Source organism: Amycolatopsis sp. DSM 110486 (genome assembly GCF_019468465.1).
GTDB lineage: Bacteria > Actinomycetota > Actinomycetes > Mycobacteriales > Pseudonocardiaceae > Amycolatopsis.
Map to the genome: position 1 here is coordinate 8201371 of NZ_CP080519.1, position 55132 is coordinate 8256502.

A 55132-nucleotide genomic window follows, 5' to 3' on the forward strand; every position below is an offset into this window, starting at 1 on the left:
CGCCGGGTTCGGTGTGGACCTCGACCTCGACGAGCGCGACCACACCGACGGGAACGTCCTCGGGCAGCCGCTGCTGCTGCTCTGGGGCGGCGACGGAGGACTGCGGGACAAGGACGTGCTCGGCGTCTGGCGGCAGTACGCCACGGACGTGCGCGGCACCGCGGTGGCCGAGTGCGGCCACTACGTGCCCGAGGAGCAGCCGGCGGTGGTGGCCGCTGAACTGCTGGCCTTCTTCGGCGAACGGGACTAGGGCGTGCCTGATAACGCGTTTGGCCAGGTGATCACAGCATGGAGGTCTGCCGCGGTGCGGTAGACGACGGCCATCTTGTCGTAGCGGGCGGCCAGGCCGCGGCACTGCTTGACCAGCTTGAAGCGGCGGCCCACGACGTTGCGGCATCGGCAGTCAACCGGGCCGATCCCGGTGGGCGACTGCCGCGCGAACCCCGGCGTGTGCCTCATCCGACAACAACTGAAACCGCGACACATCAGCATCCCAGCGACAATCCGCAGCCTTTGTCAGACGCGCCTCAGGCGGCGCGGTCCGCGACCACGGCCATCGCGTCGAGGCACTCCCGCACACCCGGCCGGTCGAGGTCGACCCAGACGGCCCACGTGCGGACGAGGGCGTTGACCTCGTCGGCGGGATCGAGCGGGATCCAGCGCCAGCCGGGGAAATGACGGCGCGCCGAGGTTTCGCCGACAAGTACGGCATCAGCGCCGGCCGTCTCCGCGATCAGGGAGCTGTGCTCCGAGAACCGGCGGAACAGCCAGGTGATCTTCACGTCCTCGGCCTCCACCGACGCACGCAGGCGCACCTCTTCACCGGGATTGTCCTGAGCGGAGTGGGCGAGCACCCGCATGCCTTCGAGATCGCGCAACGTCATCGTCCGCCTGCCCTCGAACCGCGAGCTGTCGCGGACTGCGCACCCGAACCGTTGGAGCACGACCAGGGACGAGTGCAGCTCCGGTGGGTCCACGTGCAAGAGCCCGATGTCGACGAGGCCGCCGAGCACGAGCTGGCGCTGCTCGTCGGTGGTCGCCTCGTGCAGTGACAGCTTGACCGACGGCGCCGCCTCGGCGAGCGCGCCGCGGAACATCTCGAACCAGCGGTGGGGGAGACCGGGCGGGATGCCGAGCCGGACCAGGCGCTCGGCCCGCTCGGCGGCTTCCAGGACTTCGGGGATCCGGTCCACCTGCACGAAGATCGCGCCGACGTGGGCGCGCAATCCCTCGCCGGCCGGGGTGAGCGCGGCGCCGCGCGCGCTGCGCTGGAACAGCCGGTACCCGAGGTTCCGTTCGAGCTGCGCGATCTGCCGGCTCAGCGTCGGCTGGGTCATGTGCAGGGCCGTGGCGGCCTTCGCGATGGACCCGAGCTCGGCGACCGTGCGGAAGTACTCGAGGTGCCTCAGTTCGACCATACGGGCAATTGTATGCCCCTGGGGCATATCTAAGCTGCTCAGTAAGCACTTTTTGGATGACCGCTGATCGGGACACGATGGACTCGTGAGCAGCAGCGAATCCCGGGTGGCCGGGGAGAAGTTCGACGTCGTGGTAGTGGGCGGAGGCGCGGCCGGAGTGGCCGCGGCGGTCAGTGCCGCGCAGACGGGTGCCCGCGTGTGCCTCGTCGAGCGCCACGGGTACCTCGGTGGCGCAGCGGTGGCGAGTTCCGTTCTGACCTACTGCGGCTTCTTCGACCGCTCGCACGGGCAAGTCGTCGCCGGCGTGGGCCAGCGGTTCCTGGACCGGCTCGACGAGCTGGACCTCTACCTCACGCACACCTCCGCCGAATCGGGCAACAAGGTCGTGCTCCTCGACCTCGAAACAACCAAGCGGGTCTTCGACTCCCTGGTCGTCGAGGCCGGGGTGACCGTGTTCCTGCACGCCACCGTCTTCTCCGCGAGCACGGTCGGCGACCGCGTCACGACGATCGCCGTCGCGCACCCCGGCGGGCGACTGCGCATCGAAGGTGACGCGTTCGTCGACTGCAGTGGCGACGGGGTGCTGCTGGAAGCAGCCGGTGCGGACGCCACGGTGCTGCCCGCCGAGGAGCGCCAGGCCAGCACCCTGGTGATGCGGGTCGGCGGAGTCCGCGAGGACGGCGATCTCACCCACGCCGGCATGAGCTCGGCGGTGTCGGCCTACCGGCGCGCGACCGGCGTCACGCTGCCGCGCGACCACGGCGTGACGGTGCGGCTGCCGGTCTCCCGGGAGATCATGGTGCTGGTCGCCGACCAGCACCGCGACGTGCTCGACGTGGCCGAAACGACGTCAGCCGAGATCGAGGGCCGGCAGCTGGCGATGCACTACTTCCGTGCGCTGCGTACCGGCATGCGCGGTTGGGAGTCCAGCTTCCTCGCGGCCACCGGGCCGGAGCTGGGGATCCGTGAGACCCGCCGCCTGGCCGGGCTCACCGCGATCACCGCGGACGACGTGACGACCGGGCGGAAGCGCCCGCACGAGGTCGTCGCCCGGGGCGGCTGGCCGATGGAGGACCATGCCGTGCCCGGTGTCGTTTCGCACCACGGGATCAAGGACGACGGCTGGTACGACATTCCCTACGGCAGCATCACTTCGGCTTCTCTGCGCAACCTCTGGGCCGGTGGCCGGCTCGTCAGTTCCGACGGCCGCGCCTACGGCTCGGTGCGAGTGATGGGCACCGCGTTCGCCACCGGGCACGCGGGTGGTGTCGCCGCCGCGTTGTTCGCGCGTTCGGGAGTGGTGCACCGCGCCGAGGTGCAGGAGGTCCTCCGGCAGCAGGGAGCGTTGCTGTGAGCGGGAACGCGCGCGATCCGGGCCGCTCCACCATCGACCGGCTCTTCACCTTGCTCGGGGTGCTCGGCGACGGCGAACTCACCCTCGCCGAGATCGCCCAGCGCTCTGGCCTGCCCCTCACCACGGCTCACCGGATCCTCGCCGCCGCCGAGGCCTGGGGCGGGGTCGAGCGCGATCCGTCGGGCACCTACCGGATCGGCCTGCGCCTGTGGGAGCTGAGCAACCGCTCCGCGGCGCCGGCTCCACTGCGCGAAATAGCGCTCCCGGTCTTGCAGGACCTGTACGAGGCCACCCGCGCGAGCGTCCACCTCGTGGTCCTCGATCGCGACAGCGCCCTCGTCGTCGAGCGCGTGGCCGGGCTCCGCTCGGTGGCTACGCGCGCCGAAGTCGGCGAACGCCTGCCGCTGCACGCCACCGCGGTCGGCAAGGTGCTGCTCGCGCACAGCTCACCCGCGTTGCTCGCCGAGCTCGGCAGCCGCGGCCTCCGGCGCCACACCCCGCATACGGTGGTCATGCCTGGCCGGCTCGCCGCTTCAGTGCGAGCCGCCCGCGACGTGGGGGTTGCGACTGCTCACGAGGAGTTCGCTCTCGGCGCGGCGTCGATCGCCGCCGCGGTGACGGGCTGCGACGGTTCCCTGCGAGCCGCGGTCGGTGTCGTGACGTACTCACACGTGACGCTCACCCGCTACGAGGCCGCGCTGCGGTCGGCCACGGACCGGATCTCCCGGCGGCTCGCCGCGCGCGAGGACCTCCCGGTCCTGCTGCGCCAGCCGGGCTGACGGCTCACGCCTGAGAAACCCGAAGAAGAGGAGAACCCCTGTGTCGTCAGGAAAGGACGGTGCGCGATGAGCCCCGAACGGGTCGCCGTGGTCACCGGTGGAGCCGGTGCGCTCGGCAGCACCATCGCCCGGTACCTGGCCCGCGACGGCGCGACCGTCGTGCTCGCGGACCGCGACGGTGACCACGCCGCCGCAGTCGCCCGCGAGATCGCCGAGGAGACCGGCTCAGCCGCGGTCGGCTGGGCTTCCGACGTTTCCTCAGACGAAGGCAACCACGCACTCGTCGACCGGGTGCGCGACACCTACGGCCGGCTCGATCAGCTCGTGAACAACGCCGCTTTGAACCAGAAGAGCAGCTTCGGTGAACTCGGCGAGCATGAGTGGCAGAGCGTGCTGTCGGTGAACCTCTGGGGTCCCGCGTCGCTGTGTCAGGCCGCGGCGCCGCTGTGGCGCGCGAGCGGCGGCGGCCAGGTCGTGAACATCGCGTCGCGAACGTGGCTCAGCGGTGGCCCGCTCGCGTACGTGTCGTCCAAGGCCGGCCTGGTCGGGCTCACCCGCGCGCTGGCCGTCGAGCTGGGACCGCTGGGCGTGACGGTCAACGCGGTCGCGCCGAGCACCGTGGCCACGTCGTTCGTCACCGATGGGCGCACGGGCGACGAGCTCGCCCGGCATCTGGAGCGGCACCGGCGGATGACCCTGCTGTCCCGGATGGCCACGCCCGCCGACGTCGCCGAAGCTGTCGCGTTCCTGGCTTCGCCCCGCGCCGCGTTCATCACCGGCGAAGTGCTGCACGTCGCCGGTGGTGCTCAGCTGGCGCCCGCCCCCTAGGGAGACCGATGACCTACCTCGAAACACCCGAAGTGGTGCTGTACTTCGAAGATCACCTCGCGAAGGGCGAGGCACCCGGCGACCCGCTCGTGCTGCTGCACGGCTGGGCGTGCGACTCGTCGGACTGGGCCGCGCTCATCGGGCGCTTCACCCCGCGGCACCGGGTCGTGACGGTCGATCTGCGTGGTTACGGCCGATCGAGCACCGGTGTGGACGGCTATTCGCCGGCGGTGCTGGCCCGAGACGTCGTCCGGGTGCTCGACGCGCTCGCGCTCGGACCGGCGGTCGTCGCGGGTCATTCGGCCGGTGCCGAGGTCGCCGCGACGATCGCGGTGACTTACCCGGAGCACGTGCGGGCGCTGGTGACCGTCGACCCGGCCTACGGTTTCGGGGCGGAGGCCGAGGACCGGCTCCGCGACGTCTCCCGCAGCCTGAGTGGTGCCGATCCCGTCCAGGTGGCCGTGGATTACTTCAAGGCGTTCGACGACAACCCGTCGACGCCCCGTGAGCTTGCCCGGCTGCACCGCGCGTCCGCGCAAAGGGCGCGTCCGGACGTGCTCCGGGAAATGTTCGACGAGTTCGCCTTCGGCGCGGACTCGTTCCACTTCCTCCCCGGCACCGGCGAGTTCCTGCGCCGGCGCCAGGCGCCGTTGCTCGCCATCTACCGCAACGAAACCCGTGGCGTGGTGGGGGAACAGTTCGCCGAGCGGGCCGATGACCAGGTCCTCACTTACTCGGGCGCCGGGCACTGGCTGCACCAGGAACAACCGGAGCGGTTCACCGCGGACGTCGAGCGATGGCTCGACGGCCTGGACCCCGACCACACCCCGACCACTGGAGCGCAGTCATGACGACGTCACCGCAGACTCTCGGCCTGTCCGCCGACGAGGTCCTCACCACCACCCGTTCGGTGCGTAAGCGCCTCGACCTCGATCGGCCGGTGCCGCGGGAGGTGATCGAGGAATGCGTGCGCGTGGCCGCGCAGGCACCGTCCGGGCGCAACCGGCAGCAGTGGGACTTCGTGTTCGTCGAGGAGCCGGACCGCAAACGGGCCGTCGCCGAGATATGGCTGCGCGGGCTGATGGCCGGGGACGGCTCCGGTTCGGCAGGCCCGCTGCCCACCCGGATGAGCTTCGCCTCGGCCGAGTGGCGGCGGATCGCCGAAAGCCTCGGGCACCTCGCCGAGCACCTGCACGAGGTGCCGGTGCTGCTGATCCCGTGCCTGCGAGTGGACGACCGGTCCTCGCTGGACACGATCCGCGGCCAGGCCGGCAATTGGGGCTCGGTGCTCCCGGCGTTTTGGAGCTTCATGCTCGCGGCCCGGGAACGCGGCCTCGGCACTGCGTGGACTACGGCGCACCTGACGTACGAGCGGGAGATGGCCGAACTGCTCGGCATTCCGTACGACACCGTCGTGCAGGCCGCGCTCACGCCGGTCGCCTACACGATCGGCACGAGCTTCAAACCGGGCTCCCGTGCCGACAGCGGCGACTTCCTGCACTGGGACCAGTGGTGAGCCTGCTCAGTCCGGCAACTTCGCGATCCAGTCCAGCACCAGCGTGGTGAACTCGTCGGCGCGTTCCTGGTGCAGCCAGTGCCCGGCACCCGGCCAGGCCACCGCTTGGCTGGCCGGGTGCGCGCACAGCGAGCGTTCCCAGTCGGCCAGTTCCGCGGAGCCGTGCACGGCCAGCACCGGGCAGCTGCGGGCGGCCAGGAACTCATCCGAGGCGGGTCGCACGCCGAACTGGCCGTCGCCGAAGTAGATGCGATGGAAAGCTTCCGCCAGGACCCGGGGCTCCATGCCCGTGATCCGCCGGCCGTGCCAGGACCGCAGCCACGGCTGGGCGGACGGCTCCAGCGCGGCGAACGCGGTCGCGGCGATCTCGTTGCCCTCGTAGGTGCCCAGTTGTTCCGACAGGTTCGCGAGCGCCGCGGCCGTCGCTTGGCTGGTCCCATACGCGGGATCGACCGCGACGACCGCGCGGACCAGATCGGGGCGGGCGACGGCCAGCGCGGAGACCACATTGCCGCCGAGCGAGTGTCCCACGGCGACAACCGGTCCTGTGCCGAGCTGGTCGAGCAGGCCGGCAAGGTCCGCGGCGAACTCCTGCGGGGTGTAGCCCCACGCGGGCGCCGACGAGCGACCGTGCCCGCGCAGGTCCGGTGCGAGCACGCGGTGGCCGGCCGTGAACGCGTCGAACTGGAACAGCCAGTCGTGCGAATCGCAGGCCAGGCCGTGGACCAGCAGCACCGGATCGCCGGTGCCCTGATCGGTGTAGAACAGCTCGGCCGGGCCGGTTTTCGTAGAGGGCATGGGAACTCCAACCACCTTCGCACGGAAATCGCGGACGCCGCACCGCCCGCCGCCCAACAGCATTGCTCCCGCACCGCGGGATCGGCAGCCGCACGTTCCACCGGGCGGAAGCCGCCCGGCGACCAATCGCCCTCAGCCGACGGTATACGGGCGTCGCCGCGACACAGGAAGAGGACCACGTGACGAAGCCCGACGACAACCGCCTGCTGATCCGCGAACTCGTGGAGAACTGGGCGCTCTGGCGCGACGCGGGCGACAGAGAACGCTTCGCGACCGTGTGGCACCCGGGGTGGGGGTGGATGAGCGCGACCTGGTTCAAGGGTCCGCCGTGAGTTCATCGAGGCCAGCCGCACGGGCTTCGAAAACGGCGTGAGCATCCTGATCTTCCTCGGCGGGCACACCAGCGACGGCGTGGGCAGCCGTGCGATCGCCCAGACGAAGATGACCATCTCCCAGCGCGCCGCCGTCGACGGTGTGCTCGTTGACGGCGTGTGCACCGGGCGCTTCTTACGACTCCTCGCAGTGCACCGGCAGCTGGGAAATCGTGCGCCGCCAGCCTCGTCGGCGAGGGAGGGGGAGGCCGATGGACCGGATTCGCGCGCCGTTTGTCGATGTAGTCGGGCCAGCGCAGCAGCCGCGGGGAGACCCACTCCGGCGAACCCCGGGTTGTCTCCGCGGTGCGACGCGTCCGCATCACAGGAGTCCGAAGTGGACGCTGCGATGTAAACCGGGCATTTCCTACGTCAGCTGGATGTACCTGCTCGAGCCGCTACTGTCGACGCTGCCCGGCGTTACGACCCGCGAGCTCCAGGCGCGATCACTGCCGGGTTCCGGGCTGCCCGAGGCTGGTGGTCCATGGCGCGGTGGCGAGCTGCCCGTAGGTGGCCAGGGTCTTTTCGGCTGCGGCGAAGGCCGCCTTCGCCGCAGCTGCGGGCGGCAGGGCGTCGAGGTCGTCCGAGAACACTTCGACTGAAAGGGGTGCGGTGACCCCGTGCCGGCGCAAGGCGTCGAGCAGCTCGGCGGTGCTTCCGGCGCCGTGGCCGGGGAGGAGCCGATGGTGCCGCGCTTCGGTGGTCAGGTCGGGGAGCGGCTCGGGCAGGACGTCGCAGAGCTGGATCGACGTGATCCGGTCGGCTGGGACCGCGGCCAGATCGGCCGCTTGGGCGTCGGAGCGGAACCAGTGCCAGAAGTCGATGACGACGCCGCCACCGGACCGGTCGGCGGCGGCCACGACGTCCCAGACTTGCGCGAGCGTGCGGGCACTGCTGTAGGGGAGGAACTCGAACCCCACGAGCACACCGTGATCCGCGGCGCGATCGCACAGCCGGCCGAAGGACTCGACGAGCTCGGTCCGGGTGTGCTCGGTGAACATCGGGACGTTGAGCTGGCGGAAGCCGAGGGTGTCGGCCAGGTGGAACATCGCCGCTTCCTCGGGCGCCGGCTCGCCGGCCGCCCAGTCCCAGGTGTGCTCCAGCTCGAGGATGCGCAGGCTGTGCTCGTCGAGCAGGTCGCGCACAGCTTCGTCGGCCAGCCCGCAGCTGCGGTAGTCGTCGAGCCGCAGGCCGATCGCGGTGAAGCCGGCCCCGGCCGCGGCGCGGATGCGGGTGGCGAGATCGGCGTGGCGGAGGGTGTTCGCGCTGCAGGCCAAGTCTGGCACGGGCTCTCCCAGATTGATGTCCATCGTGGACGGTGCGTCAGTAGGTGGCGCGGCCGCCGGAGAGGTCGAACGTGAATCCGTTGGTAAAGGTGCAGTCCGGGCCCACGACGAAGGCGACCATGGCCGCGATCTCGGCCACCGTGAGGAATCGGCCGAGAGGGATCTTCGCCTTGCTGGCCGCGATGTGCTCGGGGGTGAGCTGGCGGAAGAACTCCGTCTCGGTGATCGCCGGGGCGATGCAGTTCACGAGTACCCCGTTGTCGCCCAGCTCCCGGGCGAGGGACTTGGTGAACCCGATGACGCCCGCTTTGGCCGCGGCGTAGGCGCTGATGCCCGGGTTGCCTTCCTTGCCGACGATCGACGACACGGTGAGGATCCGGCCGCGGCGACGCGCCTTCATCCCGGGCAGCACTGCCCGGGTGCAGAGGAACACCCCGGTGAGGTCGACTTCCAGCACCTGTCGCCAGGCCTCTGGCGGGTAGTCCTCCACGGGGGTGACAGGTCCGTTGATGCCGGCGTTGTTGACGAGGATGTCCACCTCGCCCACGGCTGCCACGGTGGCGGCGTGCGCCCGGGCCACCGAGTCCGCGTCGGTCACATCGACCTGGAACGCCGTGCCCGCCTCGGAAACAACGAGTCCGCTGAGGTCACGGTCCCAGATCGCCACCGTGGCTCCCTCGGCGGCCAGCCGTTGCACGATACCCGCCCCGATTCCGCGGGCGCCCCCGGTCACCACGGCGGTGCGACCGGCCAAGGTTCGATCCATGACTGTGCTCTCCTGTCCTCGCCGAGACGGTTTCCGGCCATCGTCGGCGTGTGGCGGGCGGTGGCGGAAGGAGTGCCTTCCGCTGGGTGGTGTCTCCGGTGCGGCCGACGGCGGCCGCACCGGAGCCGGGTCTACGCAGCGGTTTCCAGCCCGGTGATGAGCGCGATGAGCCGCTCCGTCGAGGCCTCACTCCGGTCGAGCACGCCGGCCAGCCGCCCGCGCCGGAGCACCGCGATGCGGTCGGCGATCTCGAGCACGTGGGGCAGCTGGTGGCTGACCAGGATCGTCGCGATCCCCTTGGCCCGGACCTTGTCGATCAGCGCGAGCACCTCCCGCTGCTGCTCCACACCCAGCGCGGCGGTCGGCTCGTCGAGCAGCAGGGCCCGCTTGCACCAGGTGACCGCGCGGGCGATCGCGATCGCCTGGCGCTGCCCGCCCGACAGCTTCCGGCATTCGCTGCGCAGGTCCGGGATCCGGATGTGGATGTCGTCGAGGGCCGCTCTCGCCTCGCTCATCATCCGGCGCCGGTCCAGCCACCGGACCCACCGTCCGGGACCCTGCCGGGGGCTCAGTTCGCGTCCGAGGAACAGGTTGTCGGCCACGTCGAGGTCCAGGGCCAGCGCGAGGTCCTGGTACACGGTCGCGATCCCCGCCGCCGTCGCGTCGGCAGGTCGCCTCAGGTGCCGGACCTCCCCGTCGATCATGAGGTGGCCGGAGGTCGGGGTGATGTTGCCGGAGAGGATGCCGAGCAGGGTGCTCTTGCCCGCACCGTTGTCTCCGACGAGGGCGAGCACTTCGCCCGGGTAGAGCTCCAGACTGATTCCGGCCAGGGCCGTCAGGCCGCCGTAGATCTTGGTGAGGTTCTGCGCGACGAGGATCGGTTCGTGCGTTCCGGTCATGTCGATGCTCCCGCGGGGGTCAGTTGATCGCCGGTCCATAAAGGAGCTCCTTGACGTCGGGGTGGTCGATGGTCTCGAGATCGGCTCCGACCGCGTCGAGTGTCACCTCGGGTTTGACCGCGGCCTTGTCGCCCCGCAGGTACGCCGAGGCGAACCGGATGGCGGTTTCCCCGGTGGCCTTGGCGTTCTGGACCACGAGGTACTGCAGTGACTTGTCGCGCAGGTACTTCACTTCGGTGGGGGTTCCGTCGTACGCGACGATGGGGACCGATCCGGTTCGGCCGGCGGCGGTGAGCGCGGCTGCGGCGCCTTCCGCGTTGACCTCGGTGACCCCGTAGATCCCCTTCAAGTCCGGGTAGGCGACGAGCAGGGAACGGGCGGCGGCCTGGGAACCGGAGGGGTTCCCGCCGGCGTTGTTCACGGGGGCGATCCGAACGTTGGGCGCGGCTTCGCGCAGGCCCGCCTCGAAGCCCTCGACGCGCTGGTCGAGGCTCGTGTTGCCGGCCATGATGTTGATGATCGCGACGGTGCCGGTTCCGCCGGTGTACTGGGCCATCTGCCGGCCCGCGAGCCGACCGCCCTGCAATCCGTTGCCGTGGATCCGGCTGACCAGGCCGCTGGGGTCGGCGAGCGTGCCGTCGACCGTGATGACCGGGATCCCCGCGGAGAGGAATCGCTGGATCGGCGGGCGCATCGCGACCGGGTCCACCGGTGCGACGACCAGGAGGTCGGGTCGCTGGGTGAGGACCGCGTTGAGCACTCTCGTCTGATCTGTGGCAGAGAAGTTGGGAGATCCCTGGTGGACCAGGGTGATGCCGTCGCGGGCCGCGCCCGGCTCCATCGAGCGCTTGATGGTGTCGAAGTAGGGGTTCTGAGTGACGCCGGGGACGTAGACGACGGTGAACTTTTTCGTCGCCGAGTCACTGGTCGAAGTGCCGCCGCTGCACGCGGCGAGCGCGGCGGCGGTGACGGCGGAGAGAGTGAGCGCGAACGTTCTGCGCCAACGGGGCATGGGGGTCTCCTTGGTCCGGAAGGGGTGGGGTCACGCGGAGCGGGCGGCGCGGACCCGCTGCTGGTCGGCGAGCACGGCGCCGACGAGGATGGCGCCGACCACGATGAGCTGCCACGCGGAGTTCGCCTTGGCGATCACGAGCCCGGTCTCCAGCACGGCGATGATGGCGGCGCCGATCGCGGTGCCGGCGATGGAACCGCGTCCACCGGACAGGCTCGCCCCGCCGATCACGACGGCGGCGATCGCGGACAGTTCGTCGCTCTGCCCCGCGGTGATGGTCGCCACCCCGAGCTGTGCCATCGCGAGGTAGCCGGCCAGGCCCGCGACGAGTCCCGACAGCACGTAGGTGCGCACGAGCTGGGCCCGTACGTCGATGCCCGTCCGGACGGCTGCCTGGGCGTTGCTCCCGATGGCGTGTGCCCGGCGTCCGTACCGGGTCTTCGCCAGGAACACCCAGGCGACGACGGTCACGGCCACCGCTACCGCCACCGGGACGGCGAGCCACCCGTCGGCCAGGAGCAGGTTGCCGATCTCCGAGAGCCGAGGAGGGAGGTCGGAGATGTCCTGACCCCCGTTGAGCAGCAGGGTCGCGCCCTCGGCCACACCCAGCGCCCCGAGCGTCACGATGAACGGGGTGACTTTGAAGCGGGTGATCACCAGTCCGTTGACCAGCCCGAAGACAGCTCCGACGGTCAGGGAAACCACGAGCCCGGTGACCATGACCAGCCCGGCTCCGGAGCCGGTGCCGAGCAGGCTGCGCATCACGACGGCGGAGACCATGCCGGAGAACCCGAGCACGGCGCCGATCGAGAGGTCGATTCCGCCGGAGACGATCACGAACGTCTCCCCGACGGCGAGGAGGAGGATTTCGGTGCCGCTGACGGAGATCGCCTGCCAGCCCTGCTTGGTCAGGAAGTTGTCGGTCGTGGCGGCGAAGCCGACGATGATGAGCACGAGCACGCCGAGCGTCCACAGGCTGGCGTTGCGTTCGAGGAAGTCCGGCAGGGGCCGGGGTCTCCGAGAGGTGAGCTCCGGGATCGCGGTTGCCGGTTGCAGAGGATCGCGGTGGACCGGTGCCGCTGTCCGCTTCGGGGACGGGACGTTCATGCAAGCTCCTTGTCGGCGTTGACTCCAGGGGCGGTGTGGTGAGGGTCGCCCGTGGGTCAGGCAGGGCCGAGCGGGCGCTTCCACCCGGTGGAATTCGCGCGACGGCGGGAAAGTGACGCCGCCGGTACGGTCCGGCGACCAGTCGTTCTCGAAAGGAACACCCGGTGTCCGGTTCGGACTCACAGCGGAAGTCGTTGCCCACCATCGTCCTCGTGCCTGGGATGTGGCACGCCGCTTCGGCCTGGGACGCCGTGGTGAAGCTCTTGGAGGCCGACGGATTTCCGTGCGTGCCGGTGACGCTGCCCGGGCCAGGGCGGGCCGGGGGAGACGCCACCTTCCACGGGCACCGTGACCACCTCGAGCGGGTGCTCACCGGAGTGGCGGGTGACGTGGTTCTCGTCGGGCATTCCTACGGCGGTGCCGTGATCGGCGAGATCCGAGCGGTACCCGCGGTGCGCTCGATGATCTTCGTGGCGGCGTTCTGCCTTGAAGTGGGGGAATCGGTCGCCGCCGTGAACGACGCACAACCGGGTTCCGACGCGGGTGCCTCGGCCATCGTCCGGTCGGGGGACTATCTGTCCATGGCGCCCGAAACCGCGAAAGAGGCGTTCTACCACGACTGCCCGCCCGCCGTGGCGGAGCAGGCGGTCGCGAGCCTGACGCCGGAGTTCCACGACACTCGCACCACCCGGGCGACCCGAGCCGCTTGGCGGGAAGTGCCGTCGCACTACGTGGTGTGCACTCAGGATCGCGCGATCGTGCCGGACGTGCAGCGCACCTTGGCAGCACGGCTCGACTCGGTCCGGGAGATCGATTCCGGCCACTGCCCGATGCTGTCGCAACCGGGCCGGCTCGCCAGGATCATCGCGGATGTGGCGGTGCGGACGACCCGCCAGTGAAGCCAGGACTGGAGAAGTATCCGTCACCAAGCCGGTTTCCCGGCACGGAGGAGATCTGATGACGCGATTGCACGTCGAGGAGTACGGCGACGGTGAGCGCACGGCTGTGCTGATCCACGGCCTCTCGTCGAGCTCGGCCACCTGGCAGCGGCTCGTTCCCGAGCTGACCCGCGCGGGCTATCGGGTCCTCGCGCCGGATCTCGCGGGCCACGGGCGTAGCGCTCGCACCCGCTACAGCCGGGAGCGGTGGGCCGAAGACCTGCTCGAAACCTTGCCGGCCGAGCCCGAACTGGCGATCGGGCATTCACTGGGCGGTGTGCTGCTCGCCATGATCGCCGAGCGGCTCCGACCTGCCCGCGCGATCTACGCCGATCCGGCCTGGTACCCGTGGCAGGGCGTCGGCTACGGCGAGGCGCAGCCCGCGATCCGAACCGCCAAGGGGTGGTCGCACGCCGACGCGCGAGCCGCACATCCACAGTGGAGTGACGAGCTGGTGGCGGCCAGGGTGGCGGAACTCGGCACCTGGGACCCGGAGACGACTCACATGGACTACCTCGAGACCGCCTACGTCCCGGTGTTCCCGGTCGTGCCGTCGCTGATCGTGCGGGCCGGCACGAGCGACCTGATCGCTCCGGCTCTCGCCGACCACTTCCAAGACGTCGGGTTCACCGTCCGGACGGTGCCGAGCACCGGTCACTTCCTTCACCTGGACGACCACAAGGGATTCGTCGCGGCGCTCGACGGCTGGGTGTGACCCGTTCGACCATGCCCGCCGGGCATAGTCGCGGTGCTTCAGAGGCATTTTCGCGGCGCCCGCGGCGGGGGCAAGATCGAGGGCGTGGCTCCGTCGGTGCTCGGCTCCGGGGTCACGTCCCTTTGCGACAGTCAGGACGAAGATGGAATTGCACGTTCGCCGCTGGACGGGAGGTGCCAGGACCGCACTGCTCGTCCACGGGCTCTTCAGCGACAGTGCTTCGTGGCACCGGCTGGGCCCCAGTCTGGCCGAGCGCGGGTACACGGTGCTGGCGCCGGACCTGCGTGGTCACGGCCGGAGTCCGCGCGGCCGGTACTCGCCGACCGACTGGGCGCTCGACCTGATCGACACGGTCGGCCACACCCGGATCGATCTCGCAGTCGGGCACTCGCTGGGCGGTCTCGCGCTCGCGGTGGCGGCGCACGCCATCCGGCCGGGCAGTGCGGTGTACCTCGATCCGGCGTGGCGGATGTCGGCCGAGCAGGACAAACGGTCCCGGGTCGAGTGGAGTTCCTGGCTGGAGTGGACCGAACCGGCTCAGCTCCGCGCGCGCCTGGGTGAAAGCTGGCCCAGGGACGACCTGGCCCTGCGCTGGGACTCTATGTGGCGGACCGACCCCGCGGCCATCCCCGGGCTCGCCGCCGGTGCCGGCTACGACCACTCCCCGGAACCGGCGCCGTGGCCGGCGCTTGTCCTGGGTGCCGACGGCAGTGAGTACATCACCGAAGCGCATGCGCAGGAACTGCGGGCTCGCGGCGTGACGGTCGAGACGGTCGCCGGTTCGGGGCATTCCTGGTTCCGTGAGAACTTCGCGGGGTTTCTCCGTCGCCTGGATCGCTGGTTCGCACCAGCGGGCGCTCGCCGGCAGCGAGAAGGAGATTCTTGAAGCCGTGACGTGATCACGGTGCGGCTTTGTTCCCACCCCATAAGATGACCGGTCATATACCCCTTTCGGGTCACCCGCTCAGCGACGACGACACCCTCGTTCAGAAGATCCGCCTGATCATCGAGGTCCGGTCGTGGGCCGAGGCGCTGGGGGAGTACCACCACATCAGGCCGGGCCAGGTTCCATGGCCCACCAGCAAAACAAGGAGAAATTCATGACGAACCGTCCCTTCCGCTTCGGCGTCAGCCTCCTGGCCACCGGCTCACGCTCGACGTGGCAGGCCAGGGCCCGGCAGGCCGAAGATCTCGGCTACGACACCTTGCAGGTCCCCGACCACCTCGGTATGCCGGCGCCGTTCCCCGCGCTGGTTTCCGTGGCCGAGGCGACCTCACTGACCGTGGGCACGTACGTGCTGAATGCCGGATTTTATCGTCCGGCTCTGCTCGCCCGTGACGTCGCCGACACGGCTCTCCTCACGGACGGCCGGCTGGAGGTGGGCCTCGGTACCGGCGCTATCGCGGCGGAGTTCGAGGCCGCCGGGGTGCCGTTCCCCAGCGGGGGAGCGCGGGTCGAGGGCCTGGCCCGCACTGTCGCCGAAATGAAGCAGGCCCTCGCGGCCGTCGGTGTCCCGGTCCCGCCCTTGCTGCTGGCCGGCGACGGCGACCGCATGCTGCGGCTCGCGGCGCGGGAAGCCGACATCGTGGGGCTGTCGCTCCTGTCCGCGACCCGGCCCGGTGCGGACCCGGCGAAGGTGCTGGACGACCGCGTCTCGTTCGTCCGGATGGCAGCGGGTGGTCGACTCTCCGCCTTGCAGCTCAATCTTTTCGTCTCAACCGTGTCGGTTTCCGGGGAGGTCGACCTGTCCTTCGCCCGCGCGGCGGCCCCCGACCTTCCTGAGGAACACCTGCTGTCCCTGCCGGGCGTGCTGGTCGGCTCCGCCCGCACGATCGCAGACCGGCTGCTGGACTACCGCGAGACCCATGGCATCACCTACCTCAGCGTGCTCGAGCCGGCCATGCAGGAGTTCGGAAAGGTCATCGAACTCCTCCGCTGAGGCCGGCTGTCCACAGTGGCCGGAAAGATCGCCGAAGGGAGCCATCCTCGGTGACCTGGTCCCCGGTCGAACTGCGCTGCGAGCCCGGAAAGGTCGAAGCCGCCGCGCGGCCCGCGCATCGTCCAGGGCGTCTGAGCCGATGAACATCCGGAAAGGACGATCGTGAAGGCGTTCGTGTTCGAGGGCATCGGGGAACGGGCCGAAATGCTCCGGGGACCTTCCGGATCCACGGCCGTGGCGCGGTGAGGTGATCATGTGGATCCTCGCCGCTCCGGTGCACACCTCGGACCTGCATCTCGTGCGCGGCCGGTACGGGCGCCGCCCCGCGTTGCCTGCATCGACGACGACACCGCGGCCCAGGCGATCGTCAACCTGGTGGCGGCTGGGATGCTGACCATGTCTGAACACCGTCCGCGCTCTGGCGACGTCCTGACCCAGACCGCGGCCGGTTCAGCCGTGGGCGGGCTCGTGCTGCAGCTCACCGTGCCGAGGGATTCCGCACGGTGAACCTGGTTCGCCGCCGCGACCAGATCGCTGAGCTGTGGCGCTGGGTGCTGACGTCGTCTTGTCCACTTCGGACGACTATCGGGTCGCTCGGCTCGTGCAGGCGACCGAGGGGGGACCGCGTAAGGCAATCGACAGCGTTGCCGCGCACGTGGGAGCGACCCTGGTGCGGGCACTCGCACCACGGGGGCCGGCTCGTCGTCTTCGGAGCCCTGTCCTCGCACCGCCAGTCAGCCCCGGCCGTCTACGAGCTTCCGGTCGTCAGCCCAGACCTTGATCTCGCTGAGGTGCTGCGGGCTGCCGATGGCGTTACCCGCCATAGAAAGCCCTTGCTCGACCTCAGCGTGAAATTGATCGCTCTACCGCCGAATCCAACCGGACAGGAGAACTCATGAATACCGACGCCCGCGCTGTAGCGACGCAAATCTACCGGATCTTCGACATCGGCGACGTCGCCGCTCTCGACGACGTCCTGGCACCCGAGCTGGTGGACCACAATCCGATTCCCGGCACCTCCTCGGGGGTCGAAGGTATGCGGCTGCTCGTCGCCGCCGTCCGCGATGCTTTCACCGCCACTCGACACGAGGTGCTGCACCTCACCGAGGCCGGCGAAGGCTGGATCGTCGGACACTGGCGCATGACCGGCATCCACACCGGCCAGTGGCTCGGCACGCCCGCCACCGGCCGCCCGGTGAGTTTCACCGGGACCGACCTGATGCGGGTCGTCGACGGCAAGGTCGTCGAGCTGCGACACGTCGAGGAGCTCTTCCAGCTCCACCAGCAGATCACCGCATGACAACCTCACCGAGACTTTCCCCTTTTCGCGCAGCAGGATCGTGCTTTGCTGGGAATCCAGGTCGCGGGGCCGGAGGGCCAAGGCGCCGCCTCGCCGGCAGGCGCCTTCCTCGCGCAGGCGACAGATCAGAGCGTCGAGCTCGGGGTCGTCGCCGGTGCTGGCTACGACCTCGTTGAGCTCGGCAAGCTAGCTGTTGGTGAGGGCGCGGCGCGTGGAGGCGTTGTGGCGCGGTTTGGTGACGCGTCGGGCGGGGTTGTGGTGTTGCTCGAGGCGGCCGTCGTTTTCGAGGTGCTGGTAGAGGCAGCGCACGGCGGCGACGATGTTCTCGGCGGCGTTGCGTCCACCGCGGGGGTTGCGGCGGACCAGGGCGGTGCGGCGGACGGTCTCGGAGATGGCTTTGATCTCGGTCGCGGTGATGGTGTCCATCCGGCGATCGCCCCACTGCGCTTCGGCTTTGTTCCAGTAGGAGCCGTAGGAGGCTGCCGTGCTGGGGGAGACGAGCGAGGCCACGACGGGGATCCATTCGCTGATCGTGGGGATCGGTCGCTGGTTCTCCTTTGTGTCGGGCGCGGGCTCGGTGGTGATCAGGTCAGTGGGGTCGACGCCGAGACGGGCCAGAAGCAGCCGTGCTGCTTCGAGTTCTTGGGGCGCGGGCGCGTTCATGCGGGCTCCTCGGTGACGGCGAGGGAGGTGTGGGAGGTGCGCAGCATTGCCTGCACGACCGGCTCGGGGTGGACGATGAGCGCGTCGTGGCTGGGGTCGGCGACCAGAAGCAGCCGACTGCCGGCGCGGGCGCCGCAGCGTCTGCGGACGGGCCTGGGCAGGACGACGTAGGGCTTGCGGGGCATCACGAACACCCGGTCCGCTCGGCGGTGGATCACGACCGAGGTCTGGACGAGGGTGATCAGCAGCCTGTCGCCGGGCGCCAGCCGAGGGCCTCGACGGCGCCGCGATCCTGCAGCCGCCCTCCGGTGTCCATGACGGCCATCGACACGCGCGGGCCGCCGCTCGAGTCGCGAGACGTCAGCAGGGCTAGCCCGAGCGGGACGGGCATCGAAGGGGAGGTGCGGCCGCTGCGGGAACGGGGGACCGGGCGGGCAGGGACAACTAGCTGAGCGGCCCGGTCATGCGCCACCTCCCCTCGGGGAAGGCGCGTCCATGATCAGCGTAGCTGAGCTGCGGTGATCGTCGACGTGAGAAAGACCCGCCGTAGCGGGTCCCTTACTCTGTGGTGTGGGAGATCTCCCATGAATCTGTGTCCGAGGACGATCTTGCTCACTATCTACACGCTTGCAACTACCCGGTTGACCTGCAGGTTCTCAGTAGTTGGACCCGAAGCCACCCGCGCCCCATGGGGCAATTGAGTGTCCGAAACACTTCACCAGCAACACCGACCGAGCCGCTGCTCTTGCCCCTGGCTCGAGTACTACAACACTCAACGCCGCCACAGCGCACTCGACGGCCACCCACCCACCAGCCGACTGCCACCAACCTGATGGCCAAATACACCTAGGACGTGTCCTGTAAGTGGTGACCTCGGTGTCTGGTAACTATGCGCGGTGGTTGGTCGCGGTGAGTTGACGGACAAGGCGTGGTCGGTGATCGAGCCACTGCTGCCTCCGCGGCAAAAGCGGTGGCCGGCGGTGGCGTGATCACCGCCAAGTCATCAACGCGATCCTGTGGAAACTGCGCACCGGCACCCCGTGGTGTGACCTGCCCGAACGGTATGGACCGTGGAAGACCGCGCATGAACGGCTGCGGCTGTGGACCAAGGACGGCACCTGGGACAAGATCCTCGACCGGGTGATCGTCAAAGACGACGCCGTCGGCGACCTCGAGTGGATCATCTCGGTTGACTCGAGCGTGGTCCGGGCGCAGCAGCATGCTGCGGGCGCCCGGAAAAAAGGGGATGCAGCGACGACACCGAAACCCCCGCCCTCGACGGAGAAGGACTTGGCCGGTCCCGAGGCGGACTGAGCACCAAGATTCACCTCGCCGTCGACGGGCGCGGTCTGCCGATCCGGTTCCTGCTCACCCCAGGCCAAGCTGGAGGCAACACGCAGCTGCTGCCGCTGCTGGACGGCATCAGCGTCGCCCGCCCCGGACCAGGCCGGCCCCGCTGCCGGCCGGAGACGGTGATCGCGGACAAGGCGTATTCGCATCCCTCGACCCGGCAGGCGATGCGAGACCGGCAGATCGCCTTCGTCAGCCCGCAGCGCGATGACCAGATCGCCCGCCGTGTCGCCAAAGACTCCCGCGGCGAGCGACCACCGACCTTCGACGCCGAGGTCTACAAGCAGCGCAACGTGGTCGAACGCTGCTTCAACCGACGCACACAATTCCGCGACCTGGCCACCCGCTACGCCAAACGCGCCGCCTACCACCACGCCGAACTCAATATCGCCGCCATCGTGCTCTGGCTCCGATAACTTACAGCACACCGCCTAGGTACCTGGGCCAGAAGTCCGAACCTGGAGAGGGTGGCGTGATTCTCCAGATGAAGGGATTCGTCCTGTACAACTCACTTAGTCGGTCGTCGCGCCAGCTCTCGTAGGCGAAGTCCTCGTCAACCGGGAAGCGATCCTCGGGGGTGTCGAGGTCGAGGTAGTGCTCCCTCCCAACGTCGACGAGATCAAGCTCGTCACCTTCGAGCTCCAGGCTGCGGACGGAGCAGCTGAACGAGTCCGCGTAGGACATGGGAACCCGTTTCCCGGTCGCGGCGTCGGTAGCGACACCCCAGTCGCTCTCGGTCGCCCCGTGTAACCCTCCACTGCCCTCGCAGGCGCGGCAGCCGACGGCCATGTCGTCGTCGGAGTAGATAAGTGTAGTCGCGCCAAACGCGGCGACCATGCCGCCCCGTTCCGACGACGGCAGTTGACCGATGACATCTCAATCCTCTTTGGTCATGACCTCGTCCTTACTTCCACCCGAATTCCATAGTTCTCGAACAGCTCAGACGCGAGCTCGGGACCACAGTACTTCGGAAAATGATTCCAGTACCACGCCGTGCCATCGTCAATACTACTTCTGTCAATACGGGGATTTTGGTCAAAATCCAGGCATTGCGCGAATAGTGCATCGATTCGAGCAACGTCGCCGGCGATATCGATCACTTCCCGAAACGCGATCATTTGTCGATGTTTGAGCAATCCAGACAGAACACTTCGAACCCCGAGTCGCCCATAGTACTCGTCCAGCGATCCACCAAATGAGGCCTCGCATTCGCTGGCAAATCCATCCCACTTATCCACCAGGGTTCGAGGCGTGTCTCTCACCTTCGATGCCGGCGAAAGTCCGAATTCTTGTAGACGAAGCGTGAAACTCTCATCGAAATCCATTTTGCTCTCACTTTCAATCCGCGACATCACTCGAGATCACCCGGCATCCCGTCGAAAGATCGAATTCCACCATCCAGATGATAGTAATTTAGAATCCCCGCGTTACGCCTAGGGCATGTCTGACAAAGCCTTGGTCCAGGTGATCACGGCATGGAGGACTACTGCGGAGCGGTAGACGATGGCCAACTTGTCGAAGCGGGTGGCCAGGCCGCGCCATTGTTTGAGCAGGTTGAAGCCGCGTTCGACGACGTTGCGGCCTTGGTAGTCGACCGGGTCGAACGCTGGTGGGCGGCCGCCTCGTGAACCCCGCCGTGCGCGGTGCCCGACCTGATCGGCAGGTTCGGGGATCACGGCGGTGATGCCGCGGGTGCGCAAGTGCCCGCGGATCGCTCGCGAGGAGTAGGCCTTGTCGCCCCGGACCCGGTCGGGACGGGTGCGCGCCCGGCCACGCCCCATTCGAGCGACGCGCAGATGTCGCATCAGGTGCGGAAACATCGGCGCGTCCCCGGCTTGGCCGGGCCCGACCAGAGCTACCAGCGGCCGCCCGTTGCCGTCGACGAGGTGGTGAACTTTGGTGCTCCAGCCTCCGCGGGAGCGGCCGATCGCGTGATCAGGCGGCTCGGCGAGCAGATCCGTGTAATTCGACCCAGCCCCCCGTGACACGCCTGACGTTGGTGGCGTGCTGATGCGCCCGCGCGATCGTGGAATCCACCGACACCGCCCAGTCGATCTGCCCGGCCGCGTCCGCGGCGGTGAGCAGCCGCTGCAGCACCATGTCCCACGTGCCGTCCCCCGCCATCCGGCGATGCCAGGTCCAGATCGTCTGCCACGAACCAAACACCTCGGGCACGTCCCGCCACGCGATCCCACACCGATATCGGTAGACGATCCCCTCCACCATCGCCCGCGCATCCGAAAACGGACGACCCCGCTTACCGGTCCGCGCCGGCAACAAGTCTTTGATCAACGCCCACTGCTCGTCTGACAGCAACTGAAACCGCGACACGACCGACAGCATCCCAGCTGCCACAGACGATGTTTGTCAGACACGCCCTAGTCGTGGGGTCAGTATACGTGATGGCGAATTCACCACTCTCGGGGTCATAGTAATACGTCTTTCCAGTGGTGGAATTTACCCTGCGGAGCACATCTCTGCGGCCTCCGTCACATTGACACGTTAGATCGATTGCACCGTCTTCGTACTCACGTATTGATTCACTGCCAAATTCTTTGCCATGGGCCGCATACTTTTGCGCAAGCCTGCCCGGGCTACTCCACGGCTCGCAGTTATGAACGAGTACTGGCATACTGCCCGCGAGTACGTAGTAGGTGTGGGTCGTGTCGATGGTGAGGTTGTACGTGCGGAAGCTGCTGGTGTAGCGGTACAGAGTTTGGATGGCGGCGTGGCCGTCGGCCTGTTCGTCTGCGGAAATGACCGCGCGCCTTCTGCGACCCGCACGCACTCGGGCAGCGCGGCAGCAAAGAGAACACCAGATGGTGCAACAAGCGGAACGCCAACTCATGGCCAAGATCATTCGCAACGATCGGTAGAAGCCGCCCCGGGTCCAGCGGCCGCTTCTGCCACTCGACTATGCTCTCGACCACCTCGTCGGTGATGGCGGAGATAGTCTGGCGCGAGACTTCGGCGCCATTGACCTCGGCCAGGTGCGCGCAGATCTCGCCGGTCGTGAGGCCCTTCGCGGCCAGGGAGATCACCGCGCCGCCCACACGTTTCTGCCGCTTGGCCGCGAATCTCGGGCTCGAAGCTGGCATCCCGGCCGCGCGACACACCGGTCTGCACCCGAGACGACGTCGGTGGGCACCGGTCTTGGATCGGTGTCGTTGGGGCGAGTTACTGGTCCCGCGGCCGGTGGGGTCGTGCTTGTCATTGCCGACATGGGCGGTGATCTCGCCGTCCAACACGGACTCCAGCTGCCGTTCGGTCAGCTGCTGCAGCACGCCGCCCTCACCGGTCAGCGTCAGCCAGCCGGCTTTCGCGCGGCTCATCAGCTGTTACACCGGACGTTTTACAGTCTCCTACCTGGGCGGCAGGCTGCGCTCGGGCTGGTCCGGCCCGAGAGTCGCCGTCGCTTCGAGGCTCTCTTGAATGAGAAGCACGCGAAGCGAGCCCTTGTTGAGTTGCCGCCATCGGTGTTTGACGTGGCCGCCGTAGAAGAGGCTCTCGCCGGCACCCAGCTTGAAGGTGCCGTGGCCCTCGACCTCCATCTCGCACCGCCCCGAGGCGACGTAGATCATCTCGCGGGCGGCGTGTGTGTAGTACTCCTCGAACTCACTGGGCCCTGAGCGGTACTCGACCGGCAGGAAGGGCCAGGCTCCGCGGACGAGGAAGCGAGCCATGCCGGTGCTGTGCTCGACCTCCAGGGCTGAGCGTCGTTGGACTCCGCCGAAGTCTTCCGCGCTGCCCAACGCGACCAGCGCGTGTGCCGTAGTGCCGAGCACGTCCGCGATCAGCGTCAGCGTGCGCATGCTCGGGCGCGACAGGCCCCGCTCGATCTTGCTCAGAAACGGATGCGAGAGCCCGGTGGCTCCCTCGACATCCTTCAGGGTCAGCCCGAGCGACTGCCGACGCTCCCGGATCCCGGCGCCCAGGGCGCCGAGCATCCGGTCACTGCGTCCCTGATCCATCTGCTCCTGCTCTCCTCCATGCGAACCCGTCGTCCTGATCATATCGGCGGACGCTCACCGGCTCGCCGTCGCCCATGCAACCAATGTTCCCCACGGGAACAGTTCACCAACGCGAAACACGAGCATACGAAGCCGGTAATAACTGCTGGCCACTGTTCCTCGCAGGAACATTCCGCCCCCGGGCCAGGATCCCCGCGACAGCGTGCGCTGCGCGCAACTCCGCCGGCCCCCTAGCTCAACCGGACAGGAGCTTCCAGACATGAGGCTGCTTGACGTTCCCGTCATCGACATGCACCCGTTCCTCACCGGCGATGCCGAGGCGCGCGCAAAGGTCGCGAGGGAGGTCGACCGCGCGTGCCGTGACATCGGCTTCCTCGTGATCAACGGACACGGCGTCGACCCTGCGCTCATCGAGCGCACCAGGGAGATCTCACGCCAGTTCTTCGACCTCCGCGCGGAGCGGAAGCTGAGCGTGGCCAAGCCGCAGCCCGGCGTCCTGCGCGGCTACCTGGGCGTGGCGGGTGAGTCCATCGGCCGCTCTCGTGACCTCAACGCCAAAGCCGGCGATTTGAACGAAAGCATGCAGATCGGGCCGATCGACGTCCCGCCAGACGACTACGCGTTCGCGCCGGCGGCGGGCCAGCACTTCGCCCGCAACCTCTGGCCTGACGAGCCGGTGGAGTTCCAGAAGATCTGGACCGAGTACTACGAGGCGATGTCGGAGCTGGCGGATGAGCTGATGCGGGCCTTCGCGCTGGCCCTGGGCGAGGAAGAGTCGTACTTCGAGGACAAGCTCGACCGCCACATCAGCAGGCTCCGCGTCCGCAACTACCCCGCGACCGACAACCCGGCAGAGCCCGGCCAGATCCGGGCCGGCGCCCACACCGACTGGGGCAGCCTGACGATCCTGGCCACCGAGGACGCCCCCGGCGGACTCCAGGTCCGCAACGCCGAAGGGGAGTGGCGCGATGTCCCCATTCTCCCGGGCTGCTTCATCGTCAACATCGGCGACCTCATGGCCCGTTGGACCAACGACGAGTGGGTGTCCACCCTCCACCGCGTCGTCAACCCCCCGGCTGAGCAGGCGTCGACGAGCCGGCGGCAGTCGCTGATCTTCTTCCACAACCCCAACTACGACGCAGTGATCGAGTGCATCCCCAGCTGCCTGCCCGAGGGCGCGACGCCCAAGTACCCGACCACCACGTCCGGCGAGCACCTCTTGGAGATGTTCGTTCGCTCCCAGAACGACTACTGAGCACCAGACATCCGAGCCACGTATCCGGCCAGCCAGCCAGAAAGTGAGTGAGCACGATGACGCTTCTTGACGTTCCCCTGATCGATCTCAGCGGATTCCGCGATGGAGACGAGGCCACCCGCCGGCGCATCGCCGACGAGGTCGGGCGGGCCTGCCGGGACATCGGTTTCCTGGTCATCAAGGGGCACGGCGTGGCCCCGGAGAAGATCAAGACCGCCTACGAGACGAGCCTGGAGTTCTTCGCACAGGACGTGTCCGCCAAGGCCGCGGCCGGCCGGCCCGACCCCTCGCACATCCGCGGCTACATCGGGCTCGGTGTGGAGTCGCTGGCGCAGCTCGACAACATGGCCGCTCCGCCGGACATCAAGGAGCTCTTCGACGTCGGGCCGTCCGATGTGCCTGCCGACGCTTACCACGAGGCCGGTGGTGCGGCGTTCGCTCCGAACGTGTGGCCGGAGACGCCGAGCGCGATGAAGCCGGTCCTGACCGACATGTTCGACACCATGACGGGTACCGCTCAGCTGCTCAGCCAGGTCTTTGCGATGGCGCTAGACCTCGAGCCCGACTACTTCCTCCCGAAGATCGACAAGCACACCAGCATCATGCGCGTGAACTACTACCCCTCTCAGGAGGAGCAGCCACTGCCGGGACAGATGCGGGTGGGCCAGCACACCGACTACACCGCGTTCACGGTCCTGTGGCAGGAAGCGGTCGACTCCGGAGGCCTGCAGGTGCTCAACAAGGCCGGTGAGTGGGTCGATGTTCCGGTCATCCCGGACTCCTTGGTGGTCAACATCGGCGACTCCCTCGCGCGGTGGACCAACGACACCTGGGTCTCCACCATGCACCGCGTCGTCAACCCCGAGCGCACCGTCGTTCCCACCAACAGGCGCATCTCGATCGTCATGTTCTTCCAGCCCAACTACGACGCGGTCATCGAGTGCATCCCCACCTGCCAGGGCCCGGACCGGCCGGCGAAGTACGCCCCGATCAAGAACGGCGAGTACCTCGCTGCCAAGTTCGCTCAGCAGCAGATCGACGAGGAGGAGATCGCGTGACCACCACCACGAGCGCCGGCGTCCTGAACTGGGTCAACGTCTTCGCCAAGAATCTTGAGGACCTGCCCAGGTTCTACGCCGAGCTGTTCGGCCTGAGTGAGGTCGAGCAGATGCGCAACAACGTCTTCCGCGGCTTCTCCACCGGCGCGAGCGGCCTGGGGTTCCTCTCCCCGGAGGTTTACGACCTGCTTCACCTGGAACCCCTGCGCGAGACCCAAGGCGCCGGCTTCCTGCTCAACTTCGAGACCGGCTCTCACGACGAGGTCCACCTGCTGATCGACTCCGCCGTCGCCGCGGGCGCCACCCTGGTCAAGGAGCCCTACGAGACCTCCTACGGCTGGTACCAGGCCGTGCTGACCGATCCGGAGGGCAACGTGTTCCGGATCAACCACATCTTCGGGAGCGTGACGTGACCGGTCGCATGACCGGTGCGGTCGCCATCGTCACCGGGACCGCACACCCCAACGGTATCGGCGCGGCCACGGCCCGCCGGCTCGCCGAGGAGGGTGCCAAGGTGCTGATGACCGACCTGCTCGGTGAGGTCGGGAAGCAGACCGCGGCCGAACTCACCGGCCGCGGCCTCGAAGTCAGCTTCGTGATCCACGACGTCACCTCCGAGGCCGCGTGGCAGGAGACTCTGCAGACATGCCGGTCGACTTACGGCGAGCCGACCGTGCTCTTCAACAACGCGGGCGTCTTCAACGGCACGCCGATCACGGAGGAGGACATGCCGGGCTGGAGCCGCACCATCGCCGCGAACCTGACCAGTGTGTTCCTCGGAATGCGCACCGTCATCCCGGCGATGATCGCCAACGGCGGTGGCTCGATCGTCAACACCTCCTCGATCTGGGGGCTCGTCGGCGCCGAAGGTGGCGCGGCCTACCACGCCAGCAAGGGCGGCGTCACGGTACTGACCAAGCATGCCGCGATGGCACACGTCCGCGACGACATCCGCGTGAACTCGGTCCACCCCGGAGGAATCGACACCGTAATCATGGAGCAGTCCGGAAAGGACAACGCCGACCAGGTGGCCGCCCGTACGCCGATGGGTCGACTGGGCAAGCCCGAAGAGATCGCGGAGGCGGTCCTCTTCCTGTCCTCCCCGGGAGCTTCCTACGTCACGGGCACCGCGTTCGCCGTCGATGGCGGATACACCGCCCTGTGAACCACCGATAGCGCTCGCGCCGGCCGCCGCCCTTGGCACCGATGAGCGGCGCGAGCCCCGCACACAAAGCCTCGGCCCGACGAGGGCCGGCGCGCACCTCTGAGCGCCATCACACCGTCGAGACGCGACTCCTCAGCGAGCGAAAGGTCCATCAGCCATGCCCATAATCACTGGATCGAAAAGCCGGCCGACGACTCGACCTCGTTGCCGCCCGATCGCTGCGGCGATCATCGGATCGCTCTCCGCCTTCAGCCTCGTGGCCTGCGGGGCGTCGAGCTCCGCAGGGTCTTCGGACTCCGGTGCGAACGGTGGCTCCTCGAGTGGTGCGGTGGCCTTCTTCACCGATGGCCTCGGCAACTCCTACCTCCAGTCGGCGACGAACGCCGCCAAGGCGCTGGCCGCGAAGGACGGCGTCAAGATGGACGTCTTCAGCGCCGACTTCGACTCCGGCAAGCAACTGACTCAGATCCAGGACGCCGTCTCCAGCGGCAAGTACAAGGCCTTGGTTGTCGAGGCCATCGACGGGCAGTCGGTGTGCAGAGCGCTGACCGACGCCGCCCAGCACCTGATCGTCTCCATCTACAACACACCGATCTGCGGCCACGTGCAGGATCTGTACTCGCCCGGCACCATCGGATTCTTCGGACGCCTGGAATCCGAGACAGGTCGGCTCTTCGCCGGTTATCTGCACAAGGCGCTCCCCAACGGCGGCAAGGTCGCCTATCTTCCGGGGCCGGCCAGCAGCTCGATCGTCCAGCTGACCACCCAGAGCTTCCTCGACGAGCTCAAGAAGTATCCGAACCTCGACCTGGTCGCCACCGTCCCAGGCAACTGGGACGGAGCCACCGGCCTCGCGGCCACCCAGGACATCATGCAGGCCCACCCCGACATCAACGGGATCGTCTTCGGCGACGACAACACCGCCACACCCTCGATGAAGTGGCTCATCGACACCGGAAAGCTGGGCGACATCAAGGTCGTCTCGCTCGCCGGAGCCGCCAACGTGGTCGACATGGTCAAGGCCGGGCAGGTCTACGCCGACATCGCCGGCCTACCCGTGGAAGAAGCCACCCGCGCACTCCAAGCCGCCATCCAGACCATGCGAGGTCAGAAGATCGACGTTCCCGGCTTCGATCTCACGACGAAGGTCTACAACGTCCTCAAGGACCCGATGTTCCACGGTGGAGACCCGGTCATCACCAAGGCCAACGCCGCCGGCTTCAAGTCGACCTGGAGCGTGGGATGAGCATCGCCCGTCCCGATCTGGGCGCCGTCCCGGGCGTGAAGCACGCCCGGGACGGGAGCGAACGCGCGCCGGAGTGCAGGGTGCTCGCTGCGGTGGACCTGCACAAGGCCTACCCGGGCATCAAGGCTGTCGACGGCGTGACGCTCACGCTTCGCGCCGGGACGGTGCACGGTCTCGTCGGGGCCAACGGTGCGGGGAAGTCGACGCTGCTCAAGATGCTCACCGGCGTGGTCAAACCCGATGCCGGCTCGCTCGTCCTCGACGAACACCAGGTGCACCTGCACGGTCCTCACCACGCCAGGAAGCTCGGCATCGCCGCTGTGCACCAAGAGCCCAGCCTCGTCCCCGGTCTGGACCCGGTGGCCAACGTCTTCCTGGGCCGGCAGATGCACGTCCTGGGCATCCGCAGACGGCGCATGATGGTGTCCGCCTTCAATCAGGTGTGCACCGACCTGGGGCTGGACGTGCCCACCACCGGCGCCAGCTTGGGCTTGCCGGTCGCCGTGCAGCAGCAGATCGAGATCATCCGTGCGCTCCAGCAAGAGTCCCGCGTCCTGGTCCTGGATGAGCCCACCGCCGCGCTGGGCGCCGAGGAGCGCCTCAAGCTCCACGCCATCATCAGACTGCTTCGCTCCCGGGGAACCGCGGTCCTGCTCATCAGCCACCACCTCGAGGAGGTGCTCGAGCTCGGCGACGAGATCACCGTCCTGCGGGCCGGCGCAGTCGTGGCCCACGGTAGGGCATCGACCTTCACCACGGACTCCTTGACCACAGCCATGGTGGGCCGCGCCGTCAACGCTGTGACTCGCAACCGCTCACACCCACCGGACAGCACCAAACCCGCTCCGGCATTGGAGGTGCGTGACATCGTGACACCAGGCCGGCTGCGCATCGACCACCTCTGCATCCGCCCCGGCGAGATCGTGGGCCTGGTCGGGCTGGTGGGCTCTGGACGTACTCGTCTGCTGCGAACCATCGCAGGACTGGAGCCTGTCCTCGGCGGGGAGATGCGCGTGGACGGGCGCGCCACGGCCTGGCCCAGCACGCCACGCCAGGCACTCACCCAAGGGATAGCTCTCGCACCCGAAGACCGGCGCACGCAGGGCTTGATCCTGCGTCAACTGTCCTGGACCAACATAACCGTCAGCACCATCACGCGGCCCGCGCGGTGCGGCCTCGTCAGACGTAAGCGCGCCTACGCCGCAGCCGCCGACTGTGGTGCCGCAGTCAGCCTCCCTGCCCACCGTCTCAAAGCGGCGGCCGGCACCCTCTCCGGCGGGAACCAGCAGAAGGTCGTCCTGGCGAAGCTTCTCCACGCCCGCCCGCGCGTCCTCATGGTCGATGAGCCCATGCGCGGCATCGACGTCGGCGCCAAAGACGAGATCTTCCGCGTCGTCGAAGCCGCCGCCGCCGAGGGCACCGCGGTCCTGATCGCCTCGGAGGAGACCGAAGACCTCCTCGGCTTCTGCGACCGCGTCCTGGTCATGCGACACGGCCGGGTCGTCGCGACCTCCTCCGGAGCCGAAGGCCGCGAGCAAGCGTACGCAGCCATGCTGCTCGAACCCACTCCCATCGCCGTAGAGGAGGGAGCCCCATGAACTCCCTGAACACCATCCGCTTCGCCGGCCGCCGCTACGGCATCGTCCTCGCCCTCATCGTGATGGTCGTGATCGCCAGCCGGCAAAGCAGCTTCCTGACCGCCGGCAACCTGGTCAACATCAGCGACCAGTGGACCCCCATCGCCGTCATGGCGCTCGGCATGACCTTCTGCCTCATCAGCGGCGGCTTCGACCTTTCCGTCGGAGCCACCTACGCGCTCGCAGCGACCGTCAGCTCCGCGCTCGCCCTCCACCACCCCCCACTCCTCGCCATCGTCATTACCCTCGCGATCGCCGGGGTCATCGGTCTGGCCAACGGCCTCATGGTCACCAAGCTCGCCATCAACCCCCTGATCGCCACCCTCGGCAGCTCACAGATCGTCGGTGGCGCTGCCCTGCTGTACTCCGGCGGAGCGACCTACTCCGTCCACGACGGCCTCCTCGCCGACCTCGGCTCCGGCCGCATCGGCGGCTCGTTCCCGGTCAGCGCCATCGTCCTGGCCGGTTTCACCCTGGTGGCAACGATCGTTCTCGCCTTCAGCACCTACGGCCAAGACCTCTACGCCACCGGAGGCAACAACACAGCCAGCTACATCTCCGGGATCCGGACCGATCGCACCCGCACGCTGACCTACGTCATCACCGGCTTGACCGCAGGAGTAGCCGGCGTTCTCTACGTCGGCCGGGTCGGCTCGGGACAGGCCAACATCGGCACCGGCATCGAGTTGCAGGTCATCGCCGCCGCGCTCATCGGCGGCGTCTCGCTCATCGGCGGGCAGGGCCGAGTCTGGCAAGCCCTTACCGGCGTGGCGATCCTGGCCGTGCTCCAGAACTTCTTCAACCAGGCAAGCATCAACGCCTACTGGCAATCCATCGTCCAGGGCTGCGTCATCGTCGCTGCGGTCGGCTTCGACGCCTTCAGCCGCGGCGAGTCTCTCACCGGTCTCAGGCACCAGTTCGCCCGAATCCGCTACAACCACCGCGCGGGGTCGCTCCCCGAACCCGCCGAGACACCCTGAGGGCCCGCGGAAACATGAGCTGTCACGACGACCACGACACGATCGACAACACCGTCTATGACCTGGTCATCAAGTCCGCCCGCGTCGTAACCGGCGAGACCCCGATCGACATCGGGATCTCCCGGGGAGTCGTGTGTCGCCTGGCACCCGATCTCGCAGGCCGGGCAGCACTCGACGCCGGCGGCAACTTGGTGACACCCGGATTCGTCGACACCCACCTGCACCTCGACAAGTCCCGGTTGATGCCACGCTACCGCCACTTCGACGGCACGCTCGCCTCTGCCATCACCGAGACCGCGGATCTGAAGAAGGGCTTCACCGAAGACGACGTCTACCAACGAGCAGAGCAGACACTGCGCGACTGCGTCACCCACGGCACCACCCGCATCCGCACCCAGGTCGAGGTCGACGACGTCGTCTCCTTGAAATCCTTCCGCGCCATCAACGCACTCGCCGATGACTGGCGCGACTATGTCGACGTCGAGGTCTGCGTTTTCGCTCAAGAAGGTCTCACCCAGTCCGAGGAGACCAAGGCGCTCCTCGACGCTGCTCTGGCACAAGGTGCTCCAGTCCTCGGCGGTGCGCCGTACGCCGACGTGGACCCGCTCGGCCAGCTCGACTGGATTTTCGAGCGGGCACAGCACTTCGAGGTCCCCATCGACCTCCATCTCGACCTCGCCGAGACCACCGGCGGCATGCTCATCGAGGAGGTCTGCCGGCGCACCATCCAGCACGGGATGCAGGGCAGGGTGACGGTGGGGCACGTCACGCAGCTCAGTTTTGTGACGCCGGAACGCTTCGCCGAACTCACGGCGCTGGCCGTTGACGCCGACCTCGCCTTCACCGTGCTGCCGGCCACCGATCTGTTCCTCATGGGCAGGGCAACCAGCCACTCCAAGCCCCGCGGGGTGCTCGACATGAAATCCCTCATAGGCAACGGCTTGCGGTGTTCCGTGGCAACCAACAACGTCCTGAACGCCTTCACTCCCTATGGGGATGGGTCACTGATCCGGATGGCCAACCTCTACGCCAACATCACCCACCTGTCGGGGGAGGGCCTCGAGCAGGCTTTCTCACTGGTGACCGATGGCGCGGCCCGGGTGGTCGACCCCGGCAGCGCGGCAAGCCTGGTCGAAGGAGCGCCGGCAGATCTGATCTGTCTGCCGACCGACAGCGGGGCCAATGCGGTCGCCACCATCTCCGAGCCCTTGTGGGGCCTCAAGCACGGACGGCTCACCTTCACCCGGCTCCGGCCCGTACTCCAGACCCCACCCAACTTCGACACCGTCAAGCGAGGCACCGTTGATACACAGCACCCCCCGTTCTCCTCAGGACGGTCTGATGCGGGCGTTCTGGAGTTATGAACGTGCGCTCATGGACAACGATCTGGCCGGCTTGGATCGGCTCTTCGCTCCCGGCGACGCAACGCTTCGAGGCGATGCGGCCGGATTGCTGGTCGGTCACCACCAGATCAGCTCGTTCCGAGCCGGACGTGGCGGTGCAGCACGCCGCTACATCGTCGACGTCCACGTACGGCCGATCGACGAAAACCATGCGATGGTCGTGGCCGTCACGGAGTTCAAAGCCGGGGGACAGGGCCAGCAGACTCAGTTGTGGCAACGCATCGACGGGGAGTGGCAGGTGACCGTCGCCCACGTCCATCAACCGGCGCCGGCCGTTGACTCGAGGATCTGGCGCATCGTCGGCGATCCGTTGGTCGTTCGCGCGGACGGAAGCGAGAACGGGCCGCTTGCCGGCGAGTCGGTGGCGATCAAGGACATCTTCGAAGTCCGCGGTTTTCCAGTCGGGGCGGGCAACCCCGCCAGACTCGCGCAGGCCTCGCCGGCGCAGGTGAACGCTCCGGCCGTGCAGCGGCTCCTCGACGCCGGTGCCTCCCTCAAGGGGATCGCCCGGACCGACGAGTTCGCCTACTCCATCGCCGGAGACAACCACCACTACGGCACCCCGCCGAACCCCCGAGCGCCGCATCGACGCTCGGGAGGCTCGACGAGCGGGCCCGCGAGTGCGGTGAGCCTTGGGCAGGCAACCGTGGGTCTCGGGTCGGACACAGCCGGCTCCGTCCGCGTGCCGGCCTCCTACCAAGGCCTTTACGGCCTTCGCACGACGCACGGCGCCGTGTCGGTCGAGGGCATGATGCCGCTGGCTCCCACCTTCGACACCGTCGGGTGGCTGGCTCGCGACGCCGAGACTCTGGCGCGCGTCGGCAGCGTGCTGTTGCCACCACGCCAGATGAGCAGTCAGACGCAGGATCAGGCGAGCGGAGAGACGACCTACGTCGTTGCCGCCGCGCTCCTCGATCAGGCGGAGTCCAACGTTGCTGCTGCGGTCCTCGGCGCCATGCCGAGCCGCACTCGGATCGACGATGAATGGCGGCCACCACTCGATGTCTGGAGCGCTGCTTTCCGCACCCTGCAGGCGTTCCAGGCATGGCAGTCACACGGCGACTGGATCCAAGGGCGAGAAGAGCATCTCGGCGCCGACGTGCGCGACCGATTCGCCTACGCCCGTAATGTCACTTCCGAGGAAGCCTCGCGTGCGGCCGAGGTGGTCTCCTCGGCTCGGACCGAGATCCGAGAGAATCTCGCCGACCGGGTCCTGATCCTGCCGACGACCCCCACCGTGGCCCCGCTCGGGCACGCCGAGATCCAGCCTGTGCGTCAAGCAACGCTCCGGCTCACCTGCCTTGCCTCGATAGCGGGCGCACCCGCGTTGAGCATCCCGCTGAGAACGAGCGAGGGACTGCCGTGCGGCCTTGGTCTGGTCGCTTCTCCCGGCCGCGACCACGATCTCTTGCGCCTCGCACAGTCGGCAGACTTCTCCACCGCCGCCGTCGGTGCGACGAAGGGCCAATCGCCGGCGGGCTCGGCGCGATGACCGGGCAGTTGATGCCGGCGCTGCAGCCCGGCACAGGGCCGATCCGGGCGGCGGCATACCTGCCGAGCACGCTCGACCACGTCCTGTGGGGCCGTCTGCCGTGCGCCACCGACAGCCCTGTGCTCACGGTCGACAGCGGCTCCAGCGTCACCTTCGACACGATCAGCCACGAGGGCATCCTCGAGGACCAGGGGCGTGACCCGAAGGCGTTCTTCGGCGCGTACGACGTCGCCGAGGTGCTCGAAGACGCGATCGCGCTCGCGGCCGGCGGCCCCGCAGGGGAGCCCGACCACACGTTCGGTGTCGACGGGCCGCACGTGGTGTCCCGGCCGGTCGCGGTCAGCGGCGCGCTGCCCGGGGACCTGCTGGCGATCACGGTCGAGGAGACCCTGCCCCGCGTGCCCTACGGCGTGGTCAGCAACCGCCACGCGAAGGGTGCGCTCCCCGACACCTACCCGCTCGACGATCAGCAGGTGCACAGCGTCTTCACCCCCGTCGTCGACGGGAAGGGCGTCATCGGGCCGGCCCGCTTCGACCTCGCCCCGTTCCTCGGGATCATGGGCGTCGCGGTGGCCGGCGACCGACGGCCTCACAGCGTCCCCCCGGGGCCACACGGCGGCAACCTCGACATCCGGCTGCTCACCACCGGCGCCACACTGTACCTGCCGGTGCAGGTCGACGGGGCCCTCGCGTACGTGGGCGACCCCCACTTCGCCCAGGGCGACGGCGAGGTCAGCCTCACCGCACTCGAGGCCAGCCTGCGCGCCACCGTGCGCTTCGACGTGATCCCGCACGAGAGCGCCGTACGGGACTTCGGCGACCTCGTGGCCCCGATCGCGGAGACAGCGGAGTTCCTCATCCCCACCGGCCTCGACGAGGATCTCGACGTCGCGATGCAGAGCGCCGTGCGGGCCGCGATCGCCCTGCTCGGCATTCGCTACAGCATGGACGCACCCACCGCGTACGCCTACCTGTCGGCCGCCACCGACTTCCGCATCTCCCAGGTCGTCGACGTCGTCAAGGGCGTTCACGCCACCATCCGGAAGGCGGACTTCCCCGGCAGGTGAGGGCAATCGCGAGCGGAGACCCCGGACCGGCCATTTTCGCTGGAAACAAACAAGATCGCGTCAACGGTGCGTAGGCAGGAAGCGGTCGCAGGGGGAAGGTCGCTCAGTGCTCTCGACGGTGATACCGGCTTGCGCTGGACCAGGTCGTTCGACGAACTGTGGCTAGCGCGGCCACCAGCGTCGCCGGGTCAGCGCCGCCGCGTGCCGGCTCTTCGGTGCTGCGGTTCCGCGTACCCGTCGGGGGACTGACCCGTCGGCCGCATGTGGGGTCGGATCGCTCAGGTGGTGAGTGCGAGTTGAGGGATGCGAAGGATGCTCTTGTAGTACGGCTGGGCATTCGGTGGGAACGCGTCGATCGAGCGCTGAAGTGCGTCAGCAGTTCGTGTGCGGCCCGGGCCGAGCGAGTCCGGTCCGGTTCGGACAGTGAGCCGGTGGATGCCCTGGTTGCCCAGCCGTAGATGTCGGCATCGATCATCACCGCATCTACTTCCCCATAGGTAACTCCGACCGACTGCCAGTTCTGCGGGGTGCGTCGTCGTGGCGGTCGCACCCCGGCGACCGGGACGTACGGGCGGGAACGTGGTACTGCGGGAGGTTGCCCGTGACCTTCGGCAGGTCACGTCGACCGGCCGCCGAGGTGCTGGTGGAAGTTTCGTGCTGTGGCCAAGCTGCTGAAGATCACGGTGGAGGAGCTCGACGAGCTGTTGCACGACGTCGTCGAGGTAGGCGTCTCGAAATCTGGAAAGTCTGCCTCCGAGCCGAGCGCCGGCGGGTTGGTCCCCGTTATGGTCGAAGGACAGGCGGTGTGGCTGCCGGTCGACCCCGGCGTGTTCGCCGAGTCCAAGGCTGGCGCCTGTTTCGGCGGCGGAGGCGGCGTACGTACGGTCGCGCGGGTGGCAAGCGGTCGAACAGGAGCTCACCAAGCACGATCCTGATCTCATTGGACCCGGGTCGTCCTGAGCTGTTTCTCGCCTGAGTGCTTCAGGATTGGCCGTTGTGACGTGGGCACCGGTCGTGCCGCTCGGCAGTGAACCCCGCTATCGGCCAACGGCATCAAGATCATGCTTCGTCGACGCGGGTGAGCATCGCCTCTTCGTTCGCCGGCTCGCGGACCTCACTTTCGCGGCAGCGCATCGACAACAGGTAACGCGCTACGGTGACCTTCTCCTCACGACGGGGCGGGTTCCTCCCGCATCGACCGCCTCGACCGGACAATCGTTGGCTGACAGTGTCCCGGCTACTTCCCGCAGCGACGCGCGGGACAAGCCCGAATCGGCCCCGCGCCCGCCGGGCACGTGCGCACTGTCTTCGCTACCAAACCTGCACTGGTCAGGCGATCGACGTTGAGGGCGCAGGAGACGTCGCGGCGAAAACCTCCCGCGCGTAGGCATCCAGAGTGCGCGGAGCGTGGCCGGTCAGCCGCCGCACATCGTCGGTGACGCCGTCGAAGACGTCGGCGCGCACGAAGACGAACAGATCCATCATGTGGTCGACCCACGCGTTCGGACGACCCGAGCGGGCGAAATGCGCCCGGTGCGCCTCGAGGTCGGCGTCGACGTGACGGATGGCCCGCCCTGACGCGCTGGACAGCGTGTCGGCCACTTCCGCGAACGTCAGGGACTGAGGGCCGGTGAGGTCGTAGCCGTGGCCGTGATGGCCGTCGGTCGTCAGGACCGCGACGGCCGAGTCGGCGACGTCGCGGGTGTCGACGAAACCCGCGCGATGGCCTCCGCTTCCCGCGTAGAGCTCGGCGTCGTCGCGGATCGCCCTGGCGTACACCGCGTCGTCCTCGTCGAAGTTCTGCATGAGCCAGTTGGGGCGCAGGATCGTCCAGTTCCGGCCCGACTCCCGCACCACGTGCTCGACTCGCGCGCGGGGAGCGGCCTCCGGTGCCTTGTCGACCCCGAAGGCGGACATGAGGACCACGTGATCCGCCTGCGGGGCGGCGGCGATGAGACGCGCGAACAACGAGGCCGCGTTGTCGAGGACGTCGAGACCCTTCAGGAACAGGGCGTCGGCGCCGGCAACGGAATCCGCCCACGTGGACTCGTCGGCCCAGTCGAACAGGACCGGGGTGACACTCGCCGTGGGTGCGCCCGGATGCCGGGACGCCGCCCGCACCGAAACGCCCGATGCAGCGAGCGCAGCCGCAACGCGCTTGCCCGCCTTACCCGTTGCGCCTTCAACCCATACCGTCTTCATCGTCATCTCCAGTTCGCGATCAATGAACACTGACGCCAGATTATGACGATCCCAAGAGACAGAAAATGATTGATGGTCGTGTTTCTTTGTCTCATCGTCTCGCAGTTGTAGACTTCCGGCATGGACGTGCTGGCCGACATCCTGACGGCGATGCGAGCGGGTCGGCCGGTCGCCGCTCTCACCGAGGTCCACGCACCGTGGGGTCTGCGCTTCGATCAGGTCCTGGGTGCCGCGTTCCACGTTGTACTGCAAGGCAGTTGTCAGCTGGCTCCCCTGGACGGGGCCGCGTTTGCGGAGGTTCAGCTGGGGCCTGGGGATGTGGTGCTGCTCGGCCGGGGTACTCCGCACGCGATCGTCTCCGCACCGGGCGCGGACCTCACTCCGTTCGCTCCCGTTCGTGACACGCCGGGCGGATCGTTCGGGCGGTTCGCGCTGCCCGGGCCCGGGGCTCGGTCGACGATCGTGTGCGGCGCGTACAAGCTGGTCCGCCGCCGTCCTCATCCGCTGCTGCGGGATCTGCCGGAGGTTGTCCACCTGCCTGCCGCTCCCGGACGTGATCCGGGTCTGCGGGCAATGGTGGACCTGCTCGGCGCCGAGCTGTACGAGGCGCCGCCCGGGGCGGCCGCCGTGGCACCGTCGCTTGTGGACGCTCTGCTGGTGTATCTGCTCCGCGCGTGGATGGCCGGCTCCGAAAACACTGCAACGAGTTGGTCGGCCGCGTTGACCGACGCCGTGATGTCCCGGGTGCTGGCGGCCATGCACGCCGAGCCCAGCCGAGCGTGGACGGTGGAGCAGCTCGCCGCGGTCGCCGGGCTTTCGCGCGCGGCTTTCGCGCGCAGATTCGCCTCCGTGGTGGGCGAACCGCCGTTGACGTACCTCACGCGCTGGCGGATGACCACCGCGGCTCAGCTGTTGCGCACCACCGACAAGACGCTGGCGCAGGTCGCGTCCGCCATCGGGTACAGCTCTCCGTTCGCCTTCGCCAAAGCGTTCCGGCGAGAGTACGCGACCACCCCCGGCAGTTACCGGGCCGACGCCGCCGGATGACTGCTTTCCCGTACGGCGCAACTGCCATCGTGCGTGAACTGCACCTGGTCAGGGTCGTCGGGAAAGCCCGCCGCGCCGACCAGTTCCGGGTCGAGGAAGGTCGTGATCGACGCCAGGTGCGTGGTGTCCGCGGTCAGCACGGCCAACCCGAAGGGCCGGAAGGGCTCGTCGGTCCGCTCCCGGTAGTAGGCCACGGCGGCCGGCTGGTCGTTCGCGACGGTCGGGTACATCCGGTACAGCCCGGGCGCGGTGAGCACGTGCTCGGCCAGGAACGGAACGCACGAGCGTTTCCCGGACAGGGACAACCCGGACGGAACCACCTCGAGGGTGGCGTCGTCGCGCAGCAGGCGGGTCAGGGCCTCGACGTCGGCGGTTTCGAAGGCGGCGATGTAGGAGTTCAGGACGTCGCGCGCCGCGGGCGAGTCCGGCTCGGCGAAGTTCTCCGGCGTCGGCGTCAGTTCGTCGAGCCGGGCGCGTGCGCGTTGGAGGGCGCTTTTGACTGCGGGCACGCTCGTGTCGAGCACCTGGGCGATCTCGGTGGCCGGCATGGCCAGCACTTCGCGCAGCAGGAACGCCGCGCGTTGCCGCGGCGGCAGGTACTGCGCGCTGGCGACCAGGGCGAGCCGCAGCATCCTGCGTTGTTCGGCCACCTGGGCCGGGTCACCGAGCCACGGCGTGACCCAGAGGACCTCGGCCGTGGCCAACGGGACGTCCGGGTCCTCACCCGGGGCGCCGAGTCCGGCCGGCAGTACTCGGCGGCCCCGCCCTTGCAGCGCCGTCAGGCACACGTTCGTGGCGATCCGGTACAGCCAGGTACGCACCGACGCGCGTTCTTCGAAGGAGGCGCGGCTGCGCCACGCTCGCAGGTAGGTCTCCTGCACCAGGTCCTCGGCCTCGTGCGCCGAACCCGTCATCCGGTAGCACAAGGCGACCAGCTCCGGCCGGTACTCCTGGAGATCGTCCCATGTCTGCGGCATGTCCGTCATCCTCGTCGTGGCCGGTAGTGCAAGGACACCAGTCCCGGATCGGCGCCCGGGCCCGCGCTGAGCATCTCCCAGGCGCTCGGCGCGTCGCCGGGGTCGGAAAAAGAGGCGCCGTCGGGGACGATCACGGGCACGACGGTCACCGCCAGCTCGTCGACCAGCCCGGCCGCGGTGAGCGTCCGCCCGAACCGGCCGTGCCCGTAGACGATCAAGTCCCCGCCCGGTTCGCGCTTCATCGCGGCGACGGTTTCGGTGATCTCGGTGTCGAGCACGGTGGTATTGGTCCAGTGCGGATCTCGCAGGGTCGAGGAGAACACGTACTTCGGCATGGCGTTGAGGTGGGCGGCGTAGTCGCCGGGGGTGTCCGGCCACTGCCGGGAGAAGTCGTCGTAGGTCCGCCGGCCCATCAGCATCGCCGAGCAGCCGCGCAACGCCGCCAGCGACGCCGTCGCGCTGCCCGGGCCGAAGTAGGGCCCGGCCCATGCCATCGGTTTGCTGATCACGCCATTGAGCGAAACCAGAGTGCTGAGCACCAGGCGTCGCGAAGAGAGCGTCGTCATGGGTGGTTGGACCCGGCCGGGTCTGAAAAGGAATCGGTCCGGCCCCGGTTCCTTCGCGGATCGAGTGGGTTACTCGACAAGAACACACGAAGGTCCGATCCCCGACGCTCTGAGGGCGCGTCGCAGGCAGCACGCTCAGCGTGCTCGAGCTCGTCGCCGCGAGGGTCGGTATCGCGCTGGTCCCGGATCGGGTCGACCGGATCGCGGTACCCAGTGTCGGCTACCGCCCACTGTCCGGACTGGGGGCGAAGGCCGAATTCTCCGTCGTCCAACGCGCCGACGAGACGAACCCGGCCGTCGTCGCCTTCCTCGAGAACGCCCGGCGACGGTCCGGCGGCACCCGGCCGCCGGGGAAATCTCGGCGGCGCTCGGCACCGGCCCACCGGAGGGCTCCAGTTGCCGCGCGCGGTCCACTCAGGCCGAGTGCGCCGTCCGCCTGGCCGGCCAGATCGGCAGCAGGCCCCGTCCGCTGACGTCGTTGAGGACGATGGCTGAGCACAGGTAGAACGCGACGAAGGAGTCGAGGAGGCCGACCCAGCCGCCGGCCTTGGTCAGCGCGATCGCGGTGGCTCCCGATCCGATGAGGTTGGCGAGGCCCAGCAGCACGTAGACCACGACCAGCAACACGAACGCGGTGAACGCGGGTGCGTTGACCACCCGTGCCCCCACGGCGAGCATCGCGGTGAACAACGCCCACACGATCAGGTAAGCGCCGAACATGCGGGCGAAGTTCGCTGCTCCCGCCGTGTCGGTGATCATCGGTGCGTAGAACTGCACGATCAGCGCCGTGGTGAACAGGAAGCAGGCATACGCCGAACAGAACGTCGCACCGAACAGGTTGTTGCCGCGGAACTCCCAGATCCCGCCGACGAGCATGGCGAGCGCGCCAGTGCCCATCGCGACGGGAACGAACAGCGTGGCCGTCCGCTGGTCCACGACACCTGTGTTGGCCAACGACAGAATCGTCAATGAGAATCCGAACCCCGCCAGCGCCAGGGGCACCCCGCTGGCTGTGGGGGCGAAGGCGGTCGTGGCGGGCTCACCCGCACGCGGCGGCGGCACTTGCGGGGCGGCTCCCGGAGGAGCGGTTCGTTGTGCGTATTCTGCGCTGCTGGTCATGATGCTCCCTCCAGGCTGCGCAGGAATGCTCCGACACGGACCGGGTGGAACCGCGTCGAGGCCAGGCGGATCAAACTTCCGTGGCGAGCAGTTCCTTGAGGCCGTTGTCGATGAACCGGGTGTCCTCCGGGTTGAGGCCGCCACCGGCGAAATGTCCCCACGCTCCCGGGATGACGCGCAGTTCCGCCCGGTGCATGTGCTTGACTTCCCACTCGTTGTCCTCGGGCGGGAAGTACAGGTCCTGCTGCGCAGGCATCACGATCGCGGGCGCCCGGATCGCGCCGAGCGCGTCCTCGACGCTGCGCATTCCCGGCGTGTTGCCGATGTCGGCGTGCTGCCAGGTCCACAGCATGGTCAGGAGGTTGTTCGCGTCGCGCTTGAGGAACAGGCCCTCCCAGAAGGCCACGAGGAAGTCTTCCAGGGACGCGTAGCCCAGTGGCTCGCGCTCGTAGATCGTCTCCCGGTAGAACTGCTGGCAGAAGCCCCAGCCGGCGTAGACCCGCGCCATGGCGCGGAGCCCGATGTCGGGTTGCTTGTCGTACCGGCCGCCGTTGTAGGCCGCGTCCGCGGTAAGCGCCGCCCTGACCCCTTCCAGGAACACGAAGTTGTGCAGGCTGGTCTTCGCCGATCCGCAGAATGGCAGGATCCGCTTGACCATGTCGGGGAAGCTGACCGCCCACTGGTAGGTCTGCCCGGCGCCCATCGACCAGCCGGTGACCAACTCCAGTGTCCCGATGCCGAAGCGCTCGGTCACCAGCCGGTGCTGGAACTGGACGTTGTCATACATGGTCACCCGGGGAAACGACGCGCGGTCATGCGGCGCGGGCGTGTTGCTCGGCGACGAGGACAACCCGTTGCCCAGCATATTCGGAATGATGATGAAGTATCTCGCCGGATCGAGCGCCATCCCCTCGCCGATCAGCCATTCATTGTCGTAATGCTGCCCGGAGTACCACGTTGGGTAAACGATCGCATTGCTCTTGTCACCGTTGAGCTCGCCGTAAGTCTTGTACGCGAGCTTGGCATCGCTGAGCGTGGCGCCTTCTTGTAACCGGACGGTACCAAGGTCGAACATTTCGTAATCCACGAGAGCCTCCTTGCCGGCTTCTCCGGCTGCGCGCTCCTCGTGGTCCACGATACGCCGCCACCGGGTAGGCGGTGCGGGCCAGCTGAACTGTATCGCGCCAGTTCCCACCCCGGTCGACCAGCGCTGGTACCGGTGGGATTCTCGATGTTCAAGTTGTGCACGTCGAGCAGTTCGCGGTCCGTCCGCGACGGACTTCGACCGTCCCCAGGACCCAGAGCGACGACCTGTCACTCTGGGTCTTGTTCGAGCTCACCAGGTGCCTCCACGCCGGTGCCGCTCAAGCCTTCGGCCCCGTTGAGACGGGCCTCGCTCTTCGCCACGCGTTCGGCCGTTCGAGTGCAGGTCTTGCAGCAGGCGCAGTGGCCCGTGACCTCCCGATCGGGCGTGGGCGGTAGTAAGCAGCCGCCGCCGCGGGGGACCGCACGTGCCTGGATGTAGCCCTCACTAAAGGGGTGGTGTCGGGGGCGATCCGATAGTCGCATATCAGCGCCATGTCCACCTGGCTTCGAAAGCGGGCCACGGACGGCGGCGGTCAAGGGCTTGCTGAGATCCCCACCGGCGCAGAACGCTGTCCCGGTGGCGCGCAGCACCGCCATGCGGATGGCGCGTAGGTCGTCGAGCGATCGCGCGATCGTTGATCTGTTCAGGCGGTGCTCGCTCGTCTGTCGTCATTGGTCAATCTTTGCGCGGTTTCGGTTTCGGACCGGCGGAAGGAGAGGTAGTGGGCGGGTTGACTGGTGCGGGGTTTGCAGGGGCTGTGGCTGCTCGGCGTGGTGTGGCACGTACGTCCGAGCGGGAGCCAGGCGGTGTGCGTTTTGCGTTTTACGGGCGGATGTCGACCAGCGAGTTCCAAGACCCGCGGACGTCTCGTGCGTGGCAGCGCGCGGTGGCGGATGAGTTGGTCGAGGGTGTCGGCGAGGTCGTGGTCGAGTTCTTCGATGAGAGCCGGTCGCGGCGGTGGTCGTGGCCGGACCGTCCGGCTGCGTCTGAGTTGTTGGCGGTTGCGGAGAGCCGGGATCGTGCGTTTGATGCTGTGGTGGTGGGTGAGTACGAGCGGGCTTTCCACGGTGACCAGTTCCGGGAAGTGGTCGCTCGGCTGGATGCGGTGGGTGTGCAGGTGTGGTTGCCTGAGGCTGGCGGCCCGGTGTAGCTGGGCAGTCCTGTTTATCGAGGGTTGATGACGCTGCTGGGCGCTCAGGCGCAGCGTGAGGTCGTGCGGACTCGGTACCGTGTCATGGCAGCGATGCGTGCGCAGACACGGTTGCAGGGGCGTTTTCTTGGCGGTCATCCTCCTTATGGGTATCGGTTGGCTGACGGCGGGCCTCATCCGAACATGATCCACGCGCGATGGGGTCGGCGTTTGCACAGACTTGAGCCGGACCCGGAGACCTCGCAGCGGGTGCGATGGATGTTCGCCGAGCGCGCCTGCGGGCCGGTCGATCGCGTCGTTGGCGCGGGAGTTGAATGAGCGTGGTGTTCCGTGCCCGTCGAGCGCGGATCCGGCGAGGAACTCCCACCGGTCGGGGGCGCGGTGGATTGTTCGCACCGTCGGGATGATCTTGGAGAACCCGAGGTACACCCGACCCCCGGTATCGCCGGTAGTTGATCACGTTGTCGCGGTGCAGGTGATTGCGGCGTCGCAACCTGAGCGGTTTGCCCGACCACCGGGGCCCAAGCCGAGCCAGGTCCGTCGGCACGTGCCGGCCGGACGTTCATCGAAGGTCGAGCTAACCCGAGGCAGGCGCTGTCATCCCGGACCATCGGGATGGGCGAGGTCATGGGCACGGGAGACCTTCTGCGGGACCACCATCCACCACGAGCTTGTGAGCCTCGGCAGGATCCAGCGCAGCAAGCTCGACGTGCACCCAGTTGAACCGCATATCCGACTTCGACGGCAGCCAGAACTTCCCCGGCTCACCGGTGACCAACGCGGCGCGCTCCTCTTTCGGGAACGCGAACCCCATCACCGTCTCGTCCAGGAAACGCGACATCCACGATCTGCTTGACCCGGAACCTCAACCGGCCCCGCACGTACCCCGGATAAGAACGCTCAAGCTCCGAACCCAGAGCATGAACATCCTCGATCACCGCCAGGACGCACCTCTCCACCCCAAGGCAAAAGATGCCAGGCCGCGAACAGCGCGCGGGATGCCGGTTGCCCTGATTCGTCCCAACACCAGGGCGCCCTCGACCAGCAGACGCAGCCAGATGCCCCCACTCGACGCCGGCGTGGCCCTCATTCTTCCCGCCGGTGGCCGGCGCCGTGATCCTGCCCGTCGCGCTGGCAAGCTTTCTGGCACAGTGTTCGGCCGGTGGATCGGCGACGAAGACGCCACACTGGGAGCTGCGGGACTGTTCCAAGATCGGTGTTTCCGGCCCGACACGCCGGGCTGAGGTCCGGCGGGATGGGCACTGTGAGTGATGACATCGGACCTTGTGAGTCGACGCAAGCGTGACGAGAAGCCGGCGCAGCTGTCGCCGGAGCAGGCCGCTGCGGCGGCGATGGTGGCCGAGGCCAAGGCGCGTGGGCTGGCGTTGACCGGCCCGGACGGGCTGCTGAAGCTGTTCACCAAGAACGTGCTGGAAACGGCATTGAACGAGGAAATGACCGAGCACCTCGGGCACGAGAAGAACCAGGTCGACCCGGACCGGGAATCGACCAATGTGCGAAATGGTAGTCGGCCGAAGACCGTGATCTCGGACGCAGTCGGCGAGGTGCGGGTCGAGGTGCCGCGGGATCGGGAAAGCACGTTCGAGCCGCAGATCGTGAAGAAGCGGCAGCGTCGGCTTGCCGATGTGGACGAGATCGTGTTGTCGTTGTATGCGAAAGGGATGACCACTGGCGAAATAGCCGCGCATTTCGGTGAGATTTATGGGGCGTCGGTGAGCAAGGAGACGATATCGCGGATCACCGACAAAGTGATAGCCGAGATGCAGGAATGGGCCAGCCGCCCGCTCGATGTGATCTACGCGGCGGTGTTCATTGACGCGATCCACGTCAAGGTCCGGGACGGGCAGGTCGCCAACCGCCCGGTCTACGCGGCCATCGGCGTGACCGTGGACGGGCACAAGGACGTGCTGGGCCTGTGGATGGGCGTCGGCGGCGAGGGCGCGAAGTTCTGGATGAGCGTTCTGGTCGACCTGAAGAACCGGGGCGTTCGTGACGTGTTCTTCCTCGTCTGCGACGGTCTCAAAGGCCTCCCGGAGACTGTTGCGAACGTGTGGCCGCAAACCATCGTTCAGACGTGCATCGTTCACCTGATCCGCAATACGTTCCGGTTGGCGGCGCGGCAGAACTGGGACGAGATCAAGAGGGATATTAAACCCATCTACACCGCACCCAATCCTGACGCGGCGCTTGCCGCATTGGACGAACTCGACGAGAAATGGGGTAAAAAGTATGGTGCGATGATTCGACTGTGGCGCAACGCGTGGGAAGAGTTTGTACCGTTCCTGGACTACGATGTTGAAATTCGGCGCATGATCTGCTCGACGAATGCGATCGAATCACTGAACGCCCGCTACCGGCGGGCGATCCGTGCGCGCGGGCATTTCCCCACCGAGCAGGCCGCGATGAAGTGTCTGTATCTTGTGACACGCAGCCTGGACCCGACGGGGACCGGGCGCGCCAGGTGGACAATGCGTTGGAAGCCCGTGATCAACGCGTTCGCCATCACGTTCGGTGACCGCTGGCCGGGAGCCGAAACCTACTGACCGACCCGCCGGAAACACCGATCACGGGATAGACCCGGAGCTGCTGGCCGCCCCTCTACTGAACTCGATACTCGGGGTCGTGTTTCCCGCCCTGGGCGGCAGCCAGGCGGCGTGAGTGCAGGTACTTGACGCGGTGGGGGTGCGGTGGGTCTCTGGGAGTGGCTGGCTGAGGTAGCCACGTGGTTGGGCCAGTCAGGTCCGGACATCGCGGTGAACTTGATCGCGGCATGCATCGGCGGTATCGCCGTATGGGTGACCGGTCGGACGCGGCGGCAGGCGCGACGGTGGCGTGCCCGACGTTTCTGGAAGAACATGGGCGACCGCGGCGTCACGGTCGTTGTCGGTGTGCACGAGCGAAACCAGCTGTACGTGTGGGAGCGATCCGGGTTGATCGGCCTCGGTGACGCAGAGGCCATGGCCTCGGTTGAGGAACAGTTGCGGTCGTTCGGTTTCGATTCGACGGTGAGGCCGACGGGCGACATGCCGAGTTCGGAGTTGCGCCGCGATCTGGTACTGGTCGGCGGTCCTGACGGCAACAGGGTAACTGCTCAGATGATTCCGCGCCTCAGGCCGGCGTTGACGTTCGGGTTCCCGCGTTGGACTTCGCATGAAGTGGCGGTGGCGGATAGCGCGACAGGCCACGAGTACTACCCGGAGTATGACGACGATGGAAGTCTTGCCGCCGACTACGGCGTGGTGGTCCGGGCATCGAATCCCTTGGCCGATGACGGCACGGAGATCGTGATCCTGGCGGGTTGCTGGGGCAACGGCACTGCCGCCGCGGCGGATTCGTTGCGTGGCATGGCTGTCCATCGCCATGGAGTCTCCACCCGCCGTTCGTTCGAGGCGCTCGTGAAAGTAGCCGTCGTGAACGGGCGCAACCACGTCATCACTGTGGTCGACGTGCGCGCCCTTCAACATGCTGATATCAGCGCTGTGTGAACAAGCGCGAAGCTATACAGACTGGACGGCGGCCAGGTGACGTCGGTGCGACCGTCGTCCGGGCAGCTGCTCCGTGGTCCGAGCAGGCCCATCACGGCGTCGGCGGTGTGGAGCGCCGACGGCGTGCCAAACACGAGGTGTGTCAGCCAGAACACGGGGTTGGACCACTCCGCATTATTCGGCGGACTCGATAACGGCCCTGGTCAGCACTCGCAGGCCAACGCACGAGTGCGTGGCGATCGCGAGCGCGGCCATCACGCAGACGAACACGACCGTGGCCACTGTCAGGCCCGACGCGGAAGCAAGCAAGCCTGCGGCAATCGGACCGAGCCACTGAATCGAAGTCGACGCGACGCTCATCGAGCTCTGCACCCGTCCAATCAACTCGTTCCGGGATGATCTCCATCTCGTAAATCGCGAAGACGACGTTGAGGGGCGAGAGGAGGAACATCATCACGGCAACGAGCGCACCGGGCTGCGGTCTCGCACCGTTAAAATCGATCGCGAGAGCGGCGGAGCATCGATTCGTGGCTGGTTCGTTCGTCGTAGAGGCAGACGGGCCGAACGGAGGCCCCGAACCGATGGGATGCGTGAGATGGCGAAGTACCTGCTCCTCATCTATGGGGACGACCAGATCTGGGAAGCGGGCTCCCCGCAGGAGAGGGCGGAGGTCGAAGCGGGACATGCCGCGTTCAACGCCGCGGCCGGCGCCGCAGTCCTCTCCGGCCACGAGCTTCTGCCGACGGCGACCGCGACGAGCCTGCGCGGCAGCGTGAGTGGCCGACCGACGCCGACCGACGGACCGTTCCTCGAGTCCAAGGAAGCGCTCGGCGGCTACTACGTGGTGGAGGCACCCGACCTGGACGCCGCGGTCAAACTCGCCGAACGGCTTCCCGAGCTCAGGGTCGCGCACAGCGGGGTCGAGATCCGGCCGATCAACGAGCCGGGCTAGACCGGTTCGGCGCGCCTTGACCGGGAACGTCGACGTCACGGAGGCGGTCGCGCAGGCGCACCGTCGCGAGTGGGCCAGAGTGCTCGCCGCGACGGTGCGTGTCGTGCGCGATCTCGACCTTGCCGAGGAGTGTGTCCAGGACGCGTACACCCAGGCTCTGCGGAAGTGGACGGTGAGCGGAGTGCCGGCCCGGCCGGGCGCGTGGCTGACCAGTGTCGCGCGCAACCGGGCGAAGGACCTGCTGCGGCGGGAGTCGGTCCTGCGCTCGGCGTTGCCGTTGCTTGTCACGGACGACGTTGTGACCGGGCCGGAGGACGGGGCCGACCCGCAAGCCGTCGGCGACGACCGGTTGCGGCTCATTTTCACCTGCTGCCACCCGACCCTGTCCCGCGATGCCCAGGTGGCGCTGACCCTGCGACTGGTGTGCGGGCTGTCCACGACCGAAGTGGCTCGGGCCTTCTTGGTGCAGGACGCAGCGATGGCGGCGCGGATCACGCGGGCGAAGAGGAAGATCAGCGGTGCTCGGATCCCCTACCGGATGCCCGACCCCGGTGACCTTCCCCGACGTGTGGACTCCGTTCTCGACGTCGTGCACCTCGTCTTCACGACTGGCCACGTCACGCCGGTCGGCAACCAGCTCGTACGGCGAGACCTCGTCGACGGTGCCCTCCACCTCGCCCGCACCCTGCACCAACTGCTGCCCCGCAACACCGATGTCGCCGGCCTGCTGGCGTTGCTGCTGCTCACCGACGCCCGCCGGGACACCAGGATCTCCGAGGACGGGGAGCTGGTCCTGCTCGCCGACCAGGACCGGCGACGGTGGGATGCGCGGCAGATCGAGGAGGGCACCGCCCTGCTGACCCAGTCGTTGCGGCGCGCGGGGCCGACGAGGTACTCGGTCCAGGCCGCGATCGCCGCGGTGCACGCGGAGGCGGCGACCTGGAAGGACACCGACTGGGTGGAGATAGTCGGGCTGTACGAGGTGCTGAGCCGCTTGTGGCCGTCCGCGGTCGTCGACCTCAACTGGGCCATCGCCGTCGGATTCCGGGACGGTCCGGAGGCCGGCCTCGCCGCACTCGCGCCCCTGCTGGACGAACCGGCTCTGGCCACCCACGCCTACCTGAGCGCGGCCCGCGCCGACTTCCTTCGCCGCCTCGGCCGGTGGCCGGAAGCGGACCTGTCCTACGAGGAGGCCCTGAGGATGACCGACAACGAGGTGGAACGCGCCTTCCTGCTCAGACGGCGCGAAGAAGTCGCGCGCCATCTCGACTGATCCAGTGAGCGTCGCGGGCTCAGTGTTCGGCACACCTGCACACACGTGGTGGTGCCAGCCTCGGGAACTGGGGGAGTCGACACGTTCCCGCTATGAAGTGGCCCACTAGCCAGCCGCGGGTGCCGGCAGAGTCTTCGTTGGCGTTGCCAGAGGTCCAGCCGCCTGACCTGACCCGGTTACTCATTCCGTCACTCCTGTGCATGTATCGGTCGACGCCAGCCCACCGCTAGGGCATGTCTGACAAAGCCTTGGTCCAGGTGATCACGGCATGGAGGACTACTGCGGAGCGGTAGACGATGGCCAACTTGTCGAAGCGGGTGGCCAGGCCGCGCCATTGTTTGAGCAGGTTGAAGCCGCGTTCGACGACGTTGCGGCCTTGGTAGTCGACCGGGTCGAACGCTGGTGGGCGGCCGCCTCGTGAACCCCGCCGTGCGCGGTGCCCGACCTGATCGGCAGGTTCGGGGATCACGGCGGTGATGCCGCGGGTGCGCAAGTGCCCGCGGATCGCTCGCGAGGAGTAGGCCTTGTCGCCCCGGACCCGGTCGGGACGGGTGCGCGCCCGGCCACGCCCCATTCGAGCGACGCGCAGATGTCGCATCAGGTGCGGAAACATCGGCGCGTCCCCGGCTTGGCCGGGCCCGACCAGAGCTACCAGCGGCCGCCCGTTGCCGTCGACGAGGTGGTGAACTTTGGTGCTCCAGCCTCCGCGGGAGCGGCCGATCGCGTGATCAGGCGGCTCGGCGAGCAGATCCGTGTAATTCGACCCAGCCCCCCGTGACACGCCTGACGTTGGTGGCGTGCTGATGCGCCCGCGCGATCGTGGAATCCACCGACACCGCCCAGTCGATCTGCCCGGCCGCGTCCGCGGCGGTGAGCAGCCGCTGCAGCACCATGTCCCACGTGCCGTCCCCCGCCATCCGGCGATGCCAGGTCCAGATCGTCTGCCACGAACCAAACACCTCGGGCACGTCCCGCCACGCGATCCCACACCGATATCGGTAGACGATCCCCTCCACCATCGCCCGCGCATCCGAAAACGGACGACCCCGCTTACCGGTCCGCGCCGGCAACAAGTCTTTGATCAACGCCCACTGCTCGTCTGACAGCAACTGAAACCGCGACACGACCGACAGCATCCCAGCTGCCACAGACGATGTTTGTCAGACACGCCCTAGTTGTCGTGACAAGCTGGTCCAACCCGAAGTTTGATCCCGGACATGAACGGCCACAACTTGAGTTGCCAGCCGGACGACGAAGAGCCGCTCCGGACCTAGTGAGCGCTGACGGAAGCTTGCGACGCAGCGGCTGAGATCCGCCGTCACATGCCTTCGTGGGAGCCTGTCACGCCGTCTCATATGGTGTGACAGCAAAAGGTGTCGATGATCAGAGGTAATACGCCTGTGACGGCTGTGACGACTGCCGTGAGCGCCGTCATGGTGGGCCGTAACGACCTTCGCCGGCTGGTGTTCGAGGCCTCGCGGGTGGCCGTCACTGCTCGGTGTGGCTTGGGGACTTGAGGGTGCTCCGTAGAAGCTCGGCGGCGGCGAAGGTGATCCGTCCGAGCGCAGAGACGTGTTCGGCGAGCCGGTCGTAACCAAGGTGCGTCAAGCGGAGGTCCGCGCTGTGCCCCCGCAGGTATCCCGCCGCCTTCAGGCACTCGACGTGCAGCCTGAAAGGTCGTTCGGTGAGCTGCAGCGCGCTCCCGCACGGCGGCCTCTCCGCGCCACTTTCCGTCGGCGAGCACGCATGCGATCAGCAGCCGGACCGGTATGTGTAGGAGTGGGTCAAGTTCCCGCTGAAACGCCGGCACTGAGGCCTGTACAGGTCTCGTCACGACTCGACCGTTGGTAGTTCGCTGTTCGTGCGCGGCGAGCGCCGCAGGCAGAGCACGCAAGGCATGCCGACCGGTCGTTCCAGCAACTCCAGTTCGTGCGGGCCGAATGTGGCGTCGCAGTACGCGGTCAAGCGGTCCGGCATTGTGGCGTCCGCAGGCAGCGGGAACAGGTGGACGACGCGACGAGTCTCTCCGACCGTGCCGGGCAGCGGGCGAGCGATGATCATCCGTACGGTCATCGCTCGCTCCGGAGGGTGTGGAGTCCGGCGGAGGCGGGTGCGGTCGGGACGCGACCCGCCTCCGCCGGAGCTTGGTTGCCGGCGGCGCGCGTCGGTTGGAGCGCGCGCTCCGCGGGCCGCTGTGTGGCCCGGACCTGCGGGAAGTACCGGAACAGTCGGAGCAAACGCGACGGCTTGCGGTGCCGCGGATGACGGAGACGCTGGTCGAGGGTCGGAAGCGTTGACTGGGCGGTGAGGAATGCGCGGAGCTGCGGCACGGACGCCCGAGGCCGACGAGCATCGAACCAGGCTGGACGACGTGTCCGCACAGTCCCTCGTACCGGCCGAGCGCGTCGCGCCAGTCGCGCGCGAATTCCTCGTCGGTCACGGCGTGGTCGTGGTCGTCGACCTCGCTCCTGTGCCAACTGACGTACAGGCCGGCGCGGGACGAGTGCTTGGAGCAGGAGCTGCGCACCTACGGCGCCGAGACTGTCGGCGTCTGGGGTGGCATGACCGACGACGACCGGCGGGCGCTGCATCCGCACTGGCTTCGCCGCGGCGGACGGATCGATCGGGGTGAGCGATGAACGACCTCACCGTGACGCCCACGCAGATCCTCGCCGGCGTCGGTGTCCTGCTCGTGTTGTTCTGGGTCTGGCGGGCAGGTTCCCGTCGGGCGAAGGCTGCGGCAAGAACCGCCCGAAATCGGCCACGACTGGTGTCGCTGGCCGGACCGGTGCTGGTCAACGCAGGACTCATCGTCGCTGTCCAATGGGTGGTGATCACCCGTGCGGGCGCCGGGTGGTTGCTGCTCGCCGTACTCGGGTTGCCTGCGTTGTTCGCGGCTTACGCGCTGACCCGCGCCCTGATGGTGGCCACCGTCGACACATCGAAGCGGGGTGGTCGGCGATGACACGTGCTCAGCGGCTTGCCCGGGATGCGGCGGAAGCGGCGGAGATACGGGCGTACCAGACTGATCCGGACGTGGTGGCGCTGCGGATCGAGCGCGTGCGCCGGCAGGTGGACTGGATGTGCTGGTCGGGCATCGTGCTCGGCCTGGCATTCACGATGACCAACGTGCAGGGCTTCGCCTCGGCCGGGACGCAGCCGTTGTCGCTGCTGTGGCTCGCGGCGTGGGTGCTGGACCCGACGGTCTCGTTGGTACTGCTCGCAATCCTGCGAGCCGAGCAAGTGACCGCGCGATACCAGGTGCGGACCGGACCGTGGGTACGGCGGGCGAAGTGGTTCACGCTTGCAGCCACCTATGTGATGAACACCTGGACGTCGTTCACGGCCGGCGAGCCCGCCGCGATCGTGCTGCACTCCGTCCCGCCGATCGTCGTATTCGTCGCGGTCGAGGCGATCACCGATCTTCGGGACAAGCTGACCGACGCGGTGCTTATCGCTGCTGAACGTCAAGCCGTTCACGAAGGCGAGCCCGTGAACTCGGGGCGCAGGGTGCTGTTCGCGGAGTACCTCGCGATTGCGCGGGAGAGCTGGACGCCGGACGTCGAGATCACGCCGGCATGGGTGCGGCGGGCAACCGGATGCTCGCGAGGGTTGTCACCGCGATTGGCCCGGGCGTTGCGGGCGGAGGTGGCCGATGGCTGACTCGCTGCCGATCAAGGCGGAGCGCACGTCGGACCCCTCCATCGGAGAGGTCGAGCACGTCGGACCCGTGCTGGAAGGCGAGCTGATCGACGACTCCCTTCCGCAGCCTCGACAACGGAAGTTGCGACGCGGGTTCGCTCGGCGGTGGAAGCACGCACAGAGGGCCGAGCCGGTTACTCGAGCACGGTCGGTGGTCCTGTACCGGGTGCGGAAAGCCCCGCAGGATGTTGCAAGGCTGGTGTGGTTCGTGCTGCGCGGCAACTGGCGGTGGCTGGTCAAGTTCTGGACCTGGGCGACCTACGCCGACCTGCGCGCGGATGCCCGGCGCGCCCGGCTCACCGGTGACATCGAAGCACGACGCACCGCGCAGGAGCTGATCCGGTCGGACGCTACGGCGAGGTGGGCGAAAGCTGGGATTGTGTTGCGCAGGCTCGCGATCACCGCGCGAACCGTCGCTCCCGTCGTGGCCATTCTGTGGACGGTTGAGGAGTTCATGAACCGTGAGGACATGTGGCCGTGGCTCGCGGAGTTCTATGCCGAACTGGAGGTGCTCTGGTCGGGTGTGGCCCGGGTCGCGCCCCTGGCGCTGTGCGCCGTTCCGGCGGTGTGGGCACTGGCGGCGGCTTTCGAGGGCCGCGACCGTGATCCCGGCGCCACCTGGCTGGTCCACCCGGAACGGCAGGACGCCGCCTCGTGGGTCGACGAGCGGATGGTCTCCAAGGCGTGGGCACACCTGGGAATCAGCGCGCTCACCCGATTCTTCAAGGAAGGTGGCGAACTCGCCTACATCGTCGCCGCGCGAAAGGATGGCGACGGCACCTACGTCCAGGTTCGGCTACACCTCGGCGTCACCGCGGACATGGTGACCGCACAACGTCCCAAGTTGGCCGCCAACCTGGGACGGGCAACGTTGGAGACGTGGCCCACCACGGGCGAAGAGGATGGCATCCTGGACCTGTGGATCGCCGACAAGGGTGCGCTCAACGGCGGCGCGGGCGTCTGGCCCCTACTGCCCGCGGGCCGGGTTGACCTGTTCAACGGTGTCCCCTTTGGACTGACCCAGCGCGGCCGGATCATCAACGCGCCGCTGATCGGTGTCAACTGGCTGATCGGCGGCCGGCCGGGGCAGGGCAAGTCGTCGGCCCTGCGAACGTTGTTGCTGGGCGCGGCACTCGACCCCACGGCTGAACTCTGGGCGTTCATCATGGGCGAGTCGCCCGACTTCGCGCCGTTCACGCCCCGGCTGTCCCGCTACCGCATAGGCCTGGACGACGCGGTCGCCGAGGCCACTCTGCGGGCGCTGGCCGACCTGCTGACCGAGATGGAGCGCCGGGGAAAGGTCCTTGGCCGGCGGCCCGGCAGCCCGCCCAAGGTGTCGCGGAAGCTCGCCGATGACCGTAGCCTCGGGCTCCACCCCCTGGTCTGCGCGATCGACGAATGCCACGAGCTGTTCCAGCACCCTGAATACGGCCCGGCAGCCGCGGAGACGGCGGTGAAGCTGATCAAGCGGGGGCGCAAGTACGGCATCGTTGTGCTGCTGGCCACACAGTCCCCTACCAGGGACAGCATCCCTCGGGAGATCACCCGGAACGTCTCGTGCAGCGTCGCGTTCTCCGTGGCCGACCAGATCGCCAACGACGGGTTGCTCGGCTCCGGGAAGTACCGGGCAGGCATCCGGGCGACGGAGCTGCGCCCGAACGTCGACCGCGGAACCTGCGTCGCCGTCGGTGTCACGGACGCCGCGTTCGAGCTGATCCGCACCTTCTACATACCGTTCGAAGATGGGATCGACCAGGTATCACCGGTCGTCACGCGCGCGGTGGAGGCAGTAGCCGAAGACGGCAGAGAGATCGTCGCCGCCGAGCCTGAAGCAGCTTCGATCGACCACCTCGCCGACGTCGCCCAAGTCCTGCGTGGCGAGCCGCGGATGCGTACACAGGAGGTGCTCTCGCGGCTCGCCGACCACAACCCCGCCGATTACGACGGTTGGACACCCAGCCGGCTCGCCGGCGCCCTGGCCGAGCACGGCGTCCGCCCCGCCAAGTCGCACGGGTTGATGGTCATCCGCAGCGACGACGTCGCTCAGGCGCTCGCCGCCCGCGACTCTGAGTAACACGGGAGACGGGGAACTTTCTGGGGGAGGCACGCGGCTGTCGGGGAGGTTCCGGCAGCTGATATTCCCCGCTTGACCTGCTGAAACGTTGCGATGGGGAAGGACGGTGAAGGATCGCGCGTGCAGCTAGAAGGGCGCCAAACGAGTCGATGCGACCTTGGCTGGCCCTTCCCCTTCCCCGGCAACAGTGGCTACTCCCGGTTACTGGACACCTTGACGCCCACACCGGGATCGCATCGCTCCGGGCGGCAAGGTGACCTCGCCCGGGAGCCTTCGCCGGGAAGTCTCAAACCGAACGTGCCTTCAGGAGGACTCCATAGCCGAGTGGATCGTCTTCGATACCGCCCCGAACGTCAGCATCACCCGGCGTGCGAGCCAGCTGAGCCGCCCACAGGCTCTCTAAAAGATGCCCTGACCTGGCGATACGCTAAACAGTCACCATCATGGACAAAACACATGATCGTCCCATCCGCTCCATGAGCATCAGGTGACACCCCCCTGAAAACAGCCCTCCAGGGGTCGTATACTCTCTTTATCAGCAAGTCCGAGTGGCGGAATGGCAGACGCGCTAGCTTGAGGTGCTAGTGCCCTTAATGGGCGTGGGGGTTCAAGTCCCCCCTCGGACACACACGTTACCCACACGGGGAGAGGCGGTCACCACGACCGCCTCTTTTTTGTTGTCGTACACGACTTGTAGGCCCACGTCTCGGTAGACCTGCATGATCCGGTCCGGGTTCCGCGAGTTGAGGTGCCTCTCGACCTCGCCGAGCTGGTCGAGCATGGCGTGCACCTCCGCCACGTCGACTGTCGCCACCTCGGGTAGGTGGTCCAGCTCCTCCTTAGCGGTTTGCCGCTCGGCCTGCGCGTGGTTCATGGGCTCGACGAGCGCGGCCGGATCTACGCCCGCGTCGATGGCTGCCTGGTGTCGCCGCAACTTCGCCTCTGCATCCTTGAGTCGCTTCTCGGCGGCCGCTCGGCGGCTGTCCGGTCGGCCGTCCTGCGTTCCGATGAGCGCGGCTACCGTCTCGTCGCGGTTGTTCGGGTGGAAGACTTGGCACAGCCAATTGTTGATCGGCGGAGTCACGACATCCTCACGAAGGTTCACTGTCTTCGGATGATCGGCCAGCGCAGCCGAACCCGGCGCCAGCGTCCGGGCGATGCAC

Annotated in this window: 61 protein-coding genes, 1 tRNA gene and 3 pseudogenes (2 of these 65 running past the window's edge); 37 read left to right on the forward strand and 28 right to left on the reverse strand. The window is 67.9% G+C overall.

The window, feature by feature from the left end:
- Positions 1–250, forward strand: partial view of an alpha/beta hydrolase gene (locus K1T34_RS39720; RefSeq protein ID WP_220239849.1) — the 3' portion only. The gene continues 608 nt to the left of window position 1, outside the view; the window shows 250 of its 858 coding nt (coding positions 609–858); its start codon lies off the left edge, out of view; its stop codon occupies positions 248–250.
- Between the two features lie 277 nt (positions 251–527).
- Here the strand turns inward: K1T34_RS39720 and K1T34_RS39725 are convergent, their stop codons facing one another.
- Positions 528–1418 (reverse strand): LysR family transcriptional regulator, encoded by an 891-nt coding sequence (locus K1T34_RS39725; RefSeq protein WP_220239850.1) that lies wholly within the window; start codon positions 1416–1418, stop codon positions 528–530.
- Positions 1419–1503: 85 nt separating this feature from the next.
- Here K1T34_RS39725 and K1T34_RS39730 point away from each other — a divergent pair, with 85 nt between their 5' ends.
- The 5 genes from K1T34_RS39730 (at position 1504) to K1T34_RS39750 (ending at position 5895) form a co-directional block, all read left to right on the forward strand.
- A complete protein-coding gene (locus tag K1T34_RS39730; protein ID WP_255637893.1) occupies positions 1504–2772 on the forward strand; it encodes an FAD-dependent oxidoreductase in 1269 nt (422 codons plus the stop codon).
- Entirely contained in the window at positions 2769–3551 is a 783-nt protein-coding gene (locus K1T34_RS39735) for an IclR family transcriptional regulator (RefSeq protein ID WP_220239851.1), read from the forward strand. The genes K1T34_RS39730 and K1T34_RS39735 overlap by 4 nt, the downstream gene beginning before the upstream one ends.
- Positions 3552–3617: 66 nt before the next feature.
- The gene (locus K1T34_RS39740) at positions 3618–4379 is read left to right on the forward strand and encodes an SDR family NAD(P)-dependent oxidoreductase (protein ID WP_220239852.1); all 762 of its coding nucleotides are present in this window, start codon (positions 3618–3620) and stop codon (positions 4377–4379) included.
- A gap of 8 nt (positions 4380–4387) precedes the next feature.
- Positions 4388–5230, forward strand: a complete 843-nt coding sequence (locus K1T34_RS39745) for an alpha/beta fold hydrolase (protein WP_220239853.1) — start codon at positions 4388–4390, stop codon at positions 5228–5230.
- Positions 5227–5895, forward strand: coding sequence for a nitroreductase family protein (locus K1T34_RS39750; protein WP_255637894.1), 669 nt, complete (start codon positions 5227–5229; stop codon positions 5893–5895). The genes K1T34_RS39745 and K1T34_RS39750 overlap by 4 nt, the downstream gene beginning before the upstream one ends.
- Positions 5896–5901: 6 nt before the next feature.
- On the opposite strand, the gene K1T34_RS39755 is transcribed toward K1T34_RS39750, so the two are convergent.
- Complete coding sequence (locus K1T34_RS39755) at positions 5902–6693, reverse strand: alpha/beta fold hydrolase (protein WP_220239854.1); 792 nt, start codon at positions 6691–6693, stop codon at positions 5902–5904.
- 179 nt (positions 6694–6872) lie between these two features.
- Between K1T34_RS39755 and K1T34_RS39760 the strand changes: the two genes are divergently transcribed.
- Entirely contained in the window at positions 6873–7025 is a 153-nt protein-coding gene (locus tag K1T34_RS39760; protein WP_220239855.1) for a hypothetical protein, read from the forward strand.
- 485 nt (positions 7026–7510) lie between these two features.
- On the opposite strand, the gene K1T34_RS39765 is transcribed toward K1T34_RS39760, so the two are convergent.
- The 5 genes from K1T34_RS39765 to K1T34_RS39785 all read right to left on the reverse strand — a co-directional run bounded on the left by K1T34_RS39765 (position 7511) and on the right by K1T34_RS39785 (position 12134).
- The gene (locus K1T34_RS39765) at positions 7511–8350 is read right to left on the reverse strand and encodes a sugar phosphate isomerase/epimerase (RefSeq protein ID WP_220239856.1); all 840 of its coding nucleotides are present in this window, start codon (positions 8348–8350) and stop codon (positions 7511–7513) included.
- A 37-nt stretch (positions 8351–8387) separates the two neighbouring features.
- On the reverse strand, positions 8388–9116 hold the full coding sequence (locus tag K1T34_RS39770; protein ID WP_220239857.1) for an SDR family NAD(P)-dependent oxidoreductase: 729 nt from the start codon (positions 9114–9116) through the stop codon (positions 8388–8390).
- A gap of 131 nt (positions 9117–9247) precedes the next feature.
- Positions 9248–10015 carry an ATP-binding cassette domain-containing protein gene (locus tag K1T34_RS39775; protein ID WP_220239858.1) on the reverse strand — a complete coding sequence of 256 codons (768 nt, stop codon included), beginning with the start codon at positions 10013–10015 and terminating at the stop codon, positions 9248–9250.
- A gap of 19 nt (positions 10016–10034) precedes the next feature.
- Positions 10035–11027: a substrate-binding domain-containing protein gene (locus K1T34_RS39780; protein ID WP_220239859.1), complete on the reverse strand. Its 993-nt coding sequence runs from the start codon at positions 11025–11027 to the stop codon at positions 10035–10037.
- A 30-nt stretch (positions 11028–11057) separates the two neighbouring features.
- Entirely contained in the window at positions 11058–12134 is a 1077-nt protein-coding gene (locus tag K1T34_RS39785; protein WP_220239860.1) for an ABC transporter permease, read from the reverse strand.
- Positions 12135–12298: 164 nt separating this feature from the next.
- Here K1T34_RS39785 and K1T34_RS39790 point away from each other — a divergent pair, with 164 nt between their 5' ends.
- The 5 genes from K1T34_RS39790 to K1T34_RS39810 all read left to right on the forward strand — a co-directional run bounded on the left by K1T34_RS39790 (position 12299) and on the right by K1T34_RS39810 (position 17027).
- A complete protein-coding gene (locus K1T34_RS39790; RefSeq protein WP_220239861.1) occupies positions 12299–13033 on the forward strand; it encodes an alpha/beta fold hydrolase in 735 nt (244 codons plus the stop codon).
- A 58-nt stretch (positions 13034–13091) separates the two neighbouring features.
- Positions 13092–13787, forward strand: a complete 696-nt coding sequence (locus tag K1T34_RS39795; protein ID WP_220239862.1) for an alpha/beta fold hydrolase — start codon at positions 13092–13094, stop codon at positions 13785–13787.
- Positions 13788–13929: 142 nt separating this feature from the next.
- Positions 13930–14673, forward strand: coding sequence for an alpha/beta fold hydrolase (locus K1T34_RS39800; protein WP_220239863.1), 744 nt, complete (start codon positions 13930–13932; stop codon positions 14671–14673).
- A 214-nt stretch (positions 14674–14887) separates the two neighbouring features.
- Complete coding sequence (locus K1T34_RS39805) at positions 14888–15727, forward strand: TIGR03621 family F420-dependent LLM class oxidoreductase (RefSeq protein WP_220239864.1); 840 nt, start codon at positions 14888–14890, stop codon at positions 15725–15727.
- Positions 15728–16622: 895 nt separating this feature from the next.
- The gene (locus K1T34_RS39810; protein ID WP_220239865.1) at positions 16623–17027 is read left to right on the forward strand and encodes an ester cyclase; all 405 of its coding nucleotides are present in this window, start codon (positions 16623–16625) and stop codon (positions 17025–17027) included.
- Positions 17028–17213: 186 nt separating this feature from the next.
- Here K1T34_RS39810 and K1T34_RS39815 read toward each other — a convergent pair whose 3' ends face one another.
- From K1T34_RS39815 to K1T34_RS53815, 3 genes are read right to left on the reverse strand one after another with little or no spacing between them, the layout of a single operon-like run.
- The gene (locus K1T34_RS39815; protein ID WP_220239866.1) at positions 17214–17690 is read right to left on the reverse strand and encodes a hypothetical protein; all 477 of its coding nucleotides are present in this window, start codon (positions 17688–17690) and stop codon (positions 17214–17216) included.
- Positions 17687–17908, reverse strand: coding sequence for a hypothetical protein (locus K1T34_RS39820; RefSeq protein WP_255637896.1), 222 nt, complete (start codon positions 17906–17908; stop codon positions 17687–17689). The genes K1T34_RS39815 and K1T34_RS39820 overlap by 4 nt, the downstream gene beginning before the upstream one ends.
- A gap of 23 nt (positions 17909–17931) precedes the next feature.
- Positions 17932–18081, reverse strand: coding sequence for a hypothetical protein (locus K1T34_RS53815; RefSeq protein ID WP_255637897.1), 150 nt, complete (start codon positions 18079–18081; stop codon positions 17932–17934).
- 505 nt (positions 18082–18586) lie between these two features.
- On the opposite strand from K1T34_RS53815, the pseudogene K1T34_RS39825 reads away from it, so the two are divergent.
- Positions 18587–19456, forward strand: a pseudogene (locus K1T34_RS39825) (IS5 family transposase).
- Between the two features lies 1 nt (position 19457).
- Here the strand turns inward: K1T34_RS39825 and K1T34_RS39830 are convergent.
- From K1T34_RS39830 to K1T34_RS39850, 7 genes are all read right to left on the reverse strand, one after another.
- Positions 19458–19877 (reverse strand): hypothetical protein, encoded by a 420-nt coding sequence (locus K1T34_RS39830; protein ID WP_220239867.1) that lies wholly within the window; start codon positions 19875–19877, stop codon positions 19458–19460.
- 53 nt (positions 19878–19930) lie between these two features.
- Complete coding sequence (locus K1T34_RS39835) at positions 19931–20365, reverse strand: hypothetical protein (RefSeq protein WP_220239868.1); 435 nt, start codon at positions 20363–20365, stop codon at positions 19931–19933.
- 108 nt (positions 20366–20473) lie between these two features.
- Positions 20474–21028, reverse strand: a complete 555-nt coding sequence (locus K1T34_RS53820; RefSeq protein ID WP_255637898.1) for an IS5 family transposase — start codon at positions 21026–21028, stop codon at positions 20474–20476.
- On the reverse strand, positions 20976–21383 hold the full coding sequence (locus tag K1T34_RS53825) for a transposase (RefSeq protein ID WP_255637899.1): 408 nt from the start codon (positions 21381–21383) through the stop codon (positions 20976–20978). Before K1T34_RS53825 ends, K1T34_RS53820 begins: the two co-directional genes overlap by 53 nt.
- Positions 21298–21762 (reverse strand): hypothetical protein, encoded by a 465-nt coding sequence (locus K1T34_RS54805; protein ID WP_370643853.1) that lies wholly within the window; start codon positions 21760–21762, stop codon positions 21298–21300. Before K1T34_RS54805 ends, K1T34_RS53825 begins: the two co-directional genes overlap by 86 nt.
- Positions 21653–22372: a transposase gene (locus K1T34_RS39845; protein ID WP_220239869.1), complete on the reverse strand. Its 720-nt coding sequence runs from the start codon at positions 22370–22372 to the stop codon at positions 21653–21655. Before K1T34_RS39845 ends, K1T34_RS54805 begins: the two co-directional genes overlap by 110 nt.
- A 30-nt stretch (positions 22373–22402) precedes the next feature.
- A complete protein-coding gene (locus K1T34_RS39850) occupies positions 22403–23011 on the reverse strand; it encodes a helix-turn-helix domain-containing protein (RefSeq protein WP_220239870.1) in 609 nt (202 codons plus the stop codon).
- Positions 23012–23270: 259 nt separating this feature from the next.
- Here K1T34_RS39850 and K1T34_RS39855 point away from each other — a divergent pair, with 259 nt between their 5' ends.
- From K1T34_RS39855 to K1T34_RS39905, 11 genes are all read left to right on the forward strand, one after another.
- On the forward strand, positions 23271–24266 hold the full coding sequence (locus K1T34_RS39855; protein WP_220239871.1) for an isopenicillin N synthase family oxygenase: 996 nt from the start codon (positions 23271–23273) through the stop codon (positions 24264–24266).
- A gap of 56 nt (positions 24267–24322) precedes the next feature.
- Complete coding sequence (locus tag K1T34_RS39860) at positions 24323–25324, forward strand: isopenicillin N synthase family oxygenase (RefSeq protein WP_220239872.1); 1002 nt, start codon at positions 24323–24325, stop codon at positions 25322–25324.
- Positions 25321–25737 carry a VOC family protein gene (locus tag K1T34_RS39865; RefSeq protein ID WP_220239873.1) on the forward strand — a complete coding sequence of 139 codons (417 nt, stop codon included), beginning with the start codon at positions 25321–25323 and terminating at the stop codon, positions 25735–25737. Before K1T34_RS39860 ends, K1T34_RS39865 begins: the two co-directional genes overlap by 4 nt.
- Positions 25734–26489, forward strand: coding sequence for an SDR family NAD(P)-dependent oxidoreductase (locus K1T34_RS39870; RefSeq protein WP_220239874.1), 756 nt, complete (start codon positions 25734–25736; stop codon positions 26487–26489). Before K1T34_RS39865 ends, K1T34_RS39870 begins: the two co-directional genes overlap by 4 nt.
- 328 nt (positions 26490–26817) lie before the next feature.
- Positions 26818–27735: a sugar ABC transporter substrate-binding protein gene (locus tag K1T34_RS39875; protein ID WP_220239875.1), complete on the forward strand. Its 918-nt coding sequence runs from the start codon at positions 26818–26820 to the stop codon at positions 27733–27735.
- Positions 27732–29333, forward strand: coding sequence for a sugar ABC transporter ATP-binding protein (locus K1T34_RS39880; protein ID WP_220239876.1), 1602 nt, complete (start codon positions 27732–27734; stop codon positions 29331–29333). The genes K1T34_RS39875 and K1T34_RS39880 overlap by 4 nt, the downstream gene beginning before the upstream one ends.
- Positions 29330–30352, forward strand: coding sequence for an ABC transporter permease (locus tag K1T34_RS39885; RefSeq protein ID WP_220239877.1), 1023 nt, complete (start codon positions 29330–29332; stop codon positions 30350–30352). The genes K1T34_RS39880 and K1T34_RS39885 overlap by 4 nt, the downstream gene beginning before the upstream one ends.
- Positions 30353–30366: 14 nt before the next feature.
- Positions 30367–31716 carry an amidohydrolase family protein gene (locus tag K1T34_RS39890; RefSeq protein ID WP_220239878.1) on the forward strand — a complete coding sequence of 450 codons (1350 nt, stop codon included), beginning with the start codon at positions 30367–30369 and terminating at the stop codon, positions 31714–31716.
- A gap of 10 nt (positions 31717–31726) precedes the next feature.
- Entirely contained in the window at positions 31727–33247 is a 1521-nt protein-coding gene (locus K1T34_RS39895; protein ID WP_220239879.1) for an amidase, read from the forward strand.
- Entirely contained in the window at positions 33244–34314 is a 1071-nt protein-coding gene (locus K1T34_RS39900) for an acetamidase/formamidase family protein (protein ID WP_220239880.1), read from the forward strand. Before K1T34_RS39895 ends, K1T34_RS39900 begins: the two co-directional genes overlap by 4 nt.
- 659 nt (positions 34315–34973) lie before the next feature.
- Positions 34974–35249 (forward strand): hypothetical protein, encoded by a 276-nt coding sequence (locus K1T34_RS39905; RefSeq protein WP_220239881.1) that lies wholly within the window; start codon positions 34974–34976, stop codon positions 35247–35249.
- A gap of 394 nt (positions 35250–35643) precedes the next feature.
- On the opposite strand, the gene K1T34_RS39910 is transcribed toward K1T34_RS39905, so the two are convergent.
- On the reverse strand, positions 35644–36768 hold the full coding sequence (locus K1T34_RS39910) for an NAD(P)H-binding protein (RefSeq protein WP_255637900.1): 1125 nt from the start codon (positions 36766–36768) through the stop codon (positions 35644–35646).
- Here K1T34_RS39910 and K1T34_RS39915 point away from each other — a divergent pair.
- Positions 36667–37563 carry an AraC family transcriptional regulator gene (locus K1T34_RS39915; protein WP_255637901.1) on the forward strand — a complete coding sequence of 299 codons (897 nt, stop codon included), beginning with the start codon at positions 36667–36669 and terminating at the stop codon, positions 37561–37563. The two genes, K1T34_RS39910 and K1T34_RS39915, sit on opposite strands and share 102 nt — an antisense overlap.
- Here the strand turns inward: K1T34_RS39915 and K1T34_RS39920 are convergent.
- Positions 37539–38540 (reverse strand): RNA polymerase subunit sigma-70, encoded by a 1002-nt coding sequence (locus tag K1T34_RS39920; protein WP_255637902.1) that lies wholly within the window; start codon positions 38538–38540, stop codon positions 37539–37541. The two genes, K1T34_RS39915 and K1T34_RS39920, sit on opposite strands and share 25 nt — an antisense overlap.
- A 5-nt stretch (positions 38541–38545) precedes the next feature.
- Positions 38546–39106 carry a dihydrofolate reductase family protein gene (locus tag K1T34_RS39925; RefSeq protein WP_255637903.1) on the reverse strand — a complete coding sequence of 187 codons (561 nt, stop codon included), beginning with the start codon at positions 39104–39106 and terminating at the stop codon, positions 38546–38548.
- Positions 39107–39240: 134 nt separating this feature from the next.
- Here K1T34_RS39925 and K1T34_RS54810 point away from each other — a divergent pair.
- Positions 39241–39579 (forward strand): annotated as a pseudogene (locus K1T34_RS54810) (LysR substrate-binding domain-containing protein); the annotation flags it as partial.
- Here the strand turns inward: K1T34_RS54810 and K1T34_RS39935 are convergent.
- Positions 39521–40225, reverse strand: a complete 705-nt coding sequence (locus K1T34_RS39935) for an acetate uptake transporter (protein ID WP_220239887.1) — start codon at positions 40223–40225, stop codon at positions 39521–39523. The pseudogene K1T34_RS54810 and the gene K1T34_RS39935 sit on opposite strands and share 59 nt — an antisense overlap.
- 70 nt (positions 40226–40295) lie before the next feature.
- Complete coding sequence (locus K1T34_RS39940; protein WP_255637904.1) at positions 40296–41312, reverse strand: alpha/beta fold hydrolase; 1017 nt, start codon at positions 41310–41312, stop codon at positions 40296–40298.
- Between the two features lie 832 nt (positions 41313–42144).
- On the opposite strand from K1T34_RS39940, the gene K1T34_RS53830 reads away from it, so the two are divergent.
- Positions 42145–42462 (forward strand): hypothetical protein, encoded by a 318-nt coding sequence (locus tag K1T34_RS53830; protein ID WP_255637905.1) that lies wholly within the window; start codon positions 42145–42147, stop codon positions 42460–42462.
- Positions 42463–42772: 310 nt separating this feature from the next.
- Positions 42773–42835 (forward strand): annotated as a pseudogene (locus K1T34_RS53835) (hypothetical protein); the annotation flags it as partial.
- A 252-nt stretch (positions 42836–43087) separates the two neighbouring features.
- On the opposite strand, the gene K1T34_RS53840 reads toward K1T34_RS53835, so the two are convergent.
- Complete coding sequence (locus K1T34_RS53840) at positions 43088–43303, reverse strand: hypothetical protein (RefSeq protein WP_255638881.1); 216 nt, start codon at positions 43301–43303, stop codon at positions 43088–43090.
- A 430-nt stretch (positions 43304–43733) separates the two neighbouring features.
- On the opposite strand from K1T34_RS53840, the gene K1T34_RS39955 reads away from it, so the two are divergent.
- Both K1T34_RS39955 and K1T34_RS39960 read left to right on the forward strand, forming a co-directional pair.
- A complete protein-coding gene (locus tag K1T34_RS39955; RefSeq protein ID WP_220239888.1) occupies positions 43734–45026 on the forward strand; it encodes an IS256 family transposase in 1293 nt (430 codons plus the stop codon).
- 210 nt (positions 45027–45236) lie between these two features.
- Positions 45237–45968: a hypothetical protein gene (locus tag K1T34_RS39960; RefSeq protein ID WP_220239889.1), complete on the forward strand. Its 732-nt coding sequence runs from the start codon at positions 45237–45239 to the stop codon at positions 45966–45968.
- Positions 45969–46142: 174 nt separating this feature from the next.
- On the opposite strand, the gene K1T34_RS39965 is transcribed toward K1T34_RS39960, so the two are convergent.
- The gene (locus tag K1T34_RS39965; RefSeq protein WP_220239890.1) at positions 46143–46328 is read right to left on the reverse strand and encodes a hypothetical protein; all 186 of its coding nucleotides are present in this window, start codon (positions 46326–46328) and stop codon (positions 46143–46145) included.
- 235 nt (positions 46329–46563) lie between these two features.
- Here K1T34_RS39965 and K1T34_RS39970 point away from each other — a divergent pair, with 235 nt between their 5' ends.
- On the forward strand, positions 46564–46920 hold the full coding sequence (locus K1T34_RS39970) for a YciI family protein (protein WP_220239891.1): 357 nt from the start codon (positions 46564–46566) through the stop codon (positions 46918–46920).
- A gap of 16 nt (positions 46921–46936) precedes the next feature.
- The gene (locus K1T34_RS39975; protein WP_220239892.1) at positions 46937–48193 is read left to right on the forward strand and encodes an RNA polymerase sigma factor; all 1257 of its coding nucleotides are present in this window, start codon (positions 46937–46939) and stop codon (positions 48191–48193) included.
- Positions 48194–48419: 226 nt separating this feature from the next.
- Here the strand turns inward: K1T34_RS39975 and K1T34_RS53845 are convergent, their stop codons facing one another.
- The 3 genes from K1T34_RS53845 to K1T34_RS39985 form a co-directional block, all read right to left on the reverse strand.
- Positions 48420–48974: an IS5 family transposase gene (locus K1T34_RS53845; RefSeq protein WP_255637898.1), complete on the reverse strand. Its 555-nt coding sequence runs from the start codon at positions 48972–48974 to the stop codon at positions 48420–48422.
- Entirely contained in the window at positions 48922–49329 is a 408-nt protein-coding gene (locus tag K1T34_RS53850) for a transposase (protein WP_255637899.1), read from the reverse strand. Before K1T34_RS53850 ends, K1T34_RS53845 begins: the two co-directional genes overlap by 53 nt.
- A gap of 694 nt (positions 49330–50023) precedes the next feature.
- On the reverse strand, positions 50024–50266 hold the full coding sequence (locus tag K1T34_RS39985) for a hypothetical protein (RefSeq protein WP_220239893.1): 243 nt from the start codon (positions 50264–50266) through the stop codon (positions 50024–50026).
- 404 nt (positions 50267–50670) lie between these two features.
- Between K1T34_RS39985 and K1T34_RS53855 the strand changes: the two genes are divergently transcribed.
- The 5 genes from K1T34_RS53855 to K1T34_RS40010 all read left to right on the forward strand — a co-directional run bounded on the left by K1T34_RS53855 (position 50671) and on the right by K1T34_RS40010 (position 54595).
- The gene (locus tag K1T34_RS53855; RefSeq protein ID WP_370643854.1) at positions 50671–50832 is read left to right on the forward strand and encodes a WhiB family transcriptional regulator; all 162 of its coding nucleotides are present in this window, start codon (positions 50671–50673) and stop codon (positions 50830–50832) included.
- Positions 50829–51158 carry a hypothetical protein gene (locus K1T34_RS39995; RefSeq protein WP_220239894.1) on the forward strand — a complete coding sequence of 110 codons (330 nt, stop codon included), beginning with the start codon at positions 50829–50831 and terminating at the stop codon, positions 51156–51158. The genes K1T34_RS53855 and K1T34_RS39995 overlap by 4 nt, the downstream gene beginning before the upstream one ends.
- Positions 51155–51856: a hypothetical protein gene (locus tag K1T34_RS40000; protein WP_220239895.1), complete on the forward strand. Its 702-nt coding sequence runs from the start codon at positions 51155–51157 to the stop codon at positions 51854–51856. The genes K1T34_RS39995 and K1T34_RS40000 overlap by 4 nt, the downstream gene beginning before the upstream one ends.
- The gene (locus K1T34_RS40005; protein WP_220239896.1) at positions 51849–53969 is read left to right on the forward strand and encodes an FtsK/SpoIIIE domain-containing protein; all 2121 of its coding nucleotides are present in this window, start codon (positions 51849–51851) and stop codon (positions 53967–53969) included. Before K1T34_RS40000 ends, K1T34_RS40005 begins: the two co-directional genes overlap by 8 nt.
- A gap of 542 nt (positions 53970–54511) precedes the next feature.
- Positions 54512–54595: transfer RNA gene (locus K1T34_RS40010), tRNA-Leu, on the forward strand.
- Here K1T34_RS40010 and K1T34_RS40015 read toward each other — a convergent pair.
- Positions 54577–55132, reverse strand: partial view of a recombinase family protein gene (locus K1T34_RS40015; RefSeq protein ID WP_220239897.1) — the final stretch only. The gene runs 1196 nt beyond the window's last position; the window shows 556 of its 1752 coding nt (coding positions 1197–1752); the start codon falls outside the window, past its right edge; the stop codon is at positions 54577–54579. The two genes, K1T34_RS40010 and K1T34_RS40015, sit on opposite strands and share 19 nt — an antisense overlap.

Bases quoted from the DNA above. Each gene is read 5' to 3' on its own strand.
- K1T34_RS39925 (WP_255637903.1), bottom strand. From the start codon at position 39,106: ATGACGACGCTCTCTTCGCGACGCCTGGTGCTCAGCACTCTGGTTTCG.
- K1T34_RS39725 (WP_220239850.1), bottom strand. From the start codon at position 1,418: ATGGTCGAACTGAGGCACCTCGAGTACTTCCGCACGGTCGCCGAGCTC.
- K1T34_RS39775 (WP_220239858.1), bottom strand. From the start codon at position 10,015: ATGACCGGAACGCACGAACCGATCCTCGTCGCGCAGAACCTCACCAAG.
- K1T34_RS39810 (WP_220239865.1), top strand. From the start codon at position 16,623: ATGAATACCGACGCCCGCGCTGTAGCGACGCAAATCTACCGGATCTTC.
- K1T34_RS39995 (WP_220239894.1), top strand. From the start codon at position 50,829: ATGAACGACCTCACCGTGACGCCCACGCAGATCCTCGCCGGCGTCGGT.
- K1T34_RS53830 (WP_255637905.1), top strand. From the start codon at position 42,145: ATGTCGACCAGCGAGTTCCAAGACCCGCGGACGTCTCGTGCGTGGCAG.
- K1T34_RS39900 (WP_220239880.1), top strand. From the start codon at position 33,244: ATGACCGGGCAGTTGATGCCGGCGCTGCAGCCCGGCACAGGGCCGATC.
- K1T34_RS39740 (WP_220239852.1), top strand. From the start codon at position 3,618: ATGAGCCCCGAACGGGTCGCCGTGGTCACCGGTGGAGCCGGTGCGCTC.
- K1T34_RS39860 (WP_220239872.1), top strand. From the start codon at position 24,323: ATGACGCTTCTTGACGTTCCCCTGATCGATCTCAGCGGATTCCGCGAT.
- K1T34_RS39755 (WP_220239854.1), bottom strand. From the start codon at position 6,693: ATGCCCTCTACGAAAACCGGCCCGGCCGAGCTGTTCTACACCGATCAG.
- K1T34_RS39830 (WP_220239867.1), bottom strand. From the start codon at position 19,877: ATGGTCGCCGCGTTTGGCGCGACTACACTTATCTACTCCGACGACGAC.
- K1T34_RS40005 (WP_220239896.1), top strand. From the start codon at position 51,849: ATGGCTGACTCGCTGCCGATCAAGGCGGAGCGCACGTCGGACCCCTCC.
- K1T34_RS39985 (WP_220239893.1), bottom strand. From the start codon at position 50,266: ATGACCGTACGGATGATCATCGCTCGCCCGCTGCCCGGCACGGTCGGA.
- K1T34_RS39920 (WP_255637902.1), bottom strand. From the start codon at position 38,540: ATGCCGCAGACATGGGACGATCTCCAGGAGTACCGGCCGGAGCTGGTC.
- K1T34_RS39780 (WP_220239859.1), bottom strand. From the start codon at position 11,027: ATGCCCCGTTGGCGCAGAACGTTCGCGCTCACTCTCTCCGCCGTCACC.
- K1T34_RS39770 (WP_220239857.1), bottom strand. From the start codon at position 9,116: ATGGATCGAACCTTGGCCGGTCGCACCGCCGTGGTGACCGGGGGCGCC.
- K1T34_RS39800 (WP_220239863.1), top strand. From the start codon at position 13,930: ATGGAATTGCACGTTCGCCGCTGGACGGGAGGTGCCAGGACCGCACTG.
- K1T34_RS39885 (WP_220239877.1), top strand. From the start codon at position 29,330: ATGAACTCCCTGAACACCATCCGCTTCGCCGGCCGCCGCTACGGCATC.
- K1T34_RS39970 (WP_220239891.1), top strand. From the start codon at position 46,564: ATGGCGAAGTACCTGCTCCTCATCTATGGGGACGACCAGATCTGGGAA.
- K1T34_RS39890 (WP_220239878.1), top strand. From the start codon at position 30,367: ATGAGCTGTCACGACGACCACGACACGATCGACAACACCGTCTATGAC.
- K1T34_RS53840 (WP_255638881.1), bottom strand. From the start codon at position 43,303: ATGTCGCGTTTCCTGGACGAGACGGTGATGGGGTTCGCGTTCCCGAAA.
- K1T34_RS39815 (WP_220239866.1), bottom strand. From the start codon at position 17,690: ATGAACGCGCCCGCGCCCCAAGAACTCGAAGCAGCACGGCTGCTTCTG.
- K1T34_RS39795 (WP_220239862.1), top strand. From the start codon at position 13,092: ATGACGCGATTGCACGTCGAGGAGTACGGCGACGGTGAGCGCACGGCT.
- K1T34_RS39880 (WP_220239876.1), top strand. From the start codon at position 27,732: ATGAGCATCGCCCGTCCCGATCTGGGCGCCGTCCCGGGCGTGAAGCAC.
- K1T34_RS39745 (WP_220239853.1), top strand. From the start codon at position 4,388: ATGACCTACCTCGAAACACCCGAAGTGGTGCTGTACTTCGAAGATCAC.
- K1T34_RS39935 (WP_220239887.1), bottom strand. From the start codon at position 40,225: ATGACCAGCAGCGCAGAATACGCACAACGAACCGCTCCTCCGGGAGCC.
- K1T34_RS39915 (WP_255637901.1), top strand. From the start codon at position 36,667: ATGCGAGCGGGTCGGCCGGTCGCCGCTCTCACCGAGGTCCACGCACCG.
- K1T34_RS40000 (WP_220239895.1), top strand. From the start codon at position 51,155: ATGACACGTGCTCAGCGGCTTGCCCGGGATGCGGCGGAAGCGGCGGAG.
- K1T34_RS39850 (WP_220239870.1), bottom strand. From the start codon at position 23,011: ATGGATCAGGGACGCAGTGACCGGATGCTCGGCGCCCTGGGCGCCGGG.
- K1T34_RS53815 (WP_255637897.1), bottom strand. From the start codon at position 18,081: ATGCCCGTCCCGCTCGGGCTAGCCCTGCTGACGTCTCGCGACTCGAGC.
- K1T34_RS53850 (WP_255637899.1), bottom strand. From the start codon at position 49,329: ATGCTGTCGGTCGTGTCGCGGTTTCAGTTGCTGTCAGACGAGCAGTGG.
- K1T34_RS39855 (WP_220239871.1), top strand. From the start codon at position 23,271: ATGAGGCTGCTTGACGTTCCCGTCATCGACATGCACCCGTTCCTCACC.
- K1T34_RS39835 (WP_220239868.1), bottom strand. From the start codon at position 20,365: ATGGATTTCGATGAGAGTTTCACGCTTCGTCTACAAGAATTCGGACTT.
- K1T34_RS39845 (WP_220239869.1), bottom strand. From the start codon at position 22,372: ATGAGCCGCGCGAAAGCCGGCTGGCTGACGCTGACCGGTGAGGGCGGC.
- K1T34_RS39955 (WP_220239888.1), top strand. From the start codon at position 43,734: ATGACATCGGACCTTGTGAGTCGACGCAAGCGTGACGAGAAGCCGGCG.
- K1T34_RS39895 (WP_220239879.1), top strand. From the start codon at position 31,727: ATGGACAACGATCTGGCCGGCTTGGATCGGCTCTTCGCTCCCGGCGAC.
- K1T34_RS39785 (WP_220239860.1), bottom strand. From the start codon at position 12,134: ATGAACGTCCCGTCCCCGAAGCGGACAGCGGCACCGGTCCACCGCGAT.
- K1T34_RS53825 (WP_255637899.1), bottom strand. From the start codon at position 21,383: ATGCTGTCGGTCGTGTCGCGGTTTCAGTTGCTGTCAGACGAGCAGTGG.
- K1T34_RS39750 (WP_255637894.1), top strand. From the start codon at position 5,227: ATGACGACGTCACCGCAGACTCTCGGCCTGTCCGCCGACGAGGTCCTC.
- K1T34_RS39965 (WP_220239890.1), bottom strand. From the start codon at position 46,328: ATGAGCGTCGCGTCGACTTCGATTCAGTGGCTCGGTCCGATTGCCGCA.
- K1T34_RS39805 (WP_220239864.1), top strand. From the start codon at position 14,888: ATGACGAACCGTCCCTTCCGCTTCGGCGTCAGCCTCCTGGCCACCGGC.